The 52,425-nt window shown below is 71.3% G+C and carries 39 protein-coding genes and 1 tRNA gene (1 of these 40 cut by a window edge); 12 read left to right on the top strand and 28 right to left on the bottom strand.

The window, feature by feature from the left end:
- Positions 1–160: 160 nt before the first annotated feature.
- The 6 genes from ACIHCM_RS25915 to ACIHCM_RS25890 form a co-directional block, all read right to left on the bottom strand.
- Entirely contained in the window at positions 161–1,519 is a 1,359-nt protein-coding gene (locus tag ACIHCM_RS25915) for a GH1 family beta-glucosidase (RefSeq protein WP_399900261.1), read from the bottom strand.
- Positions 1,520–1,548: 29 nt separating this feature from the next.
- The gene (locus ACIHCM_RS25910; RefSeq protein WP_399900345.1) at positions 1,549–2,388 is read right to left on the bottom strand and encodes a carbohydrate ABC transporter permease; all 840 of its coding nucleotides are present in this window, start codon (positions 2,386–2,388) and stop codon (positions 1,549–1,551) included.
- Between the two features lie 7 nt (positions 2,389–2,395).
- Positions 2,396–3,397: a carbohydrate ABC transporter permease gene (locus tag ACIHCM_RS25905; protein WP_399900258.1), complete on the bottom strand. Its 1,002-nt coding sequence runs from the start codon at positions 3,395–3,397 to the stop codon at positions 2,396–2,398.
- 14 nt (positions 3,398–3,411) lie between these two features.
- On the bottom strand, positions 3,412–4,728 hold the full coding sequence (locus ACIHCM_RS25900; RefSeq protein ID WP_399900255.1) for an ABC transporter substrate-binding protein: 1,317 nt from the start codon (positions 4,726–4,728) through the stop codon (positions 3,412–3,414).
- Between the two features lie 697 nt (positions 4,729–5,425).
- A complete protein-coding gene (gene fusA / locus ACIHCM_RS25895) occupies positions 5,426–7,465 on the bottom strand; it encodes an elongation factor G (RefSeq protein ID WP_399900252.1) in 2,040 nt (679 codons plus the stop codon).
- 318 nt (positions 7,466–7,783) lie between these two features.
- A complete protein-coding gene (locus ACIHCM_RS25890) occupies positions 7,784–8,476 on the bottom strand; it encodes a DNA polymerase beta superfamily protein (RefSeq protein WP_399900249.1) in 693 nt (230 codons plus the stop codon).
- Between the two features lie 251 nt (positions 8,477–8,727).
- Here ACIHCM_RS25890 and ACIHCM_RS25885 point away from each other — a divergent pair, with 251 nt between their 5' ends.
- The 7 genes from ACIHCM_RS25885 (at position 8,728) to ACIHCM_RS25855 (ending at position 16,493) form a co-directional block, all read left to right on the top strand.
- Positions 8,728–9,795, top strand: coding sequence for a glycerophosphodiester phosphodiesterase family protein (locus ACIHCM_RS25885; protein WP_399900246.1), 1,068 nt, complete (start codon positions 8,728–8,730; stop codon positions 9,793–9,795).
- A gap of 114 nt (positions 9,796–9,909) precedes the next feature.
- A complete protein-coding gene (locus ACIHCM_RS25880) occupies positions 9,910–10,920 on the top strand; it encodes an endonuclease/exonuclease/phosphatase family protein (protein WP_399900243.1) in 1,011 nt (336 codons plus the stop codon).
- Between the two features lie 427 nt (positions 10,921–11,347).
- Positions 11,348–13,012: a phosphodiester glycosidase family protein gene (locus tag ACIHCM_RS25875; protein ID WP_399900240.1), complete on the top strand. Its 1,665-nt coding sequence runs from the start codon at positions 11,348–11,350 to the stop codon at positions 13,010–13,012.
- Between the two features lie 74 nt (positions 13,013–13,086).
- Positions 13,087–14,433, top strand: a complete 1,347-nt coding sequence (locus ACIHCM_RS25870) for a glycoside hydrolase family 18 protein (RefSeq protein WP_399900237.1) — start codon at positions 13,087–13,089, stop codon at positions 14,431–14,433.
- 197 nt (positions 14,434–14,630) lie between these two features.
- Positions 14,631–15,245 (top strand): hypothetical protein, encoded by a 615-nt coding sequence (locus ACIHCM_RS25865; RefSeq protein ID WP_399900234.1) that lies wholly within the window; start codon positions 14,631–14,633, stop codon positions 15,243–15,245.
- Positions 15,242–15,502, top strand: coding sequence for a hypothetical protein (locus ACIHCM_RS25860; RefSeq protein ID WP_399900231.1), 261 nt, complete (start codon positions 15,242–15,244; stop codon positions 15,500–15,502). The genes ACIHCM_RS25865 and ACIHCM_RS25860 overlap by 4 nt, the downstream gene beginning before the upstream one ends.
- A gap of 76 nt (positions 15,503–15,578) precedes the next feature.
- A complete protein-coding gene (locus ACIHCM_RS25855; RefSeq protein ID WP_399900228.1) occupies positions 15,579–16,493 on the top strand; it encodes an RNA repair domain-containing protein in 915 nt (304 codons plus the stop codon).
- Positions 16,494–16,685: 192 nt separating this feature from the next.
- On the opposite strand, the gene ACIHCM_RS25850 is transcribed toward ACIHCM_RS25855, so the two are convergent.
- The 4 genes from ACIHCM_RS25850 to sucC all read right to left on the bottom strand — a co-directional run bounded on the left by ACIHCM_RS25850 (position 16,686) and on the right by sucC (position 20,662).
- Positions 16,686–16,770, bottom strand: a tRNA-Leu gene (locus ACIHCM_RS25850).
- Between the two features lie 132 nt (positions 16,771–16,902).
- Positions 16,903–18,471 (bottom strand): aldehyde dehydrogenase family protein, encoded by a 1,569-nt coding sequence (locus ACIHCM_RS25845; protein WP_399900225.1) that lies wholly within the window; start codon positions 18,469–18,471, stop codon positions 16,903–16,905.
- Positions 18,472–18,635: 164 nt separating this feature from the next.
- The gene (gene sucD, locus ACIHCM_RS25840) at positions 18,636–19,520 is read right to left on the bottom strand and encodes a succinate--CoA ligase subunit alpha (RefSeq protein ID WP_399900222.1); all 885 of its coding nucleotides are present in this window, start codon (positions 19,518–19,520) and stop codon (positions 18,636–18,638) included.
- Between the two features lie 11 nt (positions 19,521–19,531).
- Positions 19,532–20,662: an ADP-forming succinate--CoA ligase subunit beta gene (sucC, locus tag ACIHCM_RS25835; protein WP_399900219.1), complete on the bottom strand. Its 1,131-nt coding sequence runs from the start codon at positions 20,660–20,662 to the stop codon at positions 19,532–19,534.
- Positions 20,663–20,838: 176 nt separating this feature from the next.
- Between sucC and ACIHCM_RS25830 the strand changes: the two genes are divergently transcribed.
- The 4 genes from ACIHCM_RS25830 (at position 20,839) to ACIHCM_RS25815 (ending at position 27,424) form a co-directional block, all read left to right on the top strand.
- Positions 20,839–22,521, top strand: a complete 1,683-nt coding sequence (locus ACIHCM_RS25830; RefSeq protein ID WP_399900216.1) for a thiamine pyrophosphate-binding protein — start codon at positions 20,839–20,841, stop codon at positions 22,519–22,521.
- A gap of 9 nt (positions 22,522–22,530) precedes the next feature.
- Positions 22,531–23,763: a formyl-CoA transferase gene (frc, locus tag ACIHCM_RS25825; protein WP_399900213.1), complete on the top strand. Its 1,233-nt coding sequence runs from the start codon at positions 22,531–22,533 to the stop codon at positions 23,761–23,763.
- Positions 23,764–23,767: 4 nt separating this feature from the next.
- Entirely contained in the window at positions 23,768–25,912 is a 2,145-nt protein-coding gene (locus ACIHCM_RS25820; RefSeq protein WP_399900342.1) for an acetate--CoA ligase family protein, read from the top strand.
- A 123-nt stretch (positions 25,913–26,035) separates the two neighbouring features.
- Positions 26,036–27,424, top strand: a complete 1,389-nt coding sequence (locus tag ACIHCM_RS25815) for an OFA family MFS transporter (RefSeq protein WP_399900210.1) — start codon at positions 26,036–26,038, stop codon at positions 27,422–27,424.
- A 96-nt stretch (positions 27,425–27,520) separates the two neighbouring features.
- Here the strand turns inward: ACIHCM_RS25815 and ACIHCM_RS25810 are convergent, their stop codons facing one another.
- From ACIHCM_RS25810 to ACIHCM_RS25725, 18 genes are all read right to left on the bottom strand, one after another.
- Positions 27,521–28,720, bottom strand: coding sequence for a sugar phosphate isomerase/epimerase family protein (locus tag ACIHCM_RS25810; RefSeq protein ID WP_399900207.1), 1,200 nt, complete (start codon positions 28,718–28,720; stop codon positions 27,521–27,523).
- A gap of 90 nt (positions 28,721–28,810) precedes the next feature.
- Positions 28,811–30,205 (bottom strand): nucleotide pyrophosphatase/phosphodiesterase family protein, encoded by a 1,395-nt coding sequence (locus ACIHCM_RS25805; RefSeq protein WP_399900204.1) that lies wholly within the window; start codon positions 30,203–30,205, stop codon positions 28,811–28,813.
- On the bottom strand, positions 30,202–31,371 hold the full coding sequence (gene eboE / locus ACIHCM_RS25800) for a metabolite traffic protein EboE (RefSeq protein ID WP_399900201.1): 1,170 nt from the start codon (positions 31,369–31,371) through the stop codon (positions 30,202–30,204). The genes ACIHCM_RS25805 and eboE overlap by 4 nt, the downstream gene beginning before the upstream one ends.
- 3 nt (positions 31,372–31,374) lie before the next feature.
- A complete protein-coding gene (locus ACIHCM_RS25795; protein ID WP_399900198.1) occupies positions 31,375–32,223 on the bottom strand; it encodes a TatD family hydrolase in 849 nt (282 codons plus the stop codon).
- A complete protein-coding gene (locus tag ACIHCM_RS25790; RefSeq protein ID WP_399900195.1) occupies positions 32,223–32,942 on the bottom strand; it encodes an EboA domain-containing protein in 720 nt (239 codons plus the stop codon). Before ACIHCM_RS25790 ends, ACIHCM_RS25795 begins: the two co-directional genes overlap by 1 nt.
- The gene (locus ACIHCM_RS25785) at positions 32,939–33,913 is read right to left on the bottom strand and encodes a sugar phosphate isomerase/epimerase family protein (RefSeq protein WP_399900192.1); all 975 of its coding nucleotides are present in this window, start codon (positions 33,911–33,913) and stop codon (positions 32,939–32,941) included. The genes ACIHCM_RS25790 and ACIHCM_RS25785 overlap by 4 nt, the downstream gene beginning before the upstream one ends.
- Positions 33,910–35,250, bottom strand: coding sequence for an SCO3242 family prenyltransferase (locus ACIHCM_RS25780; RefSeq protein WP_399900189.1), 1,341 nt, complete (start codon positions 35,248–35,250; stop codon positions 33,910–33,912). The genes ACIHCM_RS25785 and ACIHCM_RS25780 overlap by 4 nt, the downstream gene beginning before the upstream one ends.
- Complete coding sequence (locus tag ACIHCM_RS25775) at positions 35,247–36,473, bottom strand: inositol-3-phosphate synthase (RefSeq protein WP_399900187.1); 1,227 nt, start codon at positions 36,471–36,473, stop codon at positions 35,247–35,249. Before ACIHCM_RS25775 ends, ACIHCM_RS25780 begins: the two co-directional genes overlap by 4 nt.
- A gap of 84 nt (positions 36,474–36,557) precedes the next feature.
- Positions 36,558–40,277: a ThuA domain-containing protein gene (locus ACIHCM_RS25770; protein ID WP_399900184.1), complete on the bottom strand. Its 3,720-nt coding sequence runs from the start codon at positions 40,275–40,277 to the stop codon at positions 36,558–36,560.
- A gap of 264 nt (positions 40,278–40,541) precedes the next feature.
- Positions 40,542–41,540 (bottom strand): sugar phosphate isomerase/epimerase family protein, encoded by a 999-nt coding sequence (locus ACIHCM_RS25765; RefSeq protein ID WP_399900181.1) that lies wholly within the window; start codon positions 41,538–41,540, stop codon positions 40,542–40,544.
- 12 nt (positions 41,541–41,552) lie between these two features.
- Positions 41,553–42,758: a Gfo/Idh/MocA family protein gene (locus tag ACIHCM_RS25760; RefSeq protein ID WP_399900179.1), complete on the bottom strand. Its 1,206-nt coding sequence runs from the start codon at positions 42,756–42,758 to the stop codon at positions 41,553–41,555.
- Positions 42,759–42,843: 85 nt separating this feature from the next.
- The gene (locus ACIHCM_RS25755) at positions 42,844–43,887 is read right to left on the bottom strand and encodes a substrate-binding domain-containing protein (RefSeq protein ID WP_399900176.1); all 1,044 of its coding nucleotides are present in this window, start codon (positions 43,885–43,887) and stop codon (positions 42,844–42,846) included.
- A gap of 17 nt (positions 43,888–43,904) precedes the next feature.
- Positions 43,905–44,924 carry an ABC transporter permease gene (locus ACIHCM_RS25750; RefSeq protein ID WP_399900173.1) on the bottom strand — a complete coding sequence of 340 codons (1,020 nt, stop codon included), beginning with the start codon at positions 44,922–44,924 and terminating at the stop codon, positions 43,905–43,907.
- The gene (locus ACIHCM_RS25745) at positions 44,921–46,438 is read right to left on the bottom strand and encodes a sugar ABC transporter ATP-binding protein (protein ID WP_399900170.1); all 1,518 of its coding nucleotides are present in this window, start codon (positions 46,436–46,438) and stop codon (positions 44,921–44,923) included. Before ACIHCM_RS25745 ends, ACIHCM_RS25750 begins: the two co-directional genes overlap by 4 nt.
- A 118-nt stretch (positions 46,439–46,556) precedes the next feature.
- Positions 46,557–47,738 (bottom strand): ROK family protein, encoded by a 1,182-nt coding sequence (locus ACIHCM_RS25740; RefSeq protein ID WP_399900167.1) that lies wholly within the window; start codon positions 47,736–47,738, stop codon positions 46,557–46,559.
- 334 nt (positions 47,739–48,072) lie between these two features.
- Positions 48,073–48,750, bottom strand: a complete 678-nt coding sequence (locus ACIHCM_RS25735) for a GntR family transcriptional regulator (RefSeq protein ID WP_399900164.1) — start codon at positions 48,748–48,750, stop codon at positions 48,073–48,075.
- A 170-nt stretch (positions 48,751–48,920) separates the two neighbouring features.
- A complete protein-coding gene (locus ACIHCM_RS25730) occupies positions 48,921–49,859 on the bottom strand; it encodes a beta-ketoacyl-ACP synthase III (protein WP_399900161.1) in 939 nt (312 codons plus the stop codon).
- Positions 49,860–50,136: 277 nt separating this feature from the next.
- Positions 50,137–51,471, bottom strand: coding sequence for an OFA family MFS transporter (locus tag ACIHCM_RS25725; protein ID WP_399900156.1), 1,335 nt, complete (start codon positions 51,469–51,471; stop codon positions 50,137–50,139).
- A gap of 202 nt (positions 51,472–51,673) precedes the next feature.
- On the opposite strand from ACIHCM_RS25725, the gene ACIHCM_RS25720 reads away from it, so the two are divergent.
- On the top strand, positions 51,674–52,425 hold the 5' portion of the coding sequence (locus tag ACIHCM_RS25720; protein ID WP_399900153.1) for a 2-dehydropantoate 2-reductase. 220 nt of this gene lie beyond the right edge of the window; 752 of the gene's 972 nt are visible here — the first part of the coding sequence; the start codon lies at positions 51,674–51,676; the stop codon falls past the right edge of the window.

Here is a 52,425-nt window from a genome sequence, read left to right as displayed (position 1 = left end):
CGGGGGGGGGGGGGGGGGCGGCGCGGCCGGCGGGCCCCCAACACCTGTTTGGCCCCCCCCCACAAACCACAAAAAGATAGCCCCCCCCGGGGCGGGGGGGGGGGGCGCGCCCCCCCCCCCCCCCCCCCACCACGGGGTCGTACGCCCCCTCGGGGCCGTCCTACGCGGCCTTGCGCACCCGCCCCCGGTGCTCGCGGACGATCTCCGCGTACCGGTCACCGGATCCCTTGATCGTGCGGACCTGGGTCGCGTAGTCGACGTGGACCAGCCCGAACCGCTTGTCGTAGCCGTACGCCCACTCGAAGTTGTCCAGCAGCGACCAGGCGAAGTACCCCGCCAGCGGAGCCCCCTTGCGGGCCGCGGACGCGCACGCCGCCAGGTGCTGGGTCAGATAGGACTGACGCTCGGGGTCGTCGATCGTCCCGTCGGGGCGGACCACGTCCGGGAAGGACGAGCCGTTCTCCGTGACGTACAGCTTGCGCGGCCCGTACTCCTCCGTGAGGCGCAGCAGCAGGTCCTCGATGCCGCTCGCGTCGATCTCCCAGTCCATGCCGGTGCGCGGGACACCGTCGCGGCGCACGGCGCGGACCTGGGGAGCGGGGGCGGTGGGGTCGTCGGCGACGGTCTGGGGGAAGTAGTAGTTCAGGCCCAGCCAGTCCAGCTCGCCCCCGATGGCCGCCAGATCGCCCGGCTGCTCGGGGAGTTCCACGCCGTAGACCTCCCGCATGTCCTGCGGGAAGCCGCGGCCGTGCACCGGGTCCAGCCACCAGCGGTTGGTGTGGCCGTCCATGCGGCGGGCCGCCGCCACGTCCTGCGGCCGGTCCGTCGCGGCGTGGACGGTGGAGAGGTTGTTGACGATGCCGACCTGGGCGTGCGGGGCCGCCGACCTGATCGCCTGCATGCCCAGGCCATGGGCGAGGAGCAGGTGGTACGAGGCGCGGACCGCCGCCGTCAGATCGGTCCAGCCGGGGGCCATCTTGCCCTCCAGATGCCCGATCCAGGCCGAGCACAGGGGCTCGTTGAGCGTCGCCCAGTGCGTCACGCGGTCGCCGAGACGCTCGGCCACCACGCCCGCGTACGAGGCGAAGTGCTCGGCCGTGTCCCGCTCCGGCCAGCCGCCGCGGTCCTGGAGCACCTGGGGCAGGTCCCAGTGGTAGAGGGTGACCGACGGGGTGATGCCCGCCGCCAGCAGGGCGTCGACCAGTTCGTCGTAGAAGGCCAGGCCCTTCGCGTTCACCGCGCCGTCGCCCCCCGGGACGACGCGCGGCCAGGCGACCGACAGGCGGTAGGCGTTGGTGCCCAGGCGCCGCATCAGGGCGATGTCCTCGCGCCAGCGGTGGTAGTGGTCGCAGGCGATGTCACCGTGGTCGTCGTTCGCGATCTTGCCGGGGGTGTGCGAGAAGGTGTCCCAGATCGACGGCGAGCGGCCGTCCTCCCCCACGGCTCCCTCGATCTGGTACGCCGAGGTGGCCGTGCCCCACAGGAAGTCGTCCGGGAGTGCGGCGAGGTCGATGGTCACGGAAGTCCCTTCGGATACGGATGCGTTGGTCACTTGACGGCTCCGGCCGTCAGCCCGGCGACGAGGTAGCGCTGGAGCAGCAGGAAGCCCGCGACCACGGGGACGCTCACCACCAGCGAGGCGGCCATGATCTGGTTCCAGTACACGTCGTTGAGCGTGGAGTAGCCCTGGAGGCCGACCGCGAGGGTGCGGGTGGTGTCGTTGGTCATCACCGACGCGAAGAGCACCTCGCCCCAGGCGGTCATGAAGGCGTAGACGGCGACCGCGACGATGCCGGGGATCGCCGCCGGTACGACGACCTGCACCAGGGCGCGCAGCGGGCCGCAGCCGTCCACCAGCGCCGCCTCGTCCAGGTCGCGCGGCACCGAGTCGAAGTAGCCGATCAGCATCCAGATCGAGAACGGCAGCGAGAACGTGAGATACGTCAGGATCAGGCCGCCCCGCGAGCCGAACAGGGCGATGCCGGTGGCGTTGCCGATGTTCACGTAGATGAGGAACAGCGGGAGCAGGAAGAGGATGCCCGGGAACATCTGCGTCGACAGCACGGTGACCGAGAAGACGCGCTTGCCGGGGAAGTCGTAGCGGCTAACGGCGTAGGCGGCGAAGACCGCGATCACCACCGAGCAGACCGTCGCCGCGCCCGCGACGACAAGGGAGTTCACGAAGTACCTGGCGAGCGGGACCGTCGACCAGATGTCGATGTACGGGCGGACGGTCAGTTCGCTGGGCAGCCAGCGGAACGAACTGGAGACGTCCTGGAGCGGCTTCAGGGAGCTGGAGACCATGACGTACACCGGCAGCAGGACGAAGCCGGTGAGCAGGGTCAGGAAGACCCGGCGGGTCCACAGGAAGGAGCGGGGGGCCGCCATCGGGGACCTATGCATGGGTGGACCTCCGGCCGCGGGACGTCAGCAGCAGGTACACGCCCGTCACCACGAGCAGGAAGAGCAGCAGCAGGACCGACATCGCGGAGCCGGCGCCGAAGTTCCAGGTGACGAACGACGACTGGTAGATGTGGATGGAGATCAGGTCCGCCGCCGCCGGTGCCGCCTTGCCGAACAGGACGTAGGGCGTGTTGAAGTCGTTGAAGGTCCAAAGGAACAGGACCAGGATCAGCACCTGGTTGACGGGGCGCAGCGAGGGCAGGGTGATGCGGCGGATCTGCTGCCGGACGCCGGCGCCGTCCAGTGCCGCCGCCTCGTACAGGTCCTTGGGGATGTTCTGCAGACCGGCCATCACGATCAGGAACGCGAACGGCCAGCCCTTCCAGACCGAGACGACGAGCAGGGCGACGAAGCTGTTGTCGCCGATCAGCCAGAAGGAGGGCGTGTCGGTGAGGCCCAGCTGGTCATGCAGGACGTGGTTCACCAGGCCGTTGTCGTGCTGGAACATGAACGCCCAGGTGATGACCGCGGCGTAGACGGGCAGCGCGTACGGGACGAGGAACAGCGCGCGCAGCAGGCCCCGGCCGCGGAACGCGTCCTGCATGCAGATGGCGGCTGCCGTGCCGATGAACCAGCACAGGCCGACGGACAGGACCGTGAAGGCACAGGTGATGAGGAACGAGTCGAGCAGCGCCTGGCCCACGGGGGCGTCGAAGTCCACCGACATGCGGTAGTTGTCGACACCTGTCCACGGGGCCAGGCTCCAGTCCCGGATGTAGAACTGGGTGAGTTCCTTGAAGCTCATCACGATGCCGATGACCATCGGCACCAGGTGGACCAGGAGTTCGAGGGCCAGCGCGGGGAGCAGCAGCAGGTAGGGCAGGCCGACCCGGCGGATCCGCCCGGTGCGGCGGCGGGGGCCGCGCGCCGCACCGGGGGAGCTCTTGCCGACCGTCCGCTCACCGGGCCGTGCCGAGGCGGTGGTGGTGGTCATGGTGGTGTCCGGGCTCACTTCGTCGGCATCTGCTGCTGGGCCTTGGCGAGCGCCGCCTTCACCGACTCGGTGGTCACCGGGCGGCCGGCCGCGGCGTCGGCGAACAGTTCCTTGACCGCCGTGCCGACGGCCGTCTCGAACTGGGACTCGTCCGGGACCTGGGGCAGCGCGGAGGCGCTGGTGGCGAGGGTCTCGCGCAGCACCGCCGTGGCCGGGGAGTTGAACGCCGCGTCGGACTGGGCGGCCTTGACCGGCGGGATGGAGCCGTAGGCCTTGTTGAGGATCTTCTGCTCGGCGTCGCTGGTCATGAACTTCACGAACTCGGTGGCGCCGTCGATGTTGTCCGAGTTCTTGAAGACCGCCATGTTGATGCCGGCGACCATGGAGTTGGTGTGCGTGCCGGTGCCGGGCTCGCCGGACTGGACGGGGGCCGGGGCGACGCCCCACTCGTCCTCCTTCATGCCCATCGACGCGAAGGTGGCCGAGGCGGTCTGCCAGAGCACCATCGCCGTCTTGCCCTTGGCGAAGTCGCTCAGCGACTGGTTCTGCGCGTACTCGGCGTTGCCCGGGGCGATGACCTTGTCGCCGGCCATCAGGTCGACGTACTGCTTGACGGCCGCGACCGCGCCGTCGGAGGTGAAGTCGGGCTTGCCGTCGGCGGTGAAGAAGTCCGCGCCGTGCTGCTTGCCGAGCACGAAGACCTGGTGGATGTTGTTCGACAGGTTAGAACCCTCGGCACCGAGGCCCCACTTGCCGTCCTTGGAGATCTTCTTGCCGGTCTCGACCAGCTCGTCCCAGGTGGTGGGGGGCTGCGAGATGCCCGCGTCGGCGAACATCTTCTTGTTGTAGTAGAGCGCGTAGGCCATCGAGTAGAGCGGCACGGCCGCCGGGTCCTGGCCCTGGGCGCCGGTCGAGCCGAGCGCGGAGTCGACGAAGCGGTCCTTGCCGCCGATCTTGTCGAAGTTCTTCGCGTCCCAGGGCATCAGCGCGCCGGTGGCCTGGAGGGAGGCGCTCCAGGTGTTGCCGATGTTGAGCACGTCGGGACCCTGGCCGGACGTGGTGGCGGTGAGGATCCGGTTGAGCAGGTCGGACCAGGGCACGACCTCCAGCTCCACCTTGATGCCGGTCTGCTTCTCGAACTTGTCGAGTTCGGGCTGGAGGACCTTCTTGTCGACCTCCACGCTCGCCCCCTGGTTGGAGGCCCAGTAGGTCAGCGTCTTGGGCGAGTCGTTGGACCCGCCGCCCGAGGCGGAACCGCCCCCGCAGGCCGAGGCGGTGAGAGCGAGAGACAGGGTGACGGCGCCTACGGCCGCGGCTCGGATGCTGCGCATGGCTCCTGGTGTCCCTTCCGGGAGTCGAGAAGTCCGAGGACGCCCGGAGGCGCGCGACGCCCGTTCGCGTTCACGCTCCGAAGCCCCTCATGGCTTAATTTAGGACGTGAGTTAAACCTCAAGAGAAAGCTCCGTCAAGATGTGCGGCAGCGTCTCTTGGCGGGTGCGCCGGGGTACGGCGCGTCCGGACGGCCAGGTACGGCGGCCGAGGCGCCCATGACCTGGGGCTATGGTCCGGACCTGCGGCGTGTCCGGCCAAGGTGCCGTTGTGCAACGGTTGGGTCTCGACCGGCCACGTACCCCCAGCGGCGTCCAACTCCTGTGCTCCGCCGCCCTGTCGGCACCCTCCGTCCGGCCCTGTGCCGAGTCGCGTACGACGAGTTCCGGATCGAAGGTCACGATCATCGGCCCGGTGCTGGTCCCCCTGAAGTGCTCGCCGCGGAGAACGGCCCGAGCGGCGCCTCGCGGGACCCGGCACCACTGCTTCGCCGCCCCCGTCCGGCCGGGCGTGCGCTTCCCCCGGCCCGCTCGTCGTCTCCCTCGGCGGCAACGGGCGGTGCCCGCACGTCATCGACGACACCGGGGCGCCCACGTCGGGGACGCCGACGGTGGTGTCGTACCCGTGACCACTCGCCGGTGTCGGCCCCACCCTCGGGGAGGGTGGGGCCGACACCGGCCACCGGGGCGGGCGGCGACGTCAGCGGGCGGTCGCCGCCGTCACCGGCGCCGGTGCGTAACCGGTGGGCCGGGCGGTGAAGCTGCCGCGACCCCGCGTGCGGCTGCGCAACCGGGTCGCGTAGCCGAACAGTTCGGCCAGCGGCACGACCGCGGTGACGACGGCCGAGCCCGACCGGGTGACCGAGCCGGAGACCCGGCCGCGCCGGGCGGCGAGGTCACCGAGGACACCGCCCACGGCGTCCTCGGGCACGGTGACCGTGACCTCGACGACCGGCTCCAGCAGCACCGTCCCGCAGGTGCGCAGGGCACCTTGCAGACCGGCCCGGCCGGCTGTCCGGAACGCCATCTCGGACGAGTCCTTCACATGTGTCGCGCCGTCGGTCAGGGTCACGCGCACCCCCGTCACCGGATGCCCGCCGAGCGGGCCCTCGGCCAGCGCGTCCCGGCAGCCGGCCTCGACGGCCCGCACGTACTCCTGCGGCACCCGCCCGCCGACGACCGCCGAGCGGAACTCGAACCCGGTCTCCAGCGGCTCGACGTCCAGCACGACCTGGGCGAACTGGCCTGCCCCGCCGTCCTGTTTGACATGCCGGTGGACATGCCCGGCCCCACCGCGCACGACCGTCTCCCGGTACGCCACCCTGGGCCGCCCGGCGTTGACCTCCAGCCCGCGCTCCCGCCGGAGCTTCTCCACCGCGACCTCCAGGTGGAGTTCGCCCATGCCCGACAGCACGGTCTGCCCGGTCTCGGGGTCGGTCCGCACGACCAGCGACGGATCCTCCTCGGCCAGCCGGGACAGAGCCGTGGCCAGCCGGTCGGCGTCGGAGGACGTACGTGCCTCGACGGCCACCGTGACGACCGGTTCGGCCACGCCCGGCGGCTCCAGGACGAGCGGTGCGTCCGGCGCGCACAGGGTCGACCCGGCGCGGGCGGACCGCAGCCCGGCCACGGCCACGATGTCGCCCGCGACGGCCCGGTCCACCTGCGCGTGCCGGTCGGCCTGCACTCGCAGGATCCGCCCGATCCGCTCGGTGCGCCGCGCGCCCGGCTCCCACACCGTGTCTCCCTTCTCGAGGGTCCCCGAGTACAGCCGTACGTATGTCAGCCGCCCCGTCGGCGTGGCGCTCACCTTGAACGCCAGCGCCGCGAGGGGCGCCGCCGGATCGGCCCGGCGTTCCTCGCCTGCCGTGCCACGCACCGGCGGCATGTCCAGCGGTGACGGCAGGTACGCCGCGACCGCGTCGAGCAGCGGCTCGACGCCCCGGTTGCGGTACGCCGAACCGCACAGGACGACGACCCCGTCGCCGGTGCGGGTCAGCTCGCGCAATGCCATGACCAGGGTGCGTTCGGACAGTTCCGCGGCCGAGCAGAACTCCTCGAGCGCGTCCGGGTGCAGCTCGGCGACCGCTTCCTCCAGGAGCCGTCGCCGTCGCCGCGCCTCGTCCAGCAGGTCCGGCGGAACCGGCTGCGGCACGGCCGTCCCGTCGCCGTCGGCCCAGATCAGCGCCCGCATCCGCACCAGGTCGACCACGCCGGTGAAGCCGTCCTCCGTCCCGATCGGCAGCTGCACCACCAGCGGGGCCGGGTGCAGCCGGTCACGGATGGAGGCGACGGCCGTGTCGAGGTCGGCGCCCGCGCGGTCCAGCTTGTTGACGAAGGCGATCCTCGGTACGCCGTGCCGGTCGGCCTGCCGCCACACGGACTCGCTCTGCGGCTCGACACCGGCGACGGCGTCGAACACGGCGACCGCCCCGTCCAGCACCCGCAGCGAACGCTCCACCTCGTCGGCGAAGTCGACGTGCCCGGGTGTGTCGATCAGGTTGATCCGGTGCCCGTCCCAGGCGCAGCTGACGGCGGCGGCGAAGATGGTGATGCCCCGGTCGCGCTCCTGCGGGTCGAAGTCGGTGACGGTCGTGCCGTCGTGGACCTCTCCACGGCGGTGGGTGGTGCCGGTGGCGTAGAGGATCCGTTCGGTGAGCGTGGTCTTGCCGGCGTCGACGTGGGCGAGGATGCCCAGGTTGCGGACGGTGGTGAGGTGTCGGTCGAATGCGGTGCGCACGGCCCTTGGCCTTTCGGGTGCTGTGGTGTGCGTGGGCAGCGCGATTTCCGGACGTGACGGGCACGGACAGGCGGGTGCGAGGCGTCGGCCAGGTGCTGGTGCTCGCTCGCTTGCGCTCAGATGTTCGTCACGGTCCACCGGTGCCGGCCGCGCAGCGGGCACCGGGTGGCCGGAGACACGAGGATCACCTCGTAGCGGGAGCGGGGAACGACGACGGCGGCACGATCACGCACGGCTCGTCTCCCCTCACTCGGCTCGCTTTCGGCAGCAAGGCGAGTGTAGGGAGGACGGCCGGCGCGCCGCACGGCATTTTCGGCCCTACGCGGGCAGCGCGTGCGGTGTGTAGAACTGCTGCCGGACCCGCCGCAGCCAGGCCTCGGCGGCCCGCTCGTCGGGCTGTTCGGGCAGGACGCCGGGCGTCCCGTCGAACGCCGCCTCGAAGTGGCGCAGGAGCGGCAGCGCGGCCGACGGGTCGGCGGCGACCCGTTCGCCGAAGTCGTGGTAGCTCTGGGGGTCGTCGACCCGGATGGTCAGCCGGCCGGTGGCGTACAGCTCGTAGCCCTGGGTGCACAGCCGCTTGAGGTGGCGGGCGTGCTTGGCGGTGCGCCTGCGGCCGGCCTGGTCGCCGGCACGGCTGTGGAGCTTGCGGAACTGCTGTGTGGCGTATCCGAGATAGGCGTCGCGGACCCGGCGCGCGCCGAGGAACGTGGCGCGGATGCCGATCAGCTCGTCACCGAGGGATGTCCGCACCTCGTACAACTCCTCGGGCAACCAGACCAGTTCCATGACCGTGGGGTTGCCGCCGAGCGCGAGGCGGCACCACTTCGCCGCCTCGTGCAAGGTGCGGTCGGGGGCGGTGGTGACGTGGGACTCCTTCGGGCCGTGCAGGCCGTGCAAGGTCTCGGTGGGGGCGGCGAACATGCCGAGCCGGTCCACGTCGGACCCCTCGTGGGCGAGTCCGTACGCGGTCGAGCCGACGACGCCGGACAGCAGGATGTGGGTCACGGTCATGAGTCCCCCCGTGGTGTGTCGCTCGCCCTTCGTTCCGGTGGCATGGGCGGCGGCGGACCGTCATGATGCCGCGTCCACGGCGCGGACGGCCTGTCATTTATTTCCCCGTTGTTTCTCCGACGACCCCTTACGGCGTCACCTTCGGGTTCCGCCGGCGTTCACAGCGGCATCACATCCAGGCCTTCAGGTGCGCCCCATGCCGAACTAGCGTCCAGGGACAGATCCCCACCGACCCACGAGTAAGGGTTCCGATGTCCGCACGACATGTCCTCGCCGGCCTGACCCTGCTGCCGGTGCTCGCCGTCCCGACGGCCGCCCACGCGACGGCGGACGGCCCCGGCGCGTCCTCCCAGAAGGAGCGTTTCGACCTGCAGGCCCACCGCGGCGGCCTCGGCATGACGACCGAGAGCACCCTGCAAGGATTCGGCAAGGCGCTGCGGCTGGGCGTCTCCACGCTGGAGCTGGACACCCAGGTCACCAGGGACCGCAAGGTCGTCGTCACCCACGACCGGCAGGTCAGCGCGCAGAAGTGCCGGGACACGGCACCGGTCGTCCCGGGCGACCCGCAGTACCCGTACGTCGGGAAGTACATCAAGGACCTGACGCTGGCGCAGATCAAGACCATGGACTGCGGCTTCCAGCAGCTGCCCGGCCACCCCGAGCAGGAGCAGATCGCGGGCGCCCGGATGGCCGAGCTCCGCGATGTGCTGAACCTGGTCAAGCGGTACAAGGCAAAGGACGTCACCCTCAACATCGAGACGAAGGTCGAGGCGGGCGCGCCCGAGCAGACCGCGCCGCGTGAGCTCTTCGTGCGCCGGGTCTTCGAGGAGATCCGTGCCTCCGGCCTGGAGCGCCAGGTCAGCATCCAGTCCTTCGACTGGGGCGCACTGAAGGCGATGCACAAGCTGGCGCCCCGGTGGCCGCTGGTCGCGCTGACCAACTACGACTTCCTCCAGGTCGGCAAGGACGGCGCCTCCCCCTGGCTCGGCGGGATCGACGCCGACGACTACGACGGCGACTTCGTGAAGGCCGCGGCGACGATCCCCGGCGTCAAGGCGCTCTCCCCCAACTACGGCTTCCCGCAGAACGGCAAGATCGGTGACCCCGGCTTCCGCTTCTACCCCGACCGCGCGATGATCGACGCGGCGCACGCGCGGGGCCTGAAGGTCGTCCCGTGGACCTGCGACGACCCGGCGACGGTGGCGGCGCTCATGGACATGGGCGTCGACGGCATCATCACGAACTACCCGAACCGTGTGCGTGAGCTGATGGCCGACCGCGGGATGCGGCTGCCGAAGCAGTACTTCCCGCGTCACTGACCCGGGGCCCGTGCGGGCCGGGCGGACGTCCGGCCCGTCGACGGCGTATCGTCGCCGTCGACGGGCCGGTGATCACAGGGGTGGGCCCGGCAGGTCTCACACTTGGGGGTGTCCGTGGCCGCGCGTCGGTTCCGTGACCGTTTCCGGCGGGGGCGCGACGAGGACGGGCGGACCGCCTGGACCCGTGGGCGCGTCACCGCGCCCCTGTCTCTGCTGGTCGCCCTCGTGCTGCTCTTCCCCTCCCGCGTGCCCGGCACCCCGGGGAACGTGGGTGGTCTGACCGAGAACTTCCTGCCCTGGCTGGGCGTGCCGGTCGTGCCGCTGCTCGTGGTGGCCGCCCTGCGCCGCTCGGCGAGCGCGCTCGCGGCCGGGGGTGCGGCGGCCGTGGTCTGGGTCGCCCAGTTCGCCCCGTCGCTGCTGCCCCGGGATCCGGGCGCCCACGACCTGACGGTGGTGCAGCACAACGTCAGCGACGAGAACGGGGACCCGGCGGCCACGGCCCGCGCCCTCGCCGGGGCCGGACCGCACCTGCTGGCGCTCCAGGAGCTCACGCAAGCGGCGCTGCCCGTCTACGAAGCGGCGTTCAGGAGCCGTTATCCGCATCACGTGGTGGTGGGGACGGTCGGTCTGTGGTCGCGGTATCCGCTGACGGAACAGGCGGCGGCGGACATCCGGCCCGAGGGGGTGCCGGGTGACTGGAACCGGGGGCTGCGGGCGGTCGTCCGGGTTGGCCCCGGGCGCGCCGTCGCCGTGTACGTGGCCCATCTGCCGTCGGTGCGGATCCGGCCGGCCGGCGGATTCGACACCCGATGGCGGGACGAGAGTGCGGGACTCCTCGGCGAGAAGCTGGCCGGCGACGAGTCACCCACGGTCATCCTGGCGGGCGACCTCAACGGCACCACGCGGGACCGCGGCCTGGCGCCGCTGACGTCCCGACTGCACGTCCCGGACGAGGACTTCGAGTTCAGCTGGCCCACCGCGTTCCCCGTCGCCAGGATCGACCAGGTCATGGCACGCGGAGCGAGGGTGACCGACATACGCACCCTCCCCGCCACCGGCAGCGACCACCTGCCCGTGCTGGCACGCATCGAGCTGGAGGACCGGCCCGGGGGCGGGGGCTCCTAGGAGCCTGGTCCTGGCCGGAGGGTGGCCGGCGCTCCTAGGAACTTGGTCCTGGCCGGAGGCAGGCCGGCGCTCCTAGCAACTTGGTCCTGGCCGGGGAGGCGTGCGCTCCTGGAGACCTCCGGCTCCGGCCGCCCCGAGCCGTTCCGACGCGCTCCGGGCGAGGATCCCTGGCCGGCAGGGGTGCCCCTCGCCGGCCAGGTCGCGGCGCCCTGTCCGACGTATGGCATCATGTCGGCGCAGCCGATCATGGTCGAAGACCAGCACCGACGACCACGTGAACAAGGGGTTCTCCGTCCATGGGCGGAGCACGTGGCGTCAGCACTCCGTACGGCAACCCTTTCGTCACCGTGCGTCAGATGGGCCGTCGGCTTCCCGACATGTGCGGCATGCACCGTCGCCGCTGACACCTTCCGAAAGGGCATGGCCCATGCAGTTCCGCACGGCACGACGCTGGTTGTTCGGTGGGATGACGACCGCGCTCGCGGTCGGTGTCACGATCACCGCGGGCACGCAGATCCAGCCGGCCGCGCAGCGGACCGCCCCGGACGGCTCGCCGACGCTGCCGCTGGGAGCCGCGGACCTGACGGAGACCCGTACCTCCCGGCAGATCGCGCCGGGTGTCACGCACATCGCCATCGAGCGCGGCCAGGCGTCGGCGGGCGAGTTCTGGACGGTCACGGTCGGACTCGCCACGAGCGAGGCGGAGGCCGAGGCACTGTCGGAGAAGGTCCGCGCCGCCGGGTACGAGCCGCGCCTGGACCCCACCGCCGGACCGGATCCGCGAGGGCCACAGGACCGTCCGCTCGGCTGGGCGGTGCGGGTCGGCCGCTACTCCGACGAAGCCGCCGCCGACCGGGCCAGGAAGGCCATCGCGGCCCGCGGGCTGTCCGCCGCCGTCCAGCACACCGGCGCGGACGGGCACGCCACGAACGGCCCCTGGTCCCTGGACGTGCTGGTCGTCGATCCCGCCCGGTTCCGCGGCAGCCTGCGGTCGGAACTGGCGAGCGGCGTCGTACCCGGACGCGAGACGACGAGCTCGATGGCACGGCGCACCCACGCACTCGCGGCGGTCAACGGCGGCTACTTCGTCGTCGGTGGCTCCCACACCACCCCCGGCAACTGGGTGGCCGGCACCGACGGCGATCCCGCCGGTATCTCGGTGGTGGGCGGCACCCTGCTCTCCGAGTCCGTGGGCGAGCGGCCCGCCCTGGTGATCCCGGGCGACTTCGCGCGGGGCGCCTCGGTACGCCGGCTCCGGACCAGCAGCACGGTCACGGTGGCCGGCGGCGCCACCCGCACGGTGACCGGCCTCAACCGGCAGCCCGGACTGATCGTGAACTGCGGCGGCGTCGGGACCATCACCCCCTTCTCCCACCCGGCGCACGACTACACCTGCGGCAACGTCAACGAACTGGTCGCCCTCACCGCGAAGTTCGGCAGCACCGCTCCCCAGGGCCCCGGATACCAGGTCACCCTCGACGCGACCGGGCGGGTGACCGCGGTGCGCGGCAGCCGGGGCGGCGCCGTCCCCGCCAGCGGCACCCTGCTCCAGGGCACCGGCACCGAGGCCCAGTGGCTGCGCACCCACGTCCGCACGGGTGCCCGGCTCACGGTGCGCAGCACGGTGTCCGACGCCGACACGGGCGCCGCGGTGCCGCTCACCGCGAGGACGTCCGTCGTCAACGGCGGTCCGCTGCTGCTGCGCGACGGTGCGACCGCCCTCGACCCGGTCCGGGACGGCTGGAGCCCCGAGGACATCAAGGGCGCGGACCGCGCCGCCCTGTACAACGACTGGTACCTGCGCCGCAATCCGCGCACGGCCGCCGGAGTCACCCTCGACGGACGCGTCGTCCTGCTCACCGCCGACGGCCGCCGCCCCGACCGGAGCGCGGGGCTGTCGATCACCGAGGCCGCCGAGGTGCTGCGCAGCCTGGGCGCGGTGGACGCGCTCAACCTGGACGGCGGCGGCTCCACGACGATGGTCGTCCGCGGCGCGCTGCAGGGGCGCCCGAGCGACGCCGCCGGCGAGCGCCCGGCCGCCGACGCACTCGTCGTCGTGCCCAGGCCGGCCCCTGTCCGACCGGCCTCCTAGCGGGCCGCCGCCCGAAGGCACCACGCGCCGCGGACCTATTGACGGCAATGGTCCATACCAATACGTTCCCACCCATGCGAAGAACCCTGAGAAGAGTGGCCGTTGCCACCTGCTCCCTGTCCCTGCTCGCCGTCCTCGCCCCGGCGGCCGGAACGGCCGTCGCCGGAGAGTCGCACACCACCACCGCCCCACACGGCAAGCGGGTGGGCTACTTCACGCAATGGGGCGTGTACGGCCGCGACTTCCAGGTCAAGGACCTGGACACGAGCGGTCAGGCAGCCAGGCTGACGCACATCAACTACGCCTTCGGCAACGTGAACGCCGAAGGCGAGTGCTTCACCGGGAACGTACCGGGCGAGGCGGACGCCTGGGCCGACTACGCGCGCCCCCTCGACGCCGGGAACTCCGTGGACGGTGTCGCCGACACCGACACGCAGCCGCTCGCCGGCAACTTCAACCAGCTGCGGGAGCTCAAGGCGAAGCACCCCGGCCTCAAGGTGCTGATCTCCCTGGGCGGCTGGAGCTGGTCCACCCACTTCTCCGACGCTGCGCTGACCGCGCAGTCACGCAAGAAGTTCGTCTCGTCCTGCATCGACCTGTACATCAAGGGCAACCTGCCGGTCGACGGCGCGCGCGGTGGGGCGGGCTCGGCCGCCGGGCTGTTCGACGGCGTGGACCTGGACTGGGAGTGGCCCGGTTCGCCGGGCGACACGGACACGGTCTACCGCCCCGAGGACAAGCGCAACTTCACCGCCCTCGTCCACGAGTTCCGCACCCAGCTCGACGCGTACGCGAAGAGCCAGGCACCGCGCGGCAAGAAGGCCAAGCACTACGACCTGACGGCGTTCGTACCGGCCGCGCCGGGCGCGATCGACGCCGGGTTCGACATCCCGCGGATCATGCGGGACTTCGACTTCGTCAATCTCCAGGGCTACGACTACCACGTGTCGGGCCAGCCCACGACGGCTCAGCAGTCGGCCCTGTTCGCGCCGGGCGACCTCAGCGTGGACCGGACGGTGCGGGACTGGGTGCGCAGGGGCACCCACCCTCGCAAGCTGGTGGTCGGCATGCCGTTCTACGGGCAGGGCTGGACCGGGGTGAGCGGTGGCGGCGACGGTCTCGGCCAGCCGGCCACCGGTCCGGCGAAGGGCACGTACGCGGACGGCTACGAGGACTACAAGGTCCTCAAGGGCCTGGCCGCCTCCGGCACGTACACCGTGCACCGGGACCGCTGGAACGGCAGCGCCTGGATCTTCGACGGCACCACGCTGTGGACGTACGACGACCCGCAGGTGCTCAAGACCAAGGCAGCGTACGTCCGCAAGCTCGGTCTGGGCGGCGCGATGTTCTGGTCGATGGACGGCGACACGGCCGACGGTGAACTGACGGCGGCGGTGGACAAGGGCCTCGACGGGCGCTGACCCGTCACGGATGATCTGCCCCGGCACCCGACACGGGTGCCGGGGCACGCGCGACGGTCCGGCAGCTCGCCCCGTACGACGCCCGTACGACGCCCAGGCCGACTCCCGGGTGAACCCGGGCACCCGCTCCGCGCGGCGGGCGGCACCGGCCGGCCGGGCTCAATACGGTGGCGGACGTGCTGCTGAGCTGTGCTTTCGTGAATCTGAAGCCCGGAGTCGGGAAGACGACCAGCGCTGTCTGGCTGGCCCATGCGCTCCACGAGCTGGGCCTGCCCCCGCTCCTTGTCGACAGCGATCCGGCCGGTTCCGCACTGCGCTGGAGCGAACTCGCCGGCGGCTTCCCCTTCCCCGTGATCGCCCTCCCCGTGGGCGACGTACACCGTCGCATCGATGACTTCCTCGGCGGGCGCCAGGCTGTGGTGCTCGACGCCCCACAGCTCGAGGACCACGCCCGCATCGCCCGGAGCGTCATGCGCCACGCCAACGAATGGCTCGTGCCGGTCACTCCGGCCCCCATCGAGCTGGACCGGATGGCCCCCATCCAGACCGAAATGGGCGATGTGCAGTCCCTGCGCGCGAAGCCGGCCCGCACCGCGGTGCTGCTCAACCGCACCAACCGCCCTGACACCACGCGTACCGGTCCCGACGCCGACGCCCGGGAAGTGCTCGCGGAACGGGGCTTCCAGGTGCTCGACACGCAGATCGCCCGCCTCGACCTCTACTCCCAGTCGTTCGGCGGTCCGGTCAGCGTCCGGAAGACGGCCTACATCGACCTCGCGAACGAACTCCTCAAGCGTCAGGAAAACGCATGAACCAACGCAAGGACAACTACCGCGCGGCCCTGCGGCGCGGTCAGGCGGAGCCGCAGCCGCACACGACCAAAGCAGCCACACTGAACAGCAGATACGTCCGGATCACCATTGAGCTCGAGCCGGACCTGCAGCGCCACCTGGACCAGTGGACGGCTCCTGCCGTCGCCCTGCTGACGAACGTCGGTACGGCCGCCCTGCGCGTCCTGTCCGCGTTCACTGCCGGCACGCCCTCGTCAGGCGCGGGCAGCCGCACCTGACCGAAGGCGCCGCGACCGCGTTCCGGTGGAGGCACCCTGGAAGCAGGGAAGGTGTGGTGGCGGGAGAGGACGCGTGATGCGGACCAGCGACGAGATCTATCACCAGGTCCGCTGGGACACCCGGTTCGACCCGGCCCGGTTCGTGCTGGGCATCAGCCGGCGCGGCGGTGGCCTCGAACGCATCCCGCTGCCCTCCTTCGTGCCCGGGGGCGACATCCCCTGGCACCGGGTGGTGTCCATCGAGGCGGACGGCGAACTGGTCTGGGACCGGGCCACGGGTGTGGACCGCATCGACGCCTCGGGCGCCGGCCGGATCCGGGACCCGCGAGCGGACCCGAGCGCCGGCACGAACTCCGGCTGGGGCGAGCCCGGCGGCGTCCTCGACGTGTCCCCGACCGCCCGCACGGCGGTGGCCTGGATCCCGCCCGCGGAGCTGTGGCCGCCGATCCAGGACATCCGCCGCGACTACGATCCGCAGATCCACCGATGGCCGCCGCACGTCAATGTGCTCTACGGCTTCGCGCCGGAGTCCGACTTCGAGCGGACGGCCCCGCTGCTGTCCGCGGCGACGGCCATGACGCCGGTGTTCACCACCCGGCTGGACGGCGTGCGCACCTTCCGGCACAGGGCGTACTCCACCGTGTGGCTCGACCCGGCGGCGGCCGGCGAGGCGCCATGGGCGGACCTGCGCCGTGCACTGCGGCAACGGTTCCCGCGCTGTCGTGGGCCCGCCAAGAACTTCACCCCCCATCTGTCCCTGGGGCGGACCCGGGATCCGCGGCGAGTCACCGCCGACTGCGCCACCCGGCTGGACGCCATGACCGCGACAGTCTGGGAACTGGTCCTGCTCTCCCGCAGGGGCGACGGGCCGATGCGGGCACGAGCCACGGTCGCCCTGCGCACGGGAGAGGTCCGCCGACTCCCCGAACCCGGCCCCGAGGCCGCGGGCCCGGAGGACACGGCGTGGCTCTGCGACATCACCGAGAGGTGAGGCACGGAGCCAGGTGAGGCAAGCACACACCGGTCACTCGTAGCCGAGAACAGCAGATCCACTCGATCACTGAGAATTGTGGAGATGTCACACAGCGCATCCGTGCGGCCCCCGAGGCCCCAGGCATCACCATCAGCGACGAACATGCAATGAGGACCACGACTGTCAGGTCGAGGTCCTCATCAGTTGCCGTGTCCGAGGGGGGACTTGAACCCCCACGCCCGATAAAGGGCACTAGCACCTCAAGCTAGCGCGTCTGCCATTCCGCCACCCGGACCAGGTGTCTGCCGCCTTGCAGGAGGTGTTCCGCGCGGCGACAGGGACAACAATACCAAGGTTTCGGAGTGCCCTTCACCTGCGTTTCCACCCCCTGCCGCGGCAGGCACGGTGACGGATGGCGCTCGGATGACTACGGCATGAGGTGGTACTCCGGGAAGTTCCCCGGCAGCCGCTCCCCCGCCGGCCCCTGTGTCACCGCCCGCACCAGCAGCTCGCCGCCGACGAACGCGCCGCGCCAGGACGCGCCGAAGCCGCCGAACAGCTCGTCGCGGTCGCCCCGGGAGCGGGGCTTGCCGTGGCCGGTCTTGAAGGCGCGGATCTGCGGGGCCAGTCGTTCGTAGGTCGCCCGGTCGTCCGTGGACAGCGTGGCGACCAGCGCGCCGTTCGACGCGTTCATGGCGGCCAGCAGCTCGGCCTCGGTGTCGACCAGGACGATGGTGTCGACCGGGCCGAAGGGTTCCGCGTGGTGCAGCGGGGAGGACGGCGGCGGGTTGAGGAGCGTGACCGGCTGGACGTACGCGGAGGTGTCCTGGCCGGGCAGGAACCGGGCGTCGCACAGCTTGCCGCGGTGCAGCGGGACGGCGCCGCGGTCGACGGCCTCGGCCACCTGGTCGTTCAGCTCCTTGGCCTTGGCGGCGTTGATCAACGGCCCGAAGTCCAGCTCCGGGATGGGGTCGTCGCGCTTCTCGACGGCGAGCGGGTGCCCGACGGTGAGCGTGCGGACCGCGGGGAGGTACGCCGCGAGGAACTCGTCGAAGAGCGCGCGCTGGACGACGAAGCGCGGGTAGGCCGTGCAGCGCTGTTTGCCGTAGTCGAAGAGCTTGGGCACGACCGCGGTGAGCGCGTCCCAGTCCGAGTAGTTCCAGATGCCCCAGGTGTTGAGTCCTTCCTGTTCGAGGATGTGCCGCTTGCCCAGGTCGGCGACGGCCGTGGCCACCGCGGCGCCGGTGTCGCGGCCGCCGACGAAGGAGACGCAGCCGATCTCGGGCGCCCGTACCAGCGCCTCCGACAACTCGCCCCCGCTGCCGCTGACGAGGGTGACGGGCACCCCTTCGCGGGCGGCGAGCGCGCAGGCCAGGGTCAGACAGGCGACACCGCCGTCGGTCGGGGTCTTGGCGATGACCGCGTTGCCCGCCAGGGCCTGTACCAGCATGGCGTGCACGAGCACGCTCATCGGGTAGTTCCAGCTCGCGATGTTGGAGACGGGACCGTCCAGCGGGGCACGTCCGGCGACCATCGGTTCGATGCCGTCGACGTACCAGCGCACGCCGTCGATGGCCCGGTCCACGTCCGCCTGCGCGAGCCGCCACGGCTTGCCGATCTCCCAGACGAGCAGCAGCGCGAGCAGTTCGCGGTGCTCGGTGAGCGCGTCGAGGGTGGCGGCGACGCGGGCGCGGCGCTCGTCGAGCGGGACGTGCCGCCAGGTGCGGTGCTGGTCGAGCGAGGCACGGACGGCCTGGTGGGCCGCGGTCCGGTCCAGTCGGGGCGGGGCCGCCACGGGGGTGCCGTCGACGGGGGTGATGGCGGGCAGCACCTGGCCGTCCGCCTGCCAGGTGGCGTTCCACAGGTTCAGGACACGGTCGTCCTGGAAGGCCTCGGGGGCGACGGACAGACAGCGCTGCCAGGCGTCGGCCCAGGAGGTACCGGCTTTCAGGGTGAGTGCCTGGGAGTTGGTGGTCGGGGGGAGGGTGGGTGCCATCGTTTTGCTCCGCTCTCGGTGCACAGTCGGGGCGGGAGGTGCATGGCTGCGCCGCGCACGGCTCGCACTGCCGTGCGCGGCGCCGTACTTCGAGGGTGTCGCACAGGGAAGCTACTGACGAGTCAAGAAGCGCGACAGTCACCGTGCCGCGACAGTGAGTGACGTCACGTGGTGGTTCCCAGGGCGGCCAGCACCAGGCGGGCCGTCTCGGTCGGTGTGCTCCCCACCCGCACTCCGACCGCCTCCAGCGCCTCCTTCTTCGCCTGCGCCGTACCGGACGAGCCGGAGACGATGGCGCCGGCGTGCCCCATGGTCTTGCCCTCGGGCGCCGTGAAACCCGCGATGTAACCGACGACCGGCTTGGTGACGTGCTCGCGGATGTACGCCGCGGCCCGTTCCTCCGCGTCGCCGCCGATCTCGCCGATCAGCACGATCAGTTCGGTGTCGGGGTCGTCCTGGAAGGCTGCCAGGCAGTCGATGTGCGTGGTGCCGACGACGGGGTCACCGCCGATGCCGACACAGGTGGAGAAGCCGATGTCGCGCAGTTCGTACATGAGCTGGTAGGTCAGCGTGCCGGACTTCGACACCAGGCCGATCCTGCCGGGTTTGGTGATGTCGGCCGGGATGATGCCCGCGTTGGACTGGCCTGGGGTGATCAGGCCGGGGCAGTTGGGGCCGATGATCCGGGTGCCCTTCGCTTGCGCGTACGCCGTGAAGGCGACCGAGTCGTGGACCGGGATGCCCTCGGTGATGACGACCGCGAGGCCGATGCCGGCGTCGGCGGCCTCGATCACCGCGGCCTTGGCGAAGGCGGGCGGCACGAAGACGACCGTGACGTCCGCCCCGGTGGCCGCCATGCCCTCGCCGACCGAGCCGAAGACGGGCACCGCACGGTCGTCGAAGTCGACGGTGCGGCCCGCCTTGCGCGGGTTGACGCCCCCGACGACATCGGCGCCGGCGGCGAGCATGCGCCGGGTGTGCTTCATGCCCTCGCCGCCGGTCATGCCCTGGACGAGGACCTTGCTCTCCTTGGTGAGGTATATGGCCATGTCCCGTCTCCTCAGGTTGCGTTGGCGAGCTGGGCCGCCGAGCGGGCGGCGCCGTCCATGGTGGTGGCCTGCTGGATGAGCGGGTGCCGGCGTTCGTCGAGGATCGCCCGGCCGCGTGCGGCGCTGTTGCCGTCGAGCCGGACGACCAGCGGTTTGGTCAGCCGGACGGTTTCCAGCGCCTGCACGATGCCGTCGGCGACCGCGTCGCAGGCCGTGATGCCGCCGAAGACGTTGACGAAGACCGACTTCACGGCCGGGTCGGAGAGGATGACGGACAGGCCGTCGGCCATGATCTGGGCGGAGGCCCCGCCGCCGATGTCGAGGAAGTTGGCGGGCCGGGCACCGCAGCCCGCGACGACGTCGAGCGTCGACATGACGAGGCCGGCGCCGTTGCCGATGATGCCGACCTCGCCGTCGAGCTTGACGTAGTTCAGGCCCCGTGCGGCGGCCGCCGCCTCCAGCGGGTCGTCGTGCTCCGCGCCCTCGGCGCCCCAGCGTGCCTGCCGGAATCGGGCGTTGTCGTCCAGGGTGACCTTGCCGTCGAGGGCGAGGATCTGGCCCTGCTTCGTGCGCACCAGCGGATTGACCTCGACGAGCAGTGCGTCCTCGCGGACCAGTACCTCCCACAGCCGTACCAGCACGTCGACGGTCTGCGGCGGCAGTCCGGCCGCCTCGGCGATCCGGCCCGCCCTGGCGGAGGTGACGCCCTCGGCCGGATCGATGGGGATGCGTGCCACGGCCTCGGGCCGGCTCGCGGCGACCTCCTCGATGTCCATGCCGCCCTCGGCGGACGCGATCGCGAGGAAGCGGCCCGCTGCGCGATCGAGGACGTAGGAGACGTAGAACTCGCTGTCGATGTCGACCGGTTGGGCCAGCATCACTGTGCCGACCGTGTGGCCCTTGATGTCCATGCCGAGGATCTGGCGCGCCGTCAGCTCGGCGGCGGCCGGGTCGGCGGCGAGCTTCACACCGCCCGCCTTGCCGCGCCCGCCGGTCTTGACCTGCGCCTTGACGACGGCACGGCCGCCCAGCCGGCGGGCTGCCTCGCGCGCCTCCTTGGGCGAGTCGGTGACTTCGGCCCTCGGCACCAAGATGCCGTGTTCCTCGAAGAGTTCCCTTGCCTGGTGTTCGTACAGGTCCATCTCGGCTCCTGACTACTGAGTCTTCCGGGGGCGACCCCGAGACTCCCGAAAACTGCCGCACGCCCCCTGGACACCACCCACAGGATGCGGGATAACAAGCTTCATACAGTATTCGTCGACTGTATGCAATGTACGAGAGAGCGTTCCAACCCCCTACGAAGGGACAGGACTTCGCCATGCCCGACGACACCCAGGACGTCATTTCCGGCGGTCATCTCGTCGCCAAGGCCTTGAAGGCCGAGGGGGTAGACCGCATCTACACCCTGTGCGGCGGCCACATCATCGACATCTACGACGGCTGCGTCGACGAGGGCATCGAGGTCGTCGACGTCCGTCACGAGCAGGTCGCGGCACACGCCGCCGACGGCTACGCACGGATCACCGGCAAGCCCGGCTGCGCGGTCGTCACCGCCGGCCCGGGGACGACCGACGCCGTCACCGGCGTCGCCAACGCCTTCCGCGCCGAGTCGCCGATGCTGCTCATCGGCGGTCAAGGTGCCCTCACCCAGCACAAGATGGGGTCCCTGCAGGACCTGCCGCACGTCGACATGATGGCGCCGATCACCAAGTTCGCGGCGGCCGTGCCCGACACGGCGCGCGCGGCGGACATGGTGTCGATGGCGTTCCGCGAGTGTTACCACGGCGCGCCCGGGCCCTCCTTCCTGGAGATCCCGCGCGACGTCCTCGACGCCAAGGTGCCGGCGGACAAGGCGCGCGTGCCGAAGCCCGGTGCCTACCGCGCCTCGACCCGCTCGGCCGGCGACCCCGAGGCCATCGAGAAGCTCGCCGACCTGCTCGTGCACGCCGAGAAGCCCGCGATCCTGCTGGGCAGCCAGGTGTGGACGACCCGCGGCACCGAGGCGGCCATCGAGCTGGTCCGCACGCTGAACGTCCCGGCGTACATGAACGGCGCCGGCCGCGGCACCCTCCCGCCCGGCGACCCGCACCACTTCCAGCTGTCGCGCCGGTACGCCTTCTCAGGCGCCGACGTCATCGTCATCGTCGGTACGCCCTTCGACTTCCGCATGGGCTACGGCAAGCGGCTGTCGGCGAACGCGACCGTCGTGCAGATCGACCTCGACTACCGGACCGTCGGCAAGAACCGCGACATCGACCTCGGCATCGTCGGCGACGCGGGACTGGTGCTGAAGTCGGTGACCGAGGCGGCCTCCGGGCGCGTCAACGGGGGTGCGTCCAAGCGGAAGGAGTGGCTCGACGAGCTGCGCGCCGCCGAGCAGACCGCGCTGGAGAAGCGGCTGCCGCAGCTGCGCTCGGACGCCTCGCCGATCCACCCGTACCGGCTCGTCAGCGAGATCAACGACTTCCTCACCGAGGACTCGATCTACATCGGCGACGGCGGCGACATCGTCACCTTCTCCGGCCAGGTCGTGCAGCCCAAGTCACCGGGTCACTGGATGGACCCGGGTCCGCTGGGCACGCTCGGCGTCGGGGTGCCGTTCGTGCTGGCGGCCAAGCAGGCGCGGCCCGACAAGGAGGTCGTCGCCCTCTTCGGCGACGGCGCGTTCTCCCTGACCGGCTGGGACTTCGAGACGCTGGTGCGCTACGACCTCCCCTTCGTCGGCATCGTCGGCAACAACTCCTCCATGAACCAGATCCGCTACGGCCAGGCCGCCAAGTACGGCAAGGAGCGCGAGCGGATCGGCAACACCCTCGGCGACGTCCACTACGACAAGTTCGCCCAGATGCTGGGCGGTTACGGCGAGGAGGTCCGTGACCCCGCCGACATCGGCCCGGCGCTGCGGCGCGCTCGCGAGTCGGGCAAGCCGTCGCTGATCAACGTCTGGGTCGACCCGGACGCGTACGCCCCCGGAACCATGAACCAGACCATGTACAAGTGAGGTGATCCGGTGACCGCACAGGCTCTCCAGGGCATCCGCGTCCTGGACATGACCCACGTCCAGTCCGGGCCCTCCGCGACCCAGCTGCTCGCCTGGCTCGGCGCGGACGTCGTCAAGCTGGAGGCGCCGACCGGTGACATCACGCGCAAGCAGCTGCGTGATGTCCCGGACGTCGACTCCCTCTACTTCACGATGCTCAACTGCAACAAGCGGAGCATCACCCTCAACACCAAGACCGAACGCGGCAAGGAGCTCCTCACCGAACTGATCCGGCGCTCCGACGTCATGGTCGAGAACTTCGGACCGGGCGCGATCGACCGCATGGGCTTCACCTGGGACCGCATCCAGGAGATCAATCCGCGGATCGTCTATGCCTCCATCAAGGGGTTCGGCGAAGGCCCGTACACCAACTTCAAGGCGTACGAGGTCGTCGCTCAGGCCATGGGCGGGTCGATGTCGACCACCGGTTTCGAGGACGGACCGCCGCTGGCGACGGGGGCCCAGATCGGGGACTCGGGGACGGGTGTGCACGCCGTGGCGGGCATCCTCGCCGCGCTGTACCAGCGGGAGCACACCGGGCGCGGGCAGCGGGTCAACGTGGCCATGCAGCACGCCGTGCTCAACCTCTGCCGGGTGAAGCTGCGCGACCAGCAGCGCCTGGCACACGGCCCGCTCGCCGAATATCCCAACGAGGACTTCGGCACCGAGGTTCCCCGCTCGGGAAACGCGTCCGGCGGCGGCCAGCCCGGCTGGGCGGTCAAGTGCGCGCCGGGCGGCCCGAACGACTACGTGTACGTCATCGTGCAGCCCGTCGGCTGGCAGCCCATCAGCGAGCTCATCGGCCGGCCCGAACTGGCCGACGACCCGGAGTGGTCGACGCCGGAGGCCCGGCTGCCCAAGCTCAACAAGATGTTCCAGCTCATCGAGGAGTGGTCCTCGACCCTGCCCAAGTGGGAGGTGCTGGAGCGGCTCAACGCCCACAACATCCCGTGCGGGCCGATCCTGTCCACCAAGGAGATCATCGAGGACGCCTCGCTGGCCGCGAACGAGATGGTCGTACGGGTGCCGCACCCCGAGCGCGGCGAGTTCATGACCGTGGGCAGCCCGCTGAAGCTGTCCGACTCCCCCGTGGAAGTGACCAGTTCGCCGCTGCTGGGAGAGCACAACGCCGAGGTCTACGTCGGCGAGCTCGGCCTCGGTGACGAGGAGCTGCGCCTGCTCAAGTCGAACGGAGTGATCTGACGTGATGGCCGAAGACCGGGTGCTGAGGGTGCGTACGCTCCTCGACACCGTCCGGGCCGAGGGGCGCACGGCGCTGACCGCTCCCGAGGGCAAGGTGCTGGCGGACGCGTACGGGATCGCCGTACCCGGTGAGGAGCTGGCGACCGACGTCGACGAGGCCGTGGCCTACGCGGCACGGTTCGCCGGACCCGTCGTGATGAAGATCGTCTCGCCGGACATCCTGCACAAGACCGACGCCGGCGGCGTGATCGTCGGCGTCGTGGGCGCCGCCGACGTGCGGGCCGCGTTCCACACCATCGTCGACAACGCCCGTGCCTACGACGCGAACGCCCGGATCGAGGGTGTGCAGGTGCAGGAGCTGCTCCCCAAGGGGCAGGAGGTCATCGTCGGCGCGGTGACCGATCCGACGTTCGGCAAGGTGGTCGCCTTCGGGCTCGGCGGGGTGCTCGTCGAGGTGCTGAAGGACGTCACCTTCCGGCTCGCGCCCGTGGACGCCGACGAGGCGCTGTCCATGCTGGACTCGATCCGCTCGGCGGAGATCCTGCGCGGGGTCCGCGGCGCGGCCGCTGTGGACCGGTGGGCGATCGCCGAGCAGATCCGCCGGGTCTCCCAGCTCGTCACGGACTTCCCGGAGATCGCCGAGGTCGACCTCAACCCGGTGATCGCCACTCCCGAGGGTGCCGTCGCGGCCGACATCCGGGTGATCCTCTCCGAGGCCGCGGTGAAGCAGCGCCGCCGCTACTCGCGCGAGGAGATCCTCACCTCGATGCGCCGGCTGATGCAGCCGCGGGCCGTCGCCGTCATCGGGGCCTCCAACGAGCAGGGCAAAATCGGCAATTCGGTGATGCGCAACCTCGTCGACGGCGGTTTCTCCGGGGAGATCCACCCGGTGAACCCCAAGGCCGATGACATTCTGGGCCGCAAGGCGTACAAGAGTGTCACGGACGTTCCCGGTGAGGTGGATGTGGCCGTGTTCGCCATCCCCGCCAAGTTCGTCGCGGCGGCGCTGGAGGAGGTGGGGCGCAAGGGGATACCAAACGCCGTCCTCATCCCTTCCGGCTTCGCGGAGACCGGCGAGCACGAGCTCCAGGCCGAGATCGTGACGATCGCCGAACGGCACGGCACCCGGCTGCTCGGCCCGAACATCTACGGCTACTACTCCACCTGGCAGGACCTGTGCGCCACGTTCTGCACGCCGTACGACGTCAAGGGCGGCGTCGCGCTGACCTCGCAGTCCGGCGGCATCGGCATGGCCATCCTGGGGTTCGCCCGCACCACGAAGACGGGTGTGTCGGCGATCGTGGGCCTCGGCAACAAGTCCGACCTGGACGAGGACGACCTGCTGACCTGGTTCGGTGAGGACCCGCACACCGAGTGCATCGCCATGCACCTGGAGGACCTCAAGGACGGCCGTGCCTTCGTGGAGGCGGCGCGTCAGACCGTGCCGAAGAAGCCGGTCGTGGTCCTCAAGGCGGGCCGTACGGCCGCCGGCGCGAAGGCCGCGGGCTCGCACACCGGCGCCCTCGCGGGCGACGACGCGGTGTACGACGACATCCTGCGGCAGGCGGGCGTCATCCGGGCGCCCGGGCTGAACGACATGCTGGAGTACGCGCGCGCGTTGCCGGTGCTTCCGACCCCCAAGGGCGGCAACGTCGTGATCATCACCGGGGCCGGCGGCAGCGGGGTACTGCTCTCCGACGCGGTGACGGACAACGGGCTCTCCCTGATGGAGATCCCGCCGGACCTGGACGAGGCGTTCCGGAAGTTCATCCCGCCCTTCGGGGCCGCGGGCAACCCGGTGGACATCACCGGGGGCGAGCCGCCGTCGACGTACGAGGCGACCATCCGGCTCGGCCTGGAGGACCCGCGCATCCACGCGCTCGTCCTCGGCTACTGGCACACGATCGTCACCCCTCCCATGGTCTTCGCCGAGCTCACCGCGCGCGTGGTGGCCGAGTTCCGGGAGCGCGGGATCGAGAAGCCGGTGGTGGCGTCACTCGCGGGCGACGTCGAGGTCGAGGAGGCGTGCCAGTACCTCTACGAGCGGGGGGTCGTGGCGTACCCGTACACCACGGAGCGGCCGGTGGCCGTGCTCGGCGCCAAGTACCGGTGGGCGTGGGCGGCGGGGCTGTTGGAGGGCGGCTCATGACCTGAGGCGAGGGGGGAGCCGGCCGACGGTGCGCGTCGGCCGGCCCCGGGACCCGCGCGCGCACGAAAGGCATGGGACAGGGGGCGCTGGCCAGATCTTTCGACGCAAGGGGTGCAACACGACATGACAACGACCGATCTGCCGACATCGGTGGCCTACCGAGAGGTGACCGACGCCAACGGGCGCGTGTACCGCCTCGGTGAGACCGACATCGACATCATGGGCCGCAAACGCAAGTGGATGGTCATCCTGCCGTGGATCGGCATGATGGGCATCAGCTCGGCCGAGTACGCGTTCGCGTCGGCCGAGGACACCCTGCACATCGCACACAGTTGGAACAGTGCGCACATCTTCTGGATGCTTGGTGTCTGGGTGTTCTTCCAGGCGGCGGTGGCCTTCCCCGCCGGAAAGCTCAGGGAAAGCGGCAAGCTGCCCGCCCGCTGGGCGATGATGCTCGGCGCACTCGGCACACTGCTCGGATATCTGTCCCTCGCGTACGCGCCGCATGTGATCGTCGCGTACATAGGGTTCGGCATGTTCAGCGGTATGGGCGCCGGCATGGTCTACGCGACCTGCGTGAACATGGTCGGCAAGTGGTACCCGGAACGCAAGGGAGGCAAGACCGGCTTCGTCAACGGCGGATTCGCCTACGGTTCCGTGCCGTTCGTCTTCCTCTTCACCGGCTACATGGATCTGACGAACTTCCGCTGGGTGCTTGTCGGGGTCGGTGTCTTCCTGGCCGGGGTGGTGGCCGTGTCCGGCTACTTCTTCAAGGACCCGCCGAAGAACTGGTGGCCCGAGGAGGTCGACCCGCTGCGGGTGCCGGACGACCACCGCGCCCGGCGCGCACTGTCGATGAACCCGCCGGCGGTCAAGCAGTACACCCCGAAGGAGGCCTGGAAGACCGGGCGGGTCGCGCTGATGTGGTTCTGCCTGATGTGCACGTCGGGCGTGAACATCTTCGGCATCGCCTTCCAGGTCGACATAGGCAAGGAGGCCGGCTTCGCCGGCGGAATCGTCGCAACGGCCATGTCACTCAAGGCCATCGTCAACGGCACCGGGCGCGGTGTGATCGGCTGGCTGTCGGACCGTTACGGGCGCAAGCGATGCCTGATCTTCGTCTGCATCGTCCTCGGCCTTTCCCAGTACGGCATCCTGTGGTCCGCCAACATCGAGAACCTCCCGCTGTTCCTGCTCTTCTCCAGCATCTCCGGGTTCGGCGGAGGCGCCATCTTCCCGATGTTCGCGGCGATGACGGCGGACTACTTCGGCGAGAACAACAACGCGTCCAACTACGGCCTGGTCTACAGCTCCAAGCTGGTGTCCGGCCTGCTCGGATCCGGCATGGGTGCTGTCGTGGTGGCCAACTGGGGCCACACCGGGGCGTTCACGCTGGCCGGCTCGATCTCGCTGTTCGCCGCGTTCATCGCCCTGTTCCTGTCCCAACCGGGTCGGCCCAAGTCCAAGCGCATCGACCCCAACCCCCACCCGCTGGGCGAGGAGACGGCCTGAGGTGACACGTGGCCCGCGAGGCCGCACGACAGACCGCGAACGGACCGGGCGGCCCTTCCCCACCACGGGGAAGGGCCGCCCGATTCGTGGGGTGGATCAGCGGCGGCGCTTGCGCAGGGCCGCCATGTTGTCGTAGCTGATCTTGGCCTCGCGCAGCGACTGCGCGGGGTCGGTGGCGCTCGGGGAGTTGTCGTCCTCGACCATCGGGTTGTGGTAGTTGCGGTCCCCCACCCGCGAGAAGAACGTCGTGTAGTCGATGACCCCGGTTCCGAAGGGCACCATCTCGTACCCCATGCCGTTGGTCGTGCTGACGACGCCGTCCTTCGCGTGGAACAGCGGGTAGCGCTTGTTGTGGCAGGCGACGAGGCCCGCCGGGTCGAAGACGTTCCTGCGGGTGGAGCCGTCGGCGGCGGTGTACGTGTGGAACTTGTACTGGGCCACGTGCGCCCAGAAGATGTCCATCTCCAGCCAGACCACCCTCGGGTCGGTGACCTTGAGGAAGTACTCCAGCTTGCGGATGCCGGAGCTGCGGGTCGGCCGGCCCTGGTCGTCCAGCGGGCCCCGGTCGAGCAGGAAGCCGTACGCGCTGTCGTGGTTGTGGGTGTAGAGCTTGATGCCCTCGCGGCGGGCGATCTCGCCGAGGGCGTTCCACTTGTCGGCGGCCACGTCCCAGTCGGCACGGTAGGAACTGCCGGTGGGGTCGCCGCCGGTGCCCATGTGCTCCATGCCGATGATGTTGGCGATCTCCAGGTGCTTCTTGAAGGTGTCCAGGTCCGCGGTGGTCAGCGGCCAGGACGGCGGGATGAAGCCGTGGTTGCCCTGGGCGCGCAGACCGTAGTCGTCGAGCCAGGCGCGCAGCAGCCTGGCACCCTGGATGGTCTCCAGGTCGGCACCGCCGGGGGCGTTGGCGTGCTGGCGGTAGCCGGCGAACTCCACCTGCCGGTAGCCGTGCCGCGCCAGTTGCTTGAACACCTCACGGAAGCCGGAGGGCAGGTCGGAGGCGAGGGGGTCGCGGGCGGTGGCGTCACGGACGGTGTAGAGGATGATGCCGCGCCTGTGCGGCGGGACGAGAACGTCCCCGCCGTGGCCATGCCCGTGGCCGTGGTCTCTGCCGCGGTCCTGGGCCAGGGCCGGGGCGGCGCCGAAGACCGGGGCGGCGACGGCTCCGGCGGCCACGGCGGTGCAGGTGCTGAGGAACCGGCGGCGGTCCACGCCGAGGGCGCGGCGCAGTCCTTCGCCGGGGGCATCGGTGGCGGAGGCTCCGTCGGCGCGGGAAGGGTCGGAATACAGGGTCACGAATGGCCTGCCTTCGCGGTCGTGGCCGGCCCGGTCCCGCCGGGACCGGCCGTTGTCAGTGCCGTGTGTTTCACTCTCAGTAGCCGGATCTCAGCCGAGTCCGGCGAGCTGGAGCAGGAGTTGTTTCACATCAGTGGCCGGCACGCGGTCACCGAGTGCACGGGGGGTGGAGCAGATGAGAAGCGGACCGTCGTCGTCGCTCTCGGGAAGGCGGCCGTGGCTGCCGCGAACAGGTGAGGGATCCAGCGGCACGACCGCCATGCGGTAGCGCATGCCCAGTTTCTTGCGGGCCAGCGCGGTCGCGGCCTTGACCTTGACATAGGGGTCGAGGGGATCCATGAAGAGCTCGACCGGGTCGTAGCCGGGTTTGCGGTGGATCTCGACGAGCTGCGCGAAGTCGGGCGCGCGGTCGTCGTCGAGCCAGTAGTAGTACGTGAACCAGGCGTCCGGCTCCGCGACGGCGACCAGCTCGCCGGAGCGCGGATGGTCGAGGTGGTGGGCCTTCTTGCCCTCGTCGTCGAGGAGTTGCCCGAGGCCGGGGAGCCCGTCGAGGGCGGCGCGGGTCGCCTCCAGGTCCTCGGGGCGGCGCACGTAGACGTGGGCGATCTGGTGGTCGGCGACGGCGAAGGCGCGCGACGCCATCGGGTCGAGGTACTCCATGCCGTCCTGCGTGTGCACCTCCAGCAGGCCCGCGCGGCGCAGTGCGCGGTTGATGTCGACGGGCCGGCTCACGCGGGTGATGCCGTACTCGGAGAGCACGACGACGGTACGGCCCTGCGCGCGCGCGTCGGCCAGCAGCGGTGCCACCGCCGCGTCCAGGTCGGCTGCCGCCTTCAGGGAGCGCGCGTCGTCGGGACCGAAGCGTTGCAGGTCGTAGTCGAGGTGAGGGAGGTAGCACAGGGCCAGGTCGGGGTGCCGGGTGCGGAGGATGTGGCGGGTCGCGGCGATGATCCACCGGCTGGAGACGAGATCCGCGCCGGGGCCCCAGAAGTGGAACAGCGGGAAGGTGCCGAGTTCCTCGGTGAGTTCGTCGTGGAGGTCCGGCGGGCGCGTGTAGCAGTCGGGTTCCTTGCGGCCGTCGGCGTAGTAGACCGGACGGGGGGTGACGGTGATGTCGGTGTCGGCGCCCATGGCGTACCACCAGCAGATGTTGGCGACCGTGTAGCCGGGGTACGCGCGGCGGGCGGCGTCCCAGAGCTTGTCGCCGGCGACGAGGCCGTTGTGCTGGCGCCACAGCAGGACGTCGCCGAGCTCGCGGAAGTACCAGCCGTTGCCGACGATGCCGTGCTCGGAGGGCATGGTGCCGGTCAGGAAGGTCGACTGGGCGGCGCAGGTGACGGCGGGCAGGACGGTACCGAGGGGGGCCTGGGCGCCGGACCGGGCGAGGGACTTGAGGTGCGGCATGTGGTCGAGGAGACGGGGGGTGAGGCCCACGACGTCGAGCACGAGGAGCGGGGTGGGGCGCGCTGTCCCGGAGGCGTTCACGGCAGCTCCTTGAGGCCGAGGTCCGTCAGCAGGTCGCGGGCGAGGGTGAGTTCGGCCGCGATGCCGTCCGTCAGCTGGGTGCGGGCGCGGGGCCGCAGCTCCGGTGGGAGGGCCTGCCACGTGTAGGTCTCGACCTCCAGGTGGTGGGTGAGCGGGCCGGGTCCGCCGACGAGCCGGGCCAGCGCGCTCTTCAGTACGGCGAGCGTGGAGGTGAGGGGCGCGGCGGGGGCCGCGTGCAGCGGGACGTGGAAGTGGGCCCGCCAGGGTGAGGCGTCGGGCAGGCCGGCGTCCTCGAGGGCGGCGCCGAGGTCGTCGGTGCCGCGCAGGCCCGCTGCGGTCGTGGTGCGGGTCTGGTGCAGGAAGCGGGGTTCGTCGAAGGCGGCGAGAGCTTCGCGTACTTCGGGAAGATGCGGGTGTTCGGCATGCAGTGCGGCGGAGAGCTGGGATTTCACCACGGGGACACCGGCCCGGGTGAGGGCGTCGAGGGCGGTGTGCGGGTCTTCGAAGGAGGTGGCGAGGTGGCAGGTGTCGACGCAGATCCCGATGCGGTCGTGGGCGATCGCGGTCAGCGGGGCTATGGCGTCGCCGGTGGTCTCGACGACACAGCCGGGCTCCGGTTCCAGGCCGACGCGCAAGGAGCGGCCGGTCAGCTCCTGCAGGGCGTCGAGGCGTTCCCCGAGGGTGCGAAGCGCGTCGTGGGCGGCGCCGGACCGCCGGTTGTCCCGTGGGGTGCGCCAGGCGAGCGGGAGGGTGGAGATGCTGCCCTCGGTGACGTCGTCGGGGAGGAGCCCGGCAAGGACACGGGCGAGGGCGGTGGTGTGTTCGAGGCGCTCGGGGTCGGCCCAGTCCGGCTTGTACACGCGGTACTTGACCTCTTCGGCCCCGAAGCCCTCGTAGGGGAAGCCGTTGAGGGTGACGACCTCGAGTCCGCGCCGGTCGAGTTCGGTGCGCAGGGTGCGCAGCGCGGACGGGTCGGTGACGAGGGCGTGGGCGGCGTCCCTGGCGAGCCACAGGCCGATGCCGAGCCGGTCACGGCCGAGGCGGCGGCGCACGGGTTCGCAGTGGTCGCGGAGCTGCGCGAGGACACCGTCGAGGGTTTCCGCGGGGTGGACGTTGGTGCAGTAGGCGAGGTGCACCGTGGAGCCGTCGGGGTGGCGGAAGCGCATGGCTCACTCCCCGCCGCGCAGGATGGAGTTGCCCTCGTGGGTGGCGTCGGTGGCGACGATGTCGAGGTTCAGCCGGCCGCTGAGCCCGTAGAAGGCGACGGGGTTGCGCCAGAGCACCTGGTCGACCTCGTCCTCGGTGAAGCCCTCCGCGAGCATCAGGTCGCCGACCTTGCGGGTCTTCAGCGGGTCGCTGCGGCCCCAGTCGGCGGCGGAGTTCACCAGCACCTGCTCGGTGCCGTAGCCGCGCAGGATCGCGACCATCCGCTCCTCGTCCATCTTGGTGTCGGGATAGACGGAGAAGCCGAGCCAGCAGCCGCCGTCCTTGGCCTCCTTGACCGTGGTCTCGTTCAGGTGGTCGATCAGGACCCGGTCCGCCGGCAGGGCGGACTCCCGCACCACGTCGAGGGTGCGGCGCAGACCGGCCAGCTTGTCGCGGTGGGGAGTGTGGACGAGCGCGGGCAGTTCATGGTCGGCGGCGAGCTGGAGCTGGGCGGCGAGGGCGGTGTCCTCGGCGGGGGTCATCGAGTCGTAGCCGATCTCACCGACCGCCACCACCTGGTCCTTGACGAGATAGCGGGGGAGTTCGTCGAGGACGGGAAGACAGCGCGGGTCGTTCGCCTCCTTGGGGTTCAGGGCGATCGTGCAGTGGTGGGCGATGCCGTACTGGGCGGCGCGGAAGGGCTCCCAGCCGAGCAAGGAGTCGAAGTAGTCGAGGAAGGTGGCCGGCGAGGTGCGGGGCTGACCGAGCCAGAAGGCGGGCTCGACGACGGCGCGGACGCCGGCGGCGTGCATGGCCTCGTAGTCGTCGGTGGTCCTGGACGTCATGTGGATGTGGGGGTCGAAGATGCGCATCAGGACTCCTTGGCGTGGGGGGTGTCCGATCCGTGCGGTGCGGGCGCGGGATCGGTCAGGGCCAGGACACGGTGCAGGTCCTCCGGTACGGGACGGCCCGCGGCAGTGCGTTCGGCCGCGAAGTCGCCGAGCATGCGGGCGAGTTCGGCGTCGGCGCGGGCGCGGCGCTCCAGATCGGCCACGTGGTCGACGGGTACGCCGGTGAACAGGCACTTCAGCACGGCGTGGCGCCAGTTGTGCGGGTCGAGGTGCAGGGCGGCGTACGGGCCGACGGCGGCGGCGACGAGCCGCGTGTCGTTGGTGCGCAGGGCGTCCTCGATCAGCGGGAGGGCGTCCGGCCCGGAGACCAGGTGGGGCAGGGCGTGCAGGACGGCGCGGCGCTCGGCAGCGGTGCCCTGGCGGTAGACGCGGCCGAGCGCGGCCGGGTCGGCACCGGCGGCGTGCAGGACCAGCACGCGGGCGGCGTCGGCGTACTCGTCGCCGCAGCGACGCCCCGCCTCGGCGATACGCAACTCCCACACGGAGATGGGTCCGTGGGTGCCGGGGTGGGCGGCGGCCTCGGCGACGGCCTGGTCGAGCCAGGCCCGCGCGGCTCCCGGGAGCCGGGAGTCGAGATGGGCGCGCAGGGCGGCGAGGGAGGTGCGGCCCTCGGCACCGGTACCGCTCGGGTCGTCGGATCTCGCCGCCGGGGGCGCCGGAACGGCGTCGGGGTGCTTCACGGGATGCTCCCTTCAGGGCTGGCGGAGCGCTCGCCGTGGGGTGCGACGGGCGGAGTCGGGGGTGGGACCGGCCCTTGGGGGGAGGCGGCGGCGCGCAGGAAGGGGAGGGAGAGTGCGGCGTGGTGGGGACCCGCGTGGGAATGGCGGGGCAGTTCGACGACGGTCAGGCCCTGGTAACCGGTGGCGGCGAGGGCCGCCAGGACGGGCGGGAAGTCGATCTCGCCCTCGCCGAACGGGAGGTGTTCGTGCACGCCACGGCGCATGTCCTCGATCTGGACGTGGCGCAGCCAGGGCCCGGCGGCACGGATGCAGTCGGCGGGAGGGAGGGGTTCGAGACACTGGCAGTGACCGATGTCCAGGGTGAGCCCGAGCGGGCCGGGGTCGCCGAGGCCGCGGCGCAGCCGGTGGAAGTCGTCCAGGCCGGCGAGCAGATGGCCGGGCTCCGGTTCCACGGCGAGTGGGACACCGGCGGCGGCCGCGGCGTCCAGGACGGGGGCGAGGCTGTCGGCCAGCCGTCTCCAGGCCGTGTCCTCGTCCGTGCCGGGCGGGCGGACGCCGCTGAAGCAGTGCACGGCGTGGGCACCGAGGTCGGCGGCGACGCGGACGGCTCGCAGCAGCAGGTCGACGCGCCGGGCGCGGTCGTCCGGCTCCGGGTCCAGCAGGGAAGGGCCGTGCTTGCGGCGCGCGTCGAGCACATAGCGGGCACCCGTCTCCACGGTGACGCCCAGCCCGAGTTCGCCGAGGCGGCGGGCGACCCGGCGGGTGCGGGCCGGGAGGTCCGGGGCGAGAGGGTCGAGGTGCATGTGGTCGAGGGTCAGGCCGACTCCGTCGTAGCCGAGGTCGGCCAGCAGGGCGAGGGCGTCGTCGAGCCGGAGGTCGGCGAGGCCGTTGGTGCCGTAGCCGAAGCGGAGGGGGGTGAGCGGGGGTGCCGGTTCGCCGGGGTCCTGCGCCGGGTGGGGCCGCGGGCTCATGTGATGCTCACCTTCCTCGCGTACTTGCGTCCGATCGGGGCGAGCGCGGCGATCGCCAGGGCGGTGAGGCCGGCTCCGGCGCGGGCTGCCAGGGCGGCCTGGAGGGGGATGGTGGCGCGGATGCCGCCGCCGACCGCTCGCTGGGTGAGCGGGGGTGAGGGGTTCAGCGCGGCGTGGGTGTAGGGGCGGGCCGCGGTGGCGGCGTAGGCGGTGGCCAGGGCGGTGCGCAGGGCACCGTCGAGGGTGAGGCCGGTGCCGGTCCCTGAGGCGGTGCCGGCGGTACCTGTAGCGGTGCCGGCACCTGGTCCGGTGCGGCCGGTGCGGGTGCCGGTGCCGACGCGGCCGGTACCGGTACCTGAGTCGGTGCCACCGGCGCGTGTGCCGCCGGTGCCCGCGCCGGTGCCGGTGCCGGTAACGCCAGTGCCTGTGCCGGCACCTGGTCCGGTGCGGCCGGTGCGGGTGCCGGTGCCGATGCGGCCGGTACCGGTACCTGAGTCGGTGCCACCGGCGCGTGTGCCGCCGGTGCCCGCGCCGGTGCCGGTGCCGGTGCCGGTAACGCCAGTGCCTGTGCCGGTGCCTGACCTGGTGCCGCCGGTGCCGATGCCGCTGCCGCTGCCGCTGCCGACGCGGCCGGTACCGGTACCTGAGTCGGTGCCACCGGCGCCTGCCCCGCCAATGTCCGCGCCGGTGCCGGCACCGATGCCGCTCGCGCCCTCGGCGGCCCCCTTCGCGCCGCGCGCCACGAGCCGGGCGAGGACGGCCGTCGCGGTGAGGGCGGCCAGAGGTGCCAGTACCGAGCCGCCCTGGGTCTCCCGGCGGGAGACCGCCGTCACCGCGAGGGTGTGCGTGCCGAGGAGGGCGGCGGAGGGCAGTGCCTCCTGCGGGCGTCCCGTGGTGGCGGCGGCGCCGAGAAGGTGGTCGAGGCCGCGGGCCGCTGCCATGGCGACGGGCCCGGCAGGGGTGTGCTTCAGGACGAGGTCGTAGGCCCAGACGGTGGCCGCGAGCGGGGCGGCGACGGCCAGGGCCGGGCGGCCGGCCCGGGCGGCGAGGGCGAGCCCGGTGGCTGTCAGGGCGCAGGCCGCCGTGAGGGCGGAGGACGGCCGGATCCGGCCGGAGGGGAGCGGGCGGTGGGGGCGCTCGGCGGCGTCCTCCTCCCGGTCCGCCCAGTCGTTGAGGGCCATGCCGGCCTCGTAGAGACAGAGGGAGGAGCCGATGGCGAGGAAGGTCCGCGGGTTGGGACGGGCGCCCGTGGCGACGGCCCCGCTCAGGGCGTCGCCGGGGACGGTGAACAGGGCGGGCAGCCGCAGGAGTTCGGCCCAGGCGCGGCTGCGGCTCATGGCCGCCGCCCCTGGGTCTCCTCGTCCTGCGGTCGTTCCGGAGGCCGCGTCGGTCCTGCGCCGGCGACCGCACCCGGGGCCGAGCCCGCAGCCGGCGCGCCGGCACCCCGCAGCGTCTCCCCCAGGCGTCCGAGCGCCGCGTACTGCTCCCCCAGGCTCGCCGGCCCGTCCCCCACCGGGTCCTTGAAGTAGAAGCCGAGGTCGCCGAGCGGGCCGGTGAGGCCGGCCTCGTGGGCGCGGGCGGTCAGGCGGGCCAGGTCCAGCACAAGGGGTGCCGCCAGGGCCGAGTCGCAGCCCTGCCAGATGGTCTGGAGGATCATGCGGGTGCCGAGGAAGCCGTCGAAGGCGATGTGGTCCCAGGCGGTCTTCCAGTCGCCGAGGGCCGGGACGTCGTCGATGTGCACCTCGCCCTCGGGCACGGTGCCGAGGGTGTCGGCGAGGACGCGTTCCTTGCCGGCGTTCTTCGCCGCCGCGGCGGCCGGGTCGGCGAGGGCGGCGCCGTCGCCGCCGCCGAGCAGGTTGGTGCCGGACCAGGCCCGTACGGTCAGCGCCCGCTGCGCGAACATCGGGCCCAGCACGGCCCGCAGGAGGGTCTGCCCCGTCTTGCCGTCCCTCCCGGCGTGGGGCAGACCGCTCCGCTCGGCCTCGCGGGCGGCGACGGGGTGGTGCATGCCCTCGGACGGGGTGAAGTTGACGTAGGGGCACCCCGCGCGCAGGGCCGCCAGCGCGTACAGGGTGCTGGCCGGCAGCGGGGCGCCGGGCCCCTGGGAGGCCGGCTCGGTGGAGGCGACGTTCACCACCACGGTCCGCCGGAGCTCGTGGCGGCGTGCGAAGTCACGTATGTCGTCGGCGAAGGCCGTGATCAGTTCGGCCTCGCTCCTGGTGTCGCCGGGGGTGGGGCCGCCGGGTCTGATCTCCCGGTCGGCGGCGGCGAGTTCGGTGGTGACGGCGGTGGCGACGCCCGGCGGGAGGACGCCGCCGGCGGTGAGGGTCTCGGCACGTTTGGGCAGGGGGCAGTCGACGGTGTCGTGGCCGCCGAAGACGAGGTCGCAGAGCGCGGGCAGACCGCTCTCGGCGAACATCGACGTCTCGGTCACCATGCCGGTGGGTGGGTGCAGTCCCGCGGTGACGGCGGCGCACCCGGTGACGACGGTGGTGGCGACGGAGCCTCGGGCTCCGATCAGCCACACCCCCACACGCGGTCGGGTGAGGGACGCGGACATGGGCAGCCTCCTTGGCGTGCGCGATCCCCGGGGGGAGGGACAAAGACGGCGGGCGGGGGTCCGGCGTCCCCCGCCCGCCGCCGTTCAGTCGCCCTGGACGGGCAGTTCCTTCAACTGGATGTTGCGGAAGGAGACCTGGTCGTCGGCGCCGTGGTTCTGCAGGCCGATGTGACCGTCGGTCAGGCTCCGCTCGGGGTCCTTGTTGGTGAAGTCGTTGATCTTGACTCCGTTGAGGAACACCTGGAGGCGCTCCCCCTGGACCTTGATCTCGTAGGAGTTCCACTGGCCGGGCGGCCGCAGGACCTGGTCACGGGCCTTGATGTTCGCCGACTTGAAGGAGTAGACCGCGCCCGTCGTCCGGTCGGGTGCGTCCGTGGCGTCGATCTGGATCTCGTAGCCCTTGGTCACCGCGGACCAGGGGTCGTCCGAGGCGGGGAAGCCCACGAAGATCCCGGAGTTGTCGTCGCCCTGCATCTTCCAGTCGAGCTTCAGGGAGTACGACTGCAGCTCCTTGGCCTGGTACCACAGCAGGCCCATGCCGCCCTCGGACTCCATGGTGCCGTCCTTGACGACGAACTTTCCGGGTCCGGCCTGCTTCCAGCCGTCCAGCGTCCGGCCGTTGAAGATCTTCCGGTGGTCCGTGCTCGGCTTGCAGTCCGCCTTGACCTGGCCGGTGGCGTACTGCAGACCGCCGAGCAGGTGGCCCCGGAAGGCCTCCTCGGCGTAGGACTCCTTGGTGTGGCCGCCGCCGGTGTAGAACGAGCGGCCGCCGCCGTAGGACTGGCACCAGGCGATCGGGTGGTCGCCCTTCATGTTCCCGCCCTGGTAGGTGGTCTCGTCCAGGGTGGCGAGGACCTTGGCCTGCTCACGCGGGTTGGTGCGGTAGTTGTACCACTCGTCGGTGCGCTCCCAGGCGTCGCCGAGGTGCGAGGTCGACGGGTGGTCGTGGTCCTCGACGCGGACGGTGGCCTGCTGGATGGCCGGGTGCGAGTCGAAGTAGGCGCCGACGAGGCCGCCGTAGAACTCCCAGTCGTACTCGGTGTCGGCGGCGGCGTGGATGCCCATGTAGCCGCCGCCGTTCTTGACGTAGTTCTCGAACGCCGTCTGCTGGGCGGCGTTGAGGACGTCACCGGTGGTGGACAGGAAGGCCACCGCGTCGTACTTGGCGAGGTTGGCGGTGGTGAACTGCCCGGCCTCCTCGGTCGCGTCGACCGTGATGCCGGCGGGGGCGCCGAGCTCCTTCAGGGCCGCGATGCCCGCCGGGATGGAGTCGTGCCGGAAGCCGGCGGTCTTGGAGAAGACCAGGACCTTCTTGCCGCCCTTGAAGGGCTGCTTGGAGAACTCGAAGTCGTCCACGTCGAAGAGCGCGCCCTCGCCGCCCTTGAAGACGAGGTAGATGTCGGTGGTCTTCTTCGGCAGTGCCCGCAGCGGCACGTCGACGTTCTGGAAGGTGTCCCAGCTGCCGGTCGGCGGGATGTAGGCCGAGCCGTGCAGCGGTCCCTCGGGCGAACCGGTGCGCAGTTCGACGAAGCCGCCGGCGCCGCCGGAGGAGGCCCGCACGGTCATCTTCTTCTGCCCGTCGAACCGGTAGGGGCTGAAGGAGATCCAGTCGCCGTCGTTGATGTCGCCGACGGTCTTGCCGCCGTGGGCGCCGGTCTTGTCGTACGTCTTCACGCCGGACTGGGCGCCGAAGTGCTCGGCCTGGCGGTGCGGCGGCTGGAGCACGGTCCGCGCGGTGCCGGTCAGGGCCTCCTGGCCGTTCGCCCCGCCGTCGGTGTAGCCGGCGCCGACGACGCCGTAGATGTTGGCGTTGGGGTCGTGACCGCCGTCACCGGGCGGCGGCTTCAGGGTGCCCTCGCAGCCCATCTCGCTGGTCAGCTCGTGGGCGTGGGAGTCGTGGCCGAGGCTGTAGGCGACCTTGACCCTGGAGCAGTCGATCGTCTCCTCGGGGTCGGTGACGGTCACCTTGAACGGGACGGGGTCGCCGAAGGCGAACAGGCTGCCGTTGGCCGGCAGGTCGATCCTCACCTTGGGCTCGGTGTTGCCGACCACGATGCGGACGCTGGCGTTGCCGGTGTTGCCCTCGGGGTCCGTGGCGGTGAACGTGGCCGTGTAGGTGCCGACCTTCTTGTACCGGTGGGTGGGCTTGAGGCCCTCGCCCGTGGTGCCGTCGCCGAAGTCCCAGCTGTAGGTGAGGTCCGTGGAGTCGGCGTCCTTGGCGGAGCCGGTGAAGGTGACCTTCAGGCCGGCCGCTCCGGAGGTCTTGTCGGCGCTCACCTCGGCGATCGGCGAGAAGCCGTCCTCGGCGTGCTCGATCCGGTACAGCGCGGAGTGCTCGTCACCCTGGAACCAGGAGACGCCGTAGTCGAGGACGTAGAGCGCGCCGTCGGGGCCGAACTCCATGTCCATGATCTGGGTGCCGGTCCACGGGAAGTCGTTGATCTTCGCGACGGAACCGTCCGCGTTCTGCTCGATCCGCTTGATCCAGCGGCGGCCGAACTCGCCCGCGAAGAAGTCGCCGTCGTAGGCCTCGGGGAACTTCACGCTGGAGTCGAGGTCGGGGTCGTAGCGGTAGACCGGGCCGCCCATCGGGGACTCGGAGCCGCTGCCGAACTCGGGCACGGAGCCGCCGTCGTACGGAATCCAGGCGGCCTGCGCGGGCGGCAGGTCGACCAGGCCCGTGTTGTGCGGCGAGGTGTTCTTCGGGGCGGCGCAGTCGAACTTCTCGCCGGAGGTGCCGGTGGCGAAGTCATAGTCGACGTAGGCGTCGTTGTTCCCGGTGCAGAACGGCCAGCCGAAGTTGCCGGCCTCGGTGACCTTGGCGAACTCCACCTGCCCCGCCGGGCCCCGGCCGGGGTCGGCGGCGCCCGCGTCGGGTCCGTAGTCGCCGACGTACACGATGCCTGTCTCGTCGTCGACGCTCATCCGGAACGGGTTGCGGAAGCCCATCGCGTAGATCTCGGGACGGGTCTTGTCGGTGCCGGGGGCGAAGAGGTTGCCCTCCGGAACGGTGTACGAGCCGTCCTCGGCGACCTTGATACGGAGGATCTTGCCGCGCAGGTCGTTGGTGTTGCCGGAGCTGCGGCGGGCGTCGAAGGCGGGGTTGCGGTTCTCGCGGTCGTCGATCGGCGTGTAGCCGTCGGAGGAGAAGGGGTTGGTGTCGTCGCCGGTCGACAGGTAGAGGTTGCCGTCCGCGTCGAAGTCGATGTCGCCGCCGACGTGGCAGCAGGTGCCGCGGGAGGCGGCGACGTCCAGGACCTTCTTCTCACTGGCCATGTCCAGCGTGCCGTTGGGGTTCAGCACGAAGCGGGACAGGCGGTTGACGCCGTCGAACTTCGCGAGCTCCTCGGGGGTGCCGCTCTCCGGGGCGTCGCCCGCGGGGGTGTCGAGCGGCGGGGCGTAGTAGAGGTAGATCGCCCGGTTGTTCGCGAAGTCCGGGTCGATGCCGACGCCCTGCAGGCCTTCCTCGTCGTGGCTGTAGACGGGGATCTTGCCGGCGACCTTGGTGACGCCGCCCTGGTCGGTGAGGCGCAGCGTGCCGTCGCGCGAGGTGTGCAGGACGCTGCGGTCCGGGAGCACGGCGAGCGACATCGGCTCGCCCGTCTCGGGCTCGCCCTTGGCGAGCGGCACCTGCTGGAACTGCCCCTCGGCGGCCGGTTCGTCGTGCTCGGGGTGGCCGGGGTGGGCGCCGGCGACGGTCGCCGGGGTGCCCACGGCCAGCAGCAGGCCGGTGAACAGGGCGAGGGCGGTGCGAAGCCTGGGACGCCTCGGGGTGCGGGTACTGCTGAGTCTGGTGCTGTGCACGAAGTCCCTCCGGGAACGGGGTGGGCCGTACGGAATGGGTGCGAGGACGTGCGGTGCGGGCGCCGGGGTGCGCCGTCACCCCGGAGGTGTGTGTGTCGTGAACGCTTCAGGGACGGTATCCGCCTCCGTCCCGGGGCAACACCCCTTGCGTCAGGATCGGTTGAACTTTCTCCCATCACAGGACAAAGCGGGAACCGGGCAGGCCGGAGGGGGGACCGGTGGTTGTTCCGGCCCCCGTCCCCGACCTGCCGACGCGGGGGTGCGTCAGCTGTTGAACGCGGCGTCGAAGGACGCGCTGGGCGGCTCGAAGTCGAAGGCCTTCAGGCGGGTCAGGGCCTCGGGGGCGCCCTGGAGCCGGTCCATGCCGGCGTCCTCCCACTCGACGGAGATGGGGCCCTGGTAGTCGATGGAACGCAGCATCCGGAAGACGTCCTCCCAGGGCACGTCACCGTGCCCGGCGGAGACGAAGTCCCAGCCGCGCCGCGGGTCACCCCAGGGCAAGTGGGAGCCGAGGCGCCCGTTGCGGCCGTCGAGGCGCTTGCGGGCCTCCTTGCAGTCGACGTGGTAGATGCGCTCGCGGAAGTCCCACAGGAAGCCGACCGGGTCGAGGTCCTGCCAGACGAAGTGCGAGGGGTCGAAGTTCAGGCCGAACGCGGGGCGGTTGCCGACGGCGTCCAGGGCCCGCCGGGTGGTCCAGTAGTCGTAGGCGATCTCGCTCGGGTGCACCTCGTGGGCGAATCGCACGCCCTCGGCGTCGAAGACGTCCAGGATCGGGTTCCACCGCTCGGCGAAGTCCTCGTAGCCGCGTTCGATCATCGACTCGGGGGCCGGCGGGAACATCGCGACCAGGTGCCAGATGGCGGAGCCGGTGAAGCCGATGACGGTGTCGACGCCGAAGGCCGCCGCGGCGCGGGCGGTGTCCTTGATCTCGGCTGCGGCGCGCCGGCGTACGCCCTCCGCGTCGCCGTCGCCCCAGATCCGCTCCGGCAGGATCGCCTGGTGGCGCTCGTCGATGATGGCGTCGCACACGGACTGGCCCACCAGGTGGTTGGAGATGGCCCAGCACTTCAGGCCGTACTTGTCGAGGAGCTGATGCCTCGATTCGACGTAGGACGGGTCGTTCAGCGCCTTGTCGACCTCGAAGTGGTCGCCCCAGCAGGCGAGTTCGAGCCCGTCGTAGCCGAAGTCACGGGCCAGGCGGCAGACCTCCTCGAGGGGCAGGTCGGCCCACTGGCCGGTGAAGAGCGTGAAGGTACGCGGCATTCCCAACGCCTCCTAGACCGCGATCGGGGTGTAGACGGAGTTCTTCTCGGCGCTCTCCTCCACCGCCGAAAGGACGCGCTGCACCTGGAGCCCGTCGGCGAAGGAGGGTTCGGGGCGGCGGCCCTCGGCGACCGCGTGGACGAGGTCGCGGGCCTGGTGGACGAAGCTGTGCTCGTAGCCGAGGCCGTGGCCCGGCGGCCACCAGGCTTCCAGGTAGGGGTGGTCGGGCTCGGTGACGAGGATGCGGCGGAAACCGGCCCGGGCGTCGGGTTCGGTGCCGTCGTGGTACCAGAGCTCGTTGAGCCGCTCCAGGTCGAAGGCGAGGGAGCCGCGCTCGCCGTTGAGCTCGATGCGCAGGGCGTTCTTCCGGCCGGTGGCGTACCGGGTGGCCTCGAACGAGGCGAGGGCACCGGAGGCGAAACGGGCGGTGAACAGGGCGGCGTCGTCCACGGTGACCTGCCCGGTCCCCTCGGCCGAGGCCGCGCCCAGCCCACGGACGGCACCGGCGAGCGGCCGTTCCCGTACGAAGGTCTCCGTGAGCGCCGACACGCCGGCCAGCTGCTCCCCCGCCAGGTACTGCGCCAGGTCGACGATGTGTGCGCCGAGGTCGCCGAGCGAGCCGGAACCGGCCAGCTCCTTGCGCAGCCGCCAGGTCAGCGGGGCCTGCGGATCGACCAGCCAGTCCTGGAGGTACGACACCCTGACGTGCCGCAGGGTGCCGACGCGGCCCTCGGCGACCATCCGCCGGGCCAGCGCGGTGGCGGGCACCCGGCGGTAGTTGAAACCGACCATCCCCAACTGGCCTCGTTCGTAGGCCGACTCGGCGGCGGCCGCCATCGCCTCGGCCTCCTCGACCGTGTTGGCGAGGGGCTTCTCGCACAGGACGTGCTTGCCCGCGGCCAGCGCGGCGATCGCGATCTCGGCATGGCTGTCACCCGGGGTGCAGATGTCGACCAGATCGACGTCGTCCCGGACGATCAGCGCCCGCCAGTCGGTCTCGGTCGCCGCCCAGCCGTGCCGGTCGGCCGCCGCTCGCACGGCCGTCTCGTCCCGCCCGCAGATCGCGGCCATCACCGGCTGAAGGGGCAGGTCGAACACGCGGCCCGCGGTGCGCCAGCCCTGGGAGTGGGCGGAGCCCATGAAGGCGTAGCCGACCATGCCCACACGCAGTGGGGGCTTGTCCGACCCGGACCCTTCGGGCGCTTGCGGCTGTGCCATGCGAATGTCCTCCTCGTCGTCGTGGCGCGGTGGGGGGTTCGGGCCCGGCCCGCTCACCGGGGCCGGGCCCGTCGAACGGGGCGCCTCACTTGAAGCCGGTGGACATGTACTGGTCGACGTTGGTCTTGTCGACGACGGCCGAGTAGAGCGTCAGCGACGCCGGGATCTCGAACTCGGCGAGGCCGCCGACGCCCTTGCCCTGGCCGAGGGCGCGGGCCAGGTCGATGGCCGAGGCGGCCATGGTGGGCGGGTAGAGAACCGTCGCCTTGAGCACGCCGTCGTCCTGCGCGATGGCCTGGAAGGCGGAGAGCGCGCCCGCGCCGCCGACCATCAGGAAGTCGTCGCGCCCGGCCTGCTCGATGGCGCGCAGCGCGCCCACACCCTGGTCGTCGTCGTGGTTCCACAGCGCGTCGAACGTGGACTGCGCCTGGAGCAGCTGGGCCATCTTGGCCTGCCCCGACTCGACGGTGAACTCGGCGGCCTGGCGGGCCACCTTGCGGATGTTGGGGTAGTTCTTCAGCGCGTCGTCGAAGCCCTGGGTGCGCTGCTTGGTCAGCTCCAGGTTGTCCAGCCCCGCCAGCTCGATGACCCGGGCGTCGGACTTGCCCTTGAGCTTCTCGCCGATGTAGTGGCCGGCGTTGAGGCCCATGCCGTAGTTGTCGCCGCCGATCCAGCAGCGGTACGCCTGCGGGGTGTTGAAGATGCGGTCCAGGTTGACCACCGGGATGCCGGCGCGCATCGCCTTCAGCCCGACCTGGGTCAGTGCCTTGCCGTCGGCGGGCAGGATGACCAGGACGTCGACCTTCTTGTTGATGAGGGTCTCGATCTGGCCGATCTGCGCGGCGGTGTCGTTGGAGCCCTCGGTGATCTCCAGCGTCACGTCCTCGTACTTCTCGGCGCGGCTCTTGGCGTTGACGTTGATCGCGTTGAGCCAGCCGTGGTCGGCCTGCGGTCCGGCGAAGCCGATGGTGACCTGCTTGCCGGGCTTGTCGTCGGCGGCCGGCTGGTTGTCGGCCGCCTGCTCCTGCTCCTTGGGCTCATTGCTGGTGCACCCGGTGAGGAGGACACCGGCCGACACGGCGGCGGTCCCGAAGAGCAGTCCTCTGCGACTGGTGAGTTGCTGCGACATGGCGGTGAACCCTTTCCTCAGGTCGTGCTCGCGGTACGGCGCTGGACCAGCACGGCGGCGACGATGATCGCGCCCTTGGCGATCTGCTGGACGTCGCTCTGCAGGTTGTTCAGGGCGAAGATGTTGGTGATCGTGGTGAAGATCAGGACGCCGAGCACCGAGCCGACGATGGTGCCGCGGCCCCCGCTGAGCAGGGTGCCGCCGATGATCGCGGCCGCGATGGCGTCGAGTTCGTAGAGGTTGCCGTTGGTGTTCTGGCCGGATCCGGACAGGATGATCAGCAGGAACGCGGCGATGCCGCAGCACAGTCCGGACAGTAGGTAGAGATACAGCCGCTGCCGGCGGACATCGATGCCGGCGAGCCGTGCCGCCTCCGCGTTGCCGCCGACGGCGACCGAGCGGCGGCCGAAGGTGGTGCGGTTCAGCACCAGCCAGCCGATGATCGTGACGACCGCGAAGACGAGGACGAGCGGCGGGATGCCGAGGACGTACGCGTCGCGCTCGCCGAGGTCGAGGATGCCGTCCACCGTGACGATCTGCGTGCTGCCGTCCGTGATCTGCAGCGCCAGACCGCGGGCCGAGGCCAGCATGGCCAGGGTCGCGATGAACGGGACCATCCCGCCGTAGGCGATGAGCACTCCGTTCACCAGCCCGCAGCCCACGCCGACGAGCACCGCGGTGAACAGGATGCCGGCGAAACCGTACTCCTGGGTGGCGACGGTGGTCGCCCACACGGAGGCGAGGGCGACGATCGCGCCGACGGAGAGGTCGATGCCGCCGGAGATGATCACGAAGGTCATCCCGACCGTGACGACACCGATCACGGAGGCCTGGGTGAGGACCAGTTGCAGGTTGCGGGTGTCGAGGAACTGGTCCGGCTTGGTGATGCCGCCGATGACGACGAGCGCGGCGAGCACGCCGAGCAGCGACAGGGTGCGGACGTCGGCACGGAACAGCATGCCGCGCCAGGCAGGGGGTCGAACGGCCGACGGCACCTTGTCGGCGCTGTCCCGCGGCGGGGAGACGGGCTGCGTCATGTCGCCGGGCTTCCTTCCATCACGAGGTCGAGTACGCGGTGTTCGTCCAGCTCACGGGCGGGAGCGGTGTGCACGACGCGCCCTTCCCGCAGCACCAGCACACGGTCGGCGAGGCCGAGCACCTCGGGCACCTCGCTGGAGACCAGCAGCACGGCGAGGCCCTCGTCGGCGAGGCGCCGGACGACCGCGTACAACTCGGCGCGGGCCCCGACGTCGACGCCGCGGGTGGGCTCGTCGAGCAGCAGGACACGGCAGCCGCGCAGCAGCCAGCGGGCGAGGACGGCCTTCTGCTGGTTGCCGCCGGACAGGGTGCGGATCGGTACGGAGGGGTTGTCGGGGCGCAACGACAGCTCGCGGGTCGCCGCGCGCGCCGCGCCCAGCTCCGCGCCGCGGTCGATCCAGCCGCCCCGCGAGAAGCGGGACATGGAGGAGACCGAGACGTTGCGGGTGACGGACTCCAGCATCAGCAGGGCCTGCGCCTTGCGCTCCTCGGGGGCGAGCCCGAGTCCGGCGCGGACGGCGGCGCGAACGCTGCCGGGCTTCAACTGCCGCCCCCCGACCAGCACGTGACCGGCGGTGGGCTTGCGGGCGCCGTAGATGGTCTCCAGGATCTCGGAGCGGCCGGAGCCGACCAGTCCCGCGAGTCCGACGATCTCGCCGGGGCGCACCGTCAGGTCGAACGGCTCGAACTCGCCGTTCCGGGCCAGTCCCCGCACTTCCAGCAGCGGCTCCCCGCGTCCCGGCGAAGCCGGGCGTTCGGGAAAGACGTACTCGACGTTGCGTCCGGTCATCAGCGCCACGACCTCACGTGTCGGTGTGGACTTCGCCGGCAGTCCGCCCGCCACGGCCCGGCCGTCCTTCAGCACGGTCACCCGGTCGCCGATGCGGCGGATCTCCTCCAGGCGGTGCGAGATGTAGACGACCGCGACACCGTCCGCGGTGAGGTCACCGACGATCCGGAAGAGGTTGTCGACCTCGTCGGGGTCGAGGGCGGCGGACGGCTCGTCCATGACGATCAGCCGTACGTCGTGGGAGAGCGCGCGGGCCATGGAGACGATCTGCTGCTGGGCGGCCGGCAGTTCACCGACGAGCCGGGCGGGATCGATCTCCGGGTGCCCGAGCCGTTTGAGAAGCTGCGCCGTCGAGGCCCCGGCCGTCCTGCGCCGTACGACGAAGCCGGCGGCCGTGGGCTCGTGGCCGAGGTGGACGTTCTCGGCGACCGACAGGTGCTCCACCAGGTCGAGTTCCTGGTAGATGGTGGCGATGCCCAGGCGCATCGCGGCGATCGGCGAGCGCAGGGTCACGTCCTCGCCGCGCCAGCGGATGGTGCCGGTGTCGGGCTGATGGGCGCCGGCCAGCACCTTGATCAGGGTGGACTTTCCGGCGCCGTTCTGGCCGAGCAGGCAGTGCACTTCACCGGCCTGGACATCGAGATCGACGCCGTCCAGGGCGCGGACGCCGGGGAACGACTTGGTGATGCCGGACATGCTGAGCAGCGGTGGTTCTGGTGCCATTGGGTTCCCCTTGGCAGGCGTGCGGGCCGGTTTCAGGGCAGGGCGGAGCAGGGGCAGGGAGCGGAGCAGGGCAGGGCGGAGCTGAGCGCTGTGCGGGTGGTGCGCGCGTAGGAGGTGCTTACGCGGGTGAGAAGAGGTGGTCGCTGATCAGCCGGGCCGCGCCGATGACGCCGGCGGTGGGGCCCAGCTCGCCGAGGACGATGGGCAGATTGCCGGTCGCCAGCGGCAGCGACTGGCGGTAGACCTGGGTGCGGATCGCGGCGAGCAGGGTGTGGCCCAGGCCGGTCACCCCACCGCCGATCACCACCAGACCGGGGTTGAAGAAGCTGACCAGGCCGGCGATGACCTGGCCGGTGCGGTTGCCGCCCTCACGGATCAGTTCGAGGGCGGTGGCGTCGCCCGCGGCGGCCGCGGCGGCGACGTCGACGGCGGTGAGCGTGCCGTTCGTCTCCAGCAGTGTCGCGAGTTCGTCCGAGTGTCCCTGCTGGGCCGCCTCCAGCGCGTCACGGGCGAGCGCCGCGCCGCTGAAGTGGGCCTCCAGGCAACCGCGGTTTCCGCAGGCGCACGGACGGCCGTCGGGCACGGCCTGGATGTGCCCGATGTCGCCCGCGGAGCCCGTCGTCCCGCGATGCACGGAGCCGCCGGCGACGATGCCGCAGCCGATGCCGGTACCGATCTTGACGCAGAGGAAGTCACCCACGGAGCGCGCGACGCCCGCGTGCATCTCCCCCATCGCCATCAGGTTCACGTCGTTGTCGACCATGACCGGGCAGCCGAGTTCCTGACTGAGCGCCTCCCGCACGGGGAAGCCGTCCCAGCCCGGCATGATCGGCGGGGCCACGGGGACGCCCTCGGGGAAGCGGACCGGGCCCGGGACGCCGATGCCGGCGCCGTCGAAGCCCTCCGCGAGCCCGGAGGCCCGCAGCTTGGCGGCCATCGCCAGGACCTGCTCGAAGACCGCGACGGGACCCTCGCGCACCTCCATCGGCTGGGTGATGTGCCCCAGGATCTCCAGCTCCGCGTTGGTGACCGCGACGTCGATGGAGGTCGCGCCGATGTCGACGCCGAGGAAGCGCAGGCCCGGCGCGAGCCGGATGTTGTGCGAGCGGCGGCCACCGCGCGAGGCGGCGAGTCCGTCGGCGACGATCAGGCCCGTCTCCAGCAGCCGGTCGACCTCGACGGCCAGCTTGGACCGCGAGAGGTCGACCTGATCGCCCAGCTGGGCCCGGGAGTTGGGCCCGCCGTCGCGCAACAGCTTGAGCAGCCTGGCCTGGTGGGCGTTCGCGGGTCGTGCGGTCATGCGTCTCACAAGCCCCTCCCCGCCTCGAATCGGCCATCGCTGTCCGGCTTTCGAGGGGAACGTAGCAGCGGCCGCCGGGAGTGGGAAGAAGCTAGGCAGGAATTGCTGCGGACTTTCTCCACTCGCAGGACAAAGAGGGGGACGAGGGTGCCCGGCGAGGCGGTGGCCAGGGTCACGCGCAGTGACGAGAAGGCATGACGTGCGGACGTACGGGGCGGGCGCGGCCATGTCGGGGACCGCACCTTGCGCTCACCCGGCACACCCGTCGCGGGCACACCCACGGGGGACGTAACGGTACGAGCCGGCCGGGGCCTGCGGCGAAAGCGGCGTCGCGCTAGCCGCGCGGTCGCTCGTGGTAGGACTTGCGCGTGTGCTCGGTGTGGGCGCGCATGACAGCCGTCGCCCGCTGCTCGTCACGTGTGGTGATGGCGGCGATCAGCTCGCGGTGCTCGATCCAGGACTGCTTGCCACGCTGCCGGGCGACCGGCGTGTAGTACCAGCGGACCCGGCGGTCCACCTGCGCGGCCAGCTCGGCGAGGACGGAGTTGCCGGCCAGCTCCATGACCTTCGCGTGGAAGCGGGCGTTGAGCGCCACCGCGCCGTCCACGTCGTCGGCGGCGACCGCGCGCTCGCCCTCGGCGCACAGCTCCTCCAGGGCGGCCACACCGGCCTTGCCCGCGTTCACGGCGGCGAGCCGGGCGGCCTCGGCCTCCAGCAGCGTACGGACCGTCAGGAGCTGGTCGGCCTCCTCCTCGGTCGGCTCGTGCACGAACGCGCCCTGCGCCGGGCGCAGATCGACCCACCCCTCGGTGTTCAGCCGCTGCAGCGCCTCGCGCACCGGCTGCCGGGAGACGCCGAGGTGCCCGGCGAGTTCGCTCTCGACCAGGTGCTGGCCGGGCTGGAGGGCTCGGGTGGTGATGAGTTCGAGCAGCGCCTCGTAGACGCGGTCGCGCAGCGGGCCGGGACGTTCGAGCTTGGGCACCGCGCCTTGCGGCAGTCCTGTCGACAACATCGGTCCCCTCCTGGCTGGGCCGTGCACAGCAGACGGCGACCCCGGAGCAACCCCGGAGCCGTAAAGCCCTGGGAAAGAGAGTATCAATTGCCTTTTGTCTACAGTCTACGGCGCACAATGACCAGCCGGAGCGGCAGTTGGCCTCGTCACACTCCGGTCCGGGCCGGGGGTCAAGGACAGCGGACGACCTGCCCTGCGTAGGACAGGTTCCCCCCGAAGCCGAACAGCAGCACCGGGTCACCGGCCGAAATCACCCCCTGCTCCACCAGCTTGGAGAACGCGAGGGGAATGCTGGCCGCCGAGGTGTTCCCGGACTCGGCCACGTCACGCGCGATGACGGCGTTGACGGCGCCCAGCTTCTCGGCGAGCGGTTCGATGATCCGCAGGTTGGCCTGGTGCAGCACCACCGCGGCGAGGTCGGCCGGCGTGTACCCGGCGCGCTCGCAGGCCTGCCGGGCGAGCGGCGGTAGTTGGGTGGTCGCCCACCGGTAGACGCTCTGCCCCTCCTGCGCGAACCGCGCGGGCTCCCCCTCGATGCGCACCGCGTGCCCCATGTCCGGCACCGACCCCCACAGCACCGGCCCCACACCCGGTTCCTCCGAGGCCTCCACGACGGCGGCCCCCGCCCCGTCGCCGACGAGCACGCAGGTGGTGCGGTCGGTCCAGTCGGTGACGTCGGACATCTTGTCGGCACCGATCACCAGCGCCCGGCTCGCGGCTCCCGCCCGCACGGTGTGGTCGGCGGTGGCGAGGGCGTGCGTGAATCCTGCGCACACCACGTTGACGTCCATCGCGGCGGGCCTCGGGACGCCGAGCCGGGCCGCGACCCGGGCGGCCATGTTCGGGGAGCGGTCGACGGCCGTCGACGTGGCGACGAGGACCAGGTCGATGTCGGCCGGCGCCAGCCCGGCCGCCGCGAGCGCCTTGGCGGCGGCGTGCGCGGCGAGCTCGTCGACCGGTTCGTCGGGGCCGGCGATGTGCCGGGTGCGGATGCCGACCCGGCTTCTGATCCACTCGTCGCTGGTGTCGACCATGCCCGCCAGGTCGTCGTTGGTGAGCACTCTGGCGGGCTGATAGTGGCCGAGGGCGGCGATGCGTGAGCCGTTCATGGGGGGTCCCCTCGTTGCTGCGGGATGCGGGACCCACCAGTCTGGCCAGCGACTCACGAGTAGCGGTGCAGGCAAAGGCACAGGAATGGGACCCACGGCTTGTCGGTTTCCCGCAGACCGTCGCGCGCCCGGGCAATCGGGTCGCTCAGGGAACCCAGGCGCGTACAGGCCTCCTCACCCCGTGAACAATTGCGTGGCTTTCCGTATGAGCTCGTACAAACCGTACGCGAGCGGCGCGCCCACCCACAGCCAGGCGAACGCGATCAGCGGGCGCCGGTCAGGCGGACTCTGGCTGTTGTCGTCCGGCATCTACGGCCTCCTGACGGGGTGCGGGGATGTGGTGGCGGGTGTGGACGGGACGGACGAGTTCGTTGGCGACGAAGCCGACGGCCAGCAGCCCGATCATGATCGTGAAGGACAGCCCGTACAGGGACGCGCCGTGCTTGCCGGCCTCCTCCTGCCGGTCGGCGATCCAGTTGACGATCAGCGGACCGAGCACACCGGCCGTGGACCAGGCGGTGAGCAGCCGCCCGTGGATCGCGCCGACCTGGTAGGTGCCGAAGAGGTCCTTCAGATACGCCGGGATCGTCGCGAAGCCGCCGCCGTAGAAGGAGAGGATCACCAGCGCGCACAGGATGAACAACGGCTTGGACGAGTCGCCGAACAGCGCGATCAGCAGGTACATCAGCGCGCCGACGCCCAGGTAGACACGGTAGATGTTCTTGCGCCCGATCAGGTCGGACGTCGAGGACCAGACGATGCGGCCCGCCATGTTCGCCGCCGAGAGCAGCGCGACGAACCCGGCCGCCGCCGTCACCGAGACCGGGGTGGCGGTGTCCGCGAAGAAGTCCGTGATCATCGGCGCGGCCTTCTCCAGGATGCCGATGCCGGCGGTCACGTTCATGCAGAGCACGACCCACAGGCACCAGAACTGCGGGGTGCGCACGGCGTTCTTCGCCGGCACCTGCACGCCCTCGGTCATGGCCGGAGCGGACGCCACCGGCCGCTCGGTCCTCGGCACCCGCACCAGCGCCACGCCGAGCAGCATGAACACGGCGTACGTCAGCCCGTGGACCAGGAAGGCGAGCGCGATCCCCGAGCTGCCGGAGCCGAAGGACTCAAGCATCTGCGCGGACCACGGGGAGGCGATCAGCGCGCCGCCGCCGAAGCCCATGATGGCGATGCCGGTGGCCATGCCGGGCCGGTCGGGGAACCACTTGATGAGGGTGGAGACGGGCGAGATGTAGCCGATGCCGAGGCCGATCCCGCCGACGAAGCCGTAGCCGAGGACGATCAGCCAGTACTGCTCGGTCGCCGCGCCGAGGGCGGACAGCAGGAAGCCCGAGGAGAAGCAGACCAGTGCCACGGTCATCGCCCAGCGCGGCCCGTTGCGTTCGACCAGCGTGCCGCCGAACGCGGCGGACAGCCCGAGCATGACGATGCCGAGCTGGAAGGGCAGGGCACTCTGGGTGCCGCTGAGACCGAGCGCGGATTCCAGGGGCGGCTTGAACACGCTCCAGGCGTAGGCCTGTCCGATGGAGAGATGGACGGAGAGCGCGGCGGGCGGCACCAGCCAGCGGCTCCATCCCGGGGGCGCGACGGGGGGACTCATGGATCCCGGACGGTAGGAAGGTTCAGGTGCGTTGAGAAGGAGGCGGGTCGACCGTATGCGGTGAGCGGTATCCAAGCTGCGCCGAACGGTCATCGCGCGGACCCTTGTCGACCCAACCTCCATACTGTAGACAATATTTCGTCGACACAAGACGTCCCCCGGCCACCTCCGCGGTATCCCTCAAACCGAACGGAGTGTTCTTGTGAAAGTCGCAGTCCTCGGCGCCGGAGCAATCGGCGCCTACGTCGGTGCCGCGCTCCACCGCGCGGGCGCCGATGTGCATCTCATCGCCCGTGGACCGCATCTCGCGGCCATGAGGCGGCACGGAGTACAGGTGCTCAGTCCGCGCGGCGACTTCACCGCGCATGCCCACGTCACCGACGACCCGGCCGAAGTCGGCCCGGTCGACTACGTCTTCCTGGGCCTGAAGGCCAACTCGTACGCGGCGTGCGGGCCGCTGATCGAGCCCCTGCTGCACGACACCACCGCGGTGATCGCCGCCCAGAACGGCATCCCCTGGTGGTACTTCCACCGCCATGGCGGCCCCCACGACGGCCACCGCATCGAGAGCGTGGACCCCGGCGGCGCGGTCAGTGCGGTGCTCGCGCCCGAACGGGCCATCGGCTGCGTGGTCTACGCGGCCACCGAACTTCAGGCCCCCGGCGTCGTACGGCACCTGGAAGGCACCCGGTTCTCCATCGGCGAGCCCGACCGCAGCGTGTCCGCACGGTGCTCCGCCTTCGGCGACGCCATGCGGGCCGGCGGCCTGAAGTGCCCGGTCGAACCCGACCTGCGCAACGACATCTGGCTGAAGCTGCTCGGGAACATCTCCTTCAACCCGATCAGCGCGCTCGCCCGCGCGACCATGCGCCAGATGTGCCTGCACGGCGGCACCCGGCGGGTCATCGAGATCATGATGACCGAGACGCTCGCCGTCGCCGAGGCCCTCGGCTG

Source organism: Streptomyces sp. NPDC052023, assembly GCF_044548465.1.
GTDB lineage: Bacteria > Actinomycetota > Actinomycetes > Streptomycetales > Streptomycetaceae > Streptomyces.
This window is presented reverse-complemented; position numbering and strand designations above follow the sequence as displayed.

Excerpts from the sequence above, each read along its gene's own strand:
- ACIHCM_RS25910 (WP_399900345.1), bottom strand. The coding sequence starts at position 2,388 with ATGGCGGCCCCCCGCTCCTTCCTGTGGACCCGCCGGGTCTTCCTGACC.
- ACIHCM_RS25905 (WP_399900258.1), bottom strand. The coding sequence starts at position 3,397 with ATGACCACCACCACCGCCTCGGCACGGCCCGGTGAGCGGACGGTCGGC.
- ACIHCM_RS25900 (WP_399900255.1), bottom strand. The coding sequence starts at position 4,728 with ATGCGCAGCATCCGAGCCGCGGCCGTAGGCGCCGTCACCCTGTCTCTC.
- ACIHCM_RS25890 (WP_399900249.1), bottom strand. The coding sequence starts at position 8,476 with ATGACCGTGACCCACATCCTGCTGTCCGGCGTCGTCGGCTCGACCGCG.
- ACIHCM_RS25885 (WP_399900246.1), top strand. The coding sequence starts at position 8,728 with ATGTCCGCACGACATGTCCTCGCCGGCCTGACCCTGCTGCCGGTGCTC.
- ACIHCM_RS25875 (WP_399900240.1), top strand. The coding sequence starts at position 11,348 with ATGCAGTTCCGCACGGCACGACGCTGGTTGTTCGGTGGGATGACGACC.
- ACIHCM_RS25870 (WP_399900237.1), top strand. The coding sequence starts at position 13,087 with ATGCGAAGAACCCTGAGAAGAGTGGCCGTTGCCACCTGCTCCCTGTCC.
- ACIHCM_RS25860 (WP_399900231.1), top strand. The coding sequence starts at position 15,242 with ATGAACCAACGCAAGGACAACTACCGCGCGGCCCTGCGGCGCGGTCAG.
- ACIHCM_RS25855 (WP_399900228.1), top strand. The coding sequence starts at position 15,579 with ATGCGGACCAGCGACGAGATCTATCACCAGGTCCGCTGGGACACCCGG.
- ACIHCM_RS25845 (WP_399900225.1), bottom strand. The coding sequence starts at position 18,471 with ATGGCACCCACCCTCCCCCCGACCACCAACTCCCAGGCACTCACCCTG.
- sucD (WP_399900222.1), bottom strand. The coding sequence starts at position 19,520 with ATGGCCATATACCTCACCAAGGAGAGCAAGGTCCTCGTCCAGGGCATG.
- sucC (WP_399900219.1), bottom strand. The coding sequence starts at position 20,662 with ATGGACCTGTACGAACACCAGGCAAGGGAACTCTTCGAGGAACACGGC.
- ACIHCM_RS25830 (WP_399900216.1), top strand. The coding sequence starts at position 20,839 with ATGCCCGACGACACCCAGGACGTCATTTCCGGCGGTCATCTCGTCGCC.
- ACIHCM_RS25820 (WP_399900342.1), top strand. The coding sequence starts at position 23,768 with ATGGCCGAAGACCGGGTGCTGAGGGTGCGTACGCTCCTCGACACCGTC.
- ACIHCM_RS25815 (WP_399900210.1), top strand. The coding sequence starts at position 26,036 with ATGACAACGACCGATCTGCCGACATCGGTGGCCTACCGAGAGGTGACC.
- eboE (WP_399900201.1), bottom strand. The coding sequence starts at position 31,371 with ATGCGCTTCCGCCACCCCGACGGCTCCACGGTGCACCTCGCCTACTGC.
- ACIHCM_RS25795 (WP_399900198.1), bottom strand. The coding sequence starts at position 32,223 with ATGCGCATCTTCGACCCCCACATCCACATGACGTCCAGGACCACCGAC.
- ACIHCM_RS25785 (WP_399900192.1), bottom strand. The coding sequence starts at position 33,913 with ATGAGCCCGCGGCCCCACCCGGCGCAGGACCCCGGCGAACCGGCACCC.
- ACIHCM_RS25780 (WP_399900189.1), bottom strand. The coding sequence starts at position 35,250 with ATGAGCCGCAGCCGCGCCTGGGCCGAACTCCTGCGGCTGCCCGCCCTG.
- ACIHCM_RS25775 (WP_399900187.1), bottom strand. The coding sequence starts at position 36,473 with ATGTCCGCGTCCCTCACCCGACCGCGTGTGGGGGTGTGGCTGATCGGA.
- ACIHCM_RS25765 (WP_399900181.1), bottom strand. The coding sequence starts at position 41,540 with ATGCCGCGTACCTTCACGCTCTTCACCGGCCAGTGGGCCGACCTGCCC.
- ACIHCM_RS25760 (WP_399900179.1), bottom strand. The coding sequence starts at position 42,758 with ATGGCACAGCCGCAAGCGCCCGAAGGGTCCGGGTCGGACAAGCCCCCA.
- ACIHCM_RS25755 (WP_399900176.1), bottom strand. The coding sequence starts at position 43,887 with ATGTCGCAGCAACTCACCAGTCGCAGAGGACTGCTCTTCGGGACCGCC.
- ACIHCM_RS25750 (WP_399900173.1), bottom strand. The coding sequence starts at position 44,924 with ATGACGCAGCCCGTCTCCCCGCCGCGGGACAGCGCCGACAAGGTGCCG.
- ACIHCM_RS25745 (WP_399900170.1), bottom strand. The coding sequence starts at position 46,438 with ATGGCACCAGAACCACCGCTGCTCAGCATGTCCGGCATCACCAAGTCG.
- ACIHCM_RS25740 (WP_399900167.1), bottom strand. The coding sequence starts at position 47,738 with ATGACCGCACGACCCGCGAACGCCCACCAGGCCAGGCTGCTCAAGCTG.
- ACIHCM_RS25735 (WP_399900164.1), bottom strand. The coding sequence starts at position 48,750 with ATGTTGTCGACAGGACTGCCGCAAGGCGCGGTGCCCAAGCTCGAACGT.
- ACIHCM_RS25730 (WP_399900161.1), bottom strand. The coding sequence starts at position 49,859 with ATGAACGGCTCACGCATCGCCGCCCTCGGCCACTATCAGCCCGCCAGA.
- ACIHCM_RS25725 (WP_399900156.1), bottom strand. The coding sequence starts at position 51,471 with ATGAGTCCCCCCGTCGCGCCCCCGGGATGGAGCCGCTGGCTGGTGCCG.